The sequence below is a fragment of the Sphingopyxis sp. 550B genome, from assembly GCF_057401805.1.
On sequence record NZ_CM171610.1, the window covers coordinates 2122521 to 2176999 of the forward strand.

Here is a 54479-nt window from a genome sequence, read left to right on the forward strand (position 1 = left end):
GGGTCATCGGCCGCGCCTAACCTTCTTGCCGTTACCCCGGACTTGATCGGCACTTATCCCTTTTCGACAAGTCACTGTTCCCCGGCGAAAGCCGGGGTCCAGATGGCACGGCGCTGCCTCGCATGGACCCCGGCTTTCGCCGGGGAACAGCTCACCACTTGCCTGAGGGGTATATATGCCGACTTGATCCGGGGTCCCGCTATGCGCCGCCCGGCAGCGGGATCCCGGATCAGGTCCGGGGTGGCGAGGGAGTGAGGTCGCTTTCATGCCAGCCGCACCCCCTTCGCGATCGGGCGCCCGCGCAGCAATTCGGCGGCGTCCATCGCCGGCTTGCCCGCGCGCTGCACTCGCGTCGCGCGGATCGCGCCGGGGTTGCAGGCGATCGTCAGCGCATCATCGAGCGTGATGCCCGGCGTCGCGCCCGCGACCGTGTCGGCCGGATGCACGACCCCGGCGGCGAGCAGCTTGTACCGTTCGCCGTCGAGTTCGAAAAAGGCGCCGGGGACGGGGTTGAACGCGCGAATCTGCCGTTCGACCTGCACCGCGCTGGTCAGGAAATCGAGCCGCGCTTCGCTCTTGTCGATCTTCGCGGCGTAGGTCGCGCCCGCGTCAGGTTGCGGTTCGGGCGCAAAAGCATCGAGGTCGCCCAGCACCTTCACCATCAGCCGGGCGCCCATCGCCGCCAGCTCGTCGGTCAGTTCGCCCGCCGTCTTGCCGTCTGCCGGCGTGCGTCCGATCAGCCGCATCGCACCGGTGTCGAGCCCGGCGTCCATCTGCATGATCGTCACCCCGGTCTCGGCATCGCCCGCCGAGGATCGCGCGCTGCACCGGCGCCGCGCCGCGCCAGCGCGGCAGGATCGAGCCATGGACGTTGAGGCACCCGGCGCGCGGCGCATCGAGCACCGCCTGCGGCAGGATCAGGCCATAGGCGGCGACCACCGCGACATCGAGGTCGAGCGCCGCGAACGCCGCCTGTTCCTCGGCGTTCTTCAGGCTTTTCGGCGTGCGGACGGGTAGGCCGTGCGCCGCGGCCCAGTCGTGCACGGCGCTGCGCTGCACCTTCTTCCCGCGCCGCGCGGGGCGGCGGCTGGGTGTAGACCGCTACAACCTCGTGCCCCGCCGCGTGCAGCGCGGCGAGCGTCGGCACCGCGAAGGGCGGCGTTCCCATGAAGGCGATGCGCATGGTTGCGGGCTTTGGCGGAGGCAGGCGATACATTCAACCCTGCTCTGCCTGCATGTGTCCCCGCGAAGGCGGGGATCCAGAGGATCAAGAGGTGACGTTGGTTCCGAACGCTCTGGGTCCCCGCCTTCGCGGGGACACACGTGGTGGATTTATGCATATGGATTGTGCACCGATTGCACACCCACTACCACCACACCCATGGCCTCCACCGAAATCGAAGCCCTCGTCCAGCAACTCGCCCGGCTTCCCGGCCTCGGGCCGCGGTCGGCGCGGCGCGCGGTGCTGCACCTGATGAAGAAACGCGAAAGCGCCTTCGCGCCGCTGCTCGCCGCGCTCCAGACCGTGTCCGAACGGCTCGTCACCTGCACCGTCTGCGGCAATGTCGATACGCACGATCCCTGCGCGATCTGCGCCGATCCACGCCGCGACGCACGCAGCCTGTGCGTGGTCGAGGAGGTGTCGGACCTATGGGCGCTCGACAAGGCGCGGCTCTTCCCCGGCAAATATCATGTCCTCGGCGGCCGTCTGTCGGCGCTCGAAGGCGTGCGGCCGCAGGATCTGAGCATCGACGCGCTCGTCGCCCGCGTCGCGGCGGGCGGCATCGACGAGGTGGTGCTGGCGATGAACGCGACGCTGGAGGGGCAGACGACCGCGCATTATCTCGCCGAACGGCTCGAATCCTTTCCGGTGCGCCTGACCCAGCTCGCGCACGGCCTGCCGGTCGGCGGCGAGCTCGATTATCTCGACGAAGGGACGCTCGCGCAGGCGCTTCGCGCGCGGCGACCGGTGGGTTGACGGCGGGCCCGCGAGTTCATACCTCCCGCCCATGGCCCTGCTACCCATCATAGAGACCCCCGATCCGCGGCTGCGCGTCATTTCGAAGCCCGTCGAGACGTTCGACGCCGAACTGAAGACGCTGATCGCCGACATGTTCGAGACGATGTACGACGCCCCCGGCATCGGGCTGGCCGCGATCCAGGTCGGCGTGCCGAAGCGCATCCTGGTGATCGATCTTCAGGAACCCGATCCCGAGGATGAAGAGGGAAAGCGGGTGATTCGCGACCCCCGCGTCTTCATCAACCCGGTCTTCTCCGACTTTTCGGAGGAGCACAGCGTCTATCAGGAAGGCTGCCTGTCGGTCCCCGAGCAATATGCCGAGGTGACGCGCCCCGCCGAGGTGACGGTCGAATGGCAGGACGCCGACGGCCAGCCGCACAAGGAACGCATGACCGGCCTGATGGCGACGTGCATCCAGCATGAGCACGACCATCTGGAGGGCATCCTCTTCATCGACCATCTGTCGCGTCTGAAGCGCGAGATGGTACTGAAGAAGCTCGCGAAAATGCGCAAGGCGGCATAATCCCCCTCTCCCCTTAGGGAGAGGGGGCGAGGCTTGCGAACTTGTTCGCTGGTCGCAGCGGGTGAGGGCTGTTACGCCAGCGCCTGAACCCTCACCCAGCTTCGCCTAGGCAACGAGTTGCCAAGGCTGCGCATCCCTCTTCCCCAAGGGGAGAGGGTTTTCGTCAATCCGCCTCCTTCGCCACGCCGACCATCGCCGGGCGCAGCAGGCGATCCTTCATCATATAGCCCGCCTGCATTTCCTGCACGATCGTGCCCGGCTCCTTGTCGCTCGGCACTTCGAGCATCGCCTGATGCTGGTTCGGGTCGAGCGGCAGGCCGATTGCGGCGATGCGCGTGATGCCGTGGCGTTCGAAGACACCCATCAACTCGCGCTCGGTTGCTTCCAGCCCGGCGACGAACGCCTTGAACGTCTCGTCCTCACGCTGTTGCGGGCTGACCGCGGCCAGCGCGCGACCCAGATTGTCGGCGACCGACAATATGTCGCGCGCGAACTTGGTCGCGGCATAGGCGTGCGCGTCGGCGACCTCCTTTTCGGCGCGGCGGCGCACATTCTGCGTTTCGGCGCGCGCATAGAGCAGGTCCTGCTGCACCGCGGCAAGCTGTTCGGCGAGCTTTGCCGTCTCGTCCTGCGGCTCTGCGGCCGGGGTTTCGATGGCGGCGGAGTCTTCGGTCTGGCCGTCTTCGACTGGCGTATCGTTTTCGATGTTCGTCATAACCCTATCGTATCAGTCTGGAGAGCGATTGTGCGGTAAAGTCCACCATGGGTACGATGCGCGCATAGTTCAAGCGTGTCGGACCAATTACCCCGACGACGCCGACGACGCGTCCGTCGCTGCCATGATAGGGCGCGGCGATAACCGACGAACCCGACAGCGAAAAGAGCTTGTTCTCCGACCCGATGAAAATACGCGTCGCGCTGCCCTCGCGCGCGCTGTCGAGCAGATGCGCGATGTCCTGCTTCGTCTCCAGTTCGTCGAGCAGCAGGCGCACGCGGTCGAGGTCGCCAACCGCGCATTCGTCAAGCAGATTCGCCTGACCGCGTACGATCAGCACCGGTCGGTCGGCGCCGTCGACCGACCATATGGCCAGCCCGCGCGACACCAGGTCGGCGGCGGCGCGGTCGATCGCGATGCGTTCGGCCTCCAGTTCGCGCCGCACGCGGGTCTGCGCCTCGGCGGGTCAGGCCGGCGAGCATCGCCGACACATAATTGCCCGCCTCGACCAGCGTCGAGGGTTGAAGGCCGGGCGGGATCGCGATGACGCGATTCTCCACCGTCCCGTCGGCTGCAACGAGGACGACGAGCGCCTGCTCGTCGGACATGGGGACGAAGGCGACCTGCTTCAGCACCCGCTCGTGCTTCGGAACCAGCACCAGCCCGGCGCAGGCCGACAGGCCCGACAGCGCGGCGGTCGCGTGCGCGAGCGCGCTCGATCGGCCCGCCCTCGGCGAGGCTCGCCTCGATCTGCGCGCGATCCTCGGCTGACGGTTCGGCGACCTGCATCATCCCGTCGACGAACAGGCGCAGCCCCTGCTCGGTGGGCAGGCGCCCGGCGCTGGTGTGCGGGCTGGCGAGCAGGCCGAGTTCCTCGAGGTCCTGCATCACGTTGCGGATCGAGGCGGGCGACAGGTTGAGCGTCGCGAGTTTCGACAGCGTGCGTGATCCGACCGGCTGGCCGGTCTCCAGATAGGCGTCGACCACCAGCCGGAACACGTCGCGTGCGCGCGTGGTCAGTTCGATGATCGGCGGCGTGGTCATGGAAGCAGATTTAGGGATGGGGCGGGGCGGGGGCAAGCATTGCGGGGTGGCGCCGGATCGTCAACGCCGCTAAGCGCCGGCACAGCTTCACGAGGAGACAGACGACATGCGCCCTTCCGGCCGCGCGCCCGACCAGATGCGCCCCATCGCGATTGAAACCGACTTCACCATCCACGCCGAGGGCAGCGTCCTCGTCGCTTTCGGCAACACCAAGGTGCTGGTGACCGCCAGCGTCGAGGAAAAGGTGCCGCCCTTCCTGCGCGGCAAGGGGCAGGGGTGGGTGACCGCCGAATATGGCATGCTTCCCCGCGCCACCCACACGCGCGGCAGCCGCGAGGCGGCGAAGGGCAAGCAATCGGGCCGCACGCAGGAAATTCAGCGGCTTATCGGGCGCAGCCTGCGCGCCGTCGTCGATATGAAGAAGCTCGGTGAGCGGCAGATCGTCCTCGACTGCGATGTGATCCAGGCCGACGGCGGTACGCGCACCGCGGCGATCAGCGGCGCGTGGGTCGCGCTGCGCCTAGCGGTCGACAAGCTGTTCGCCACCAAGGCGATCGCCGAGGATCCGATCGAGGACAAGGTCGCCGCCGTCTCGTGCGGCATCCACAACGGCACCGCGGTGCTCGACCTCGACTATGACGAGGATTCGACTGCGGGGGCCGACGGCAATTTCGTGCTCACCGGCAAGGGACAGATCGTCGAGGTGCAGGCGAGCGCCGAGGGCGCGACCTATGACGAGGAAGGCCTGCTGCGCCTGCTCCGCCTCGCCCGCATCGGCTGCACCGAGATTTTCGCAGCACAGGCGAAGGCGGTGGGGCGCTGACGTGACCCGAAAGCTCGCTCCCGGCAAACTCGTCATCGCCAGCCATAATGCGGGCAAGGTACGCGAAATCCGGGCGTTGCTCGCACCTTATGGCATCGATCCGGTGTCGGCGGGCGACCTCGGCCTGCCAGAGCCGGCCGAGACGGGCACGACCTTCGCCGAGAATGCGCTGCTCAAGGCCCACGCCAGCGCCTCCGCCGCGGGCCTGCCAGCGCTTGCCGACGACAGCGGGCTCGAGGTCGCGGCGCTCGGCGGGCGGCCGGGCGTCTACACTGCCGACTGGGCCGAACGCCAATGGTTCGAGGGCGAGCCGGGAAAAGATTGGGCCGGCCGCGACTGGTATATGGCAATGGGCAAGGTCGAGGGGCTGCTCGCCGAACAGGGGCCGGGGTCGACCGCAGCGCCTGCTTCGTCTGCACCCTCGCGCTCGCCTGGCCCGACGGTCATGCCGAGGTTTTCGAGGGCGCGCGCAGGGCAGCCTGACCTGGCCGCCGCGCGGCACGCTGGGCTTTGGTTATGACCCGGTCTTCGTTCCGTCCGGCAAGCCACAGACCTATGCGGAAATAGACCCGACTGAGAAGCACGCGATCAGCCACCGCGCCGATGCGTTTGCGAAGCTGGTGGCGGGTGTTTTCGGCTGATCGCTTATTTTACCCGGATATTATTGACTCCAATTTTATCCGGGTGTAATCGGCCGGCATGCAACAAGATATTCAAACCGTAACCGCCTTCCTTGGCGCCACATCACTCGTATCGGGGTCGCGCATGATCGTCCGGCAACGGCTGGAGGAGTGCTATCCGGGCGACCTCGGCGCGATCCTCGTTTTCGACGATGCGACCGGCAAGCCGGTCGACCTCGACTATTGGGACGCCGCGACGACCGCGCCGGCATCGTCGGTGGGTCGCCCGAGACTCGGCGTCAAGGCGCGCGAGGTGACGCTGCTGCCGCGGCATTGGGACTGGCTGGCGGAACAGCCCGGCGGCGCCTCCGCCGCGCTGCGCCGACTGGTCGAGGCTGCGAGCCGGGCGCCCGGTGACGGTCGCAAGCGCAAGGATGCCGCCTATCATTTCATGAGCCATATGTGCGGCAACCTGCCGGGCTATGAAGAGGCGCTGCGCGCGCTGTACCGCGACGATAGCGCGGCGTTCGACAGTCTGATCGCGGAGTGGCCGGACGATGTGCGCGATCATATCCGGCGCCTGATCGCCGGCTGACATTCGCGCGCCGCGCCCTATATCGCTCCCCATGGCCGAACCGCTCGCCCTTTATGTCCACTGGCCGTTCTGCGTGTCGAAATGCCCCTATTGCGACTTCAACAGCCATGTTCGCGAGCGCGTCGATCAAGTGGCATGGCGCGACGCGTTGCTCGCCGACCTGCGGCACGAGACGGCGCTGCTGCCGGGTCGCAAGGTTTCGTCGATCTTCTTCGGCGGCGGCACCCCCAGCCTGATGCCGCCGCAGACGGTCGCGGCGGTGATCGCGGCGGCGGACGCGGCATGGGGGCTGATCGACGATTGCGAGATCACGCTGGAGGCGAACCCCAATTCGGTCGAGGTCGCCAGTTTCGCCGCGCTCGCCGCTGCCGGGGTCAATCGTGTATCGATAGGGGTTCAAAGCTTCGATCCGCAAATCCTTGAATTCCTGGGCCGGGCGCATAGCGGCGACGAGGCGCGGCGGGCGATCGCCGCGGCGCAGGCGTATTTCGCGCGCGTCAGTTTCGACCTCATCTATGCGCGTCCCGGCCAGTCGCTCGCCGCGTGGGAGGTGGAGCTTGCCGAGGCACTGGCGTTCGGCACCGGCCATCTGTCGCTCTATCAGCTGACGATCGAGCCGGGGACGCGCTTCGCCACCCTCGCGGCGAAGGGCGATCTCGTCATCCCCGACGGCGATGCTGCCGCCGATCTGTTCGACGCGACGCAGGCGGCGACGCGCGCGGCCGACCTGCCGCGCTACGAAGTGTCGAACCACGCGCGCCGCGGCGAGGAGAGCCGGCACAACCTGACCTATTGGCGCTATGGCGATTATGCCGGCATCGGCCCCGGCGCGCACGGGCGGCGACTTGCGCAGGCGACCGAGCGGCACCGCAAGCCCGAGAATTTCCTGTCCGCCGTCGCGCGCAACGGCCACGGCCTGAAGGTCGAAACCGACCTGCCGCCGCACGAGCGCGCGACCGAGGCGATGCTGATGGGCCTGCGCCTGACCGAGGGCGTCGACCTGACGCGCGTCGAGACGCGCAGCGGGATGGCACGCGATGCCTTCGTCGATGCCGGGGCGGTCGCGCGGCTGGCGGGACAGGGGCTTTGGTGCAGGAGAGCGATCAACTGGCGGTCACCGACGCCGGGATATTGCTGCTCGACTCGATTCTTTCGGAAGTGGTGCGGACCGGCTAGACTCGCCCTCCGAAGCCCTTTCAGCCCAAACGGAATCCGGATTTGCCGCAGGACGTCATCCGCGACTGGCACGCCCATCTGGCGCACGAAAGGCGCCGGTCGGAGCATACGCGCCGCGCCTATGTCGCGACGGCCGAGCGCTTCTGCGCCTTCCTGATGGAGCATCGCGGCGGTGCGGTCGATGCGGCGATGCTGCGGTCGCTGTCCGCCGGCGACCTGCGCGCCTATCTGGCCGCGCGCCGCGCCGGGGCTGGGCAACGCATCGGCCGCACGCGAACTCTCCGCCATCCGCACCTTCCTGCGCTTCGTCGGCGGCTCGAACGCCAGCGTGCCGCAGATGCGCGGCCCGCGCGTCCGCAAGGGGTTGCCGCGCCCCGTCGCGCCCGACCAGGCGCTCGATCTTGCGCACGAGGTGGAGGATAATGCCCGGCAGGGCTGGACGGGCGCGCGCGATTTCGCGCTACTGCTGCTGCTCTATGGCGCGGGGCTGCGCATCGGCGAAGCGCTGTCGCTGACCGGCGCCGCGCTCCCGCTCGGCGAGACACTGCGCGTCACCGGCAAGCGCGGCAAGACGCGGATCGTGCCGATCCTGCCCGCGGTTGCCGCCGCGGTGGCGCGTTACGTCGAGGCCTGCCCATGGCCGATCGCGAAAGAAATGCCGCTGTTTCTCGGCGCGCGCGGCGGCCCGCTCCAGCCCGGCGTCGTGCGCGCGAGCGTGCGGTCGGCGCGCCGCGCTCTCGGGCTTCCGGAGCGCACGACACCGCACGCGCTGCGCCACAGCTTCGCGACACATCTGCTCGCGGGCGGTGCCGACCTGCGGTCGTTGCAGGAATTGCTCGGCCACGCGAGCCTCGCTTCGACGCAGGTCTATACCGCGGTCGATGCCGCGCATTTGCTCGACATCTACCGCAACGCGCACCCGCGCGCCTGACCGGCGTTCAGTCGCCGGGCCGCTGCGGCTTCCAGGTGACGACGCGCCACAGGTAGAACAGGATCAGCGTCCCGATCGCGATCAGCGCGAGCGGTCCGACCAGCTGCTCGATCGCGGCGAAGCGCTTGCCGAACCATTGCCCGGCACCCGCCAGCGCGGCGATCCAGATCGTCGATCCGGCGGCGGTCCACAGCAGGAATTTCGCCTGGTTCATCCGCACCATGCCCGCGGGCAGCGATACCATCGTCCGCGCGACGGGCATGAAGCGCGCCGCGAAGACGATGCCGGGACCATATTTCAGGAAGCCGGCGTGCAGCCGCTCGACCTCGCGCCAGTCGAGCGTCAGCCAGCGGCCGTGGCGGTCGATGAAGGGCTTCAGCCGCTCATAGCCGATCCAGCGGCCGATCGCGTACCATACCCAGTTGCCCGCGGTCGTCCCCGCGACGGCGACCGCGACGAGCGTCCAGAAATCGAAGCGCCCCTGCGCGGCCGCGACGCCGCCCAGCCCCATGATCACCTCGGACGGGATCGGCGGAAAGACGTTTTCGAGGAACATCAGGACGAAGATGCCGAAATAGCCCCACGCCTGGATCAGATCGAGAATGAAGTCGGTCATGCGGGGCTTAACGCGAGGGAGGGCGGTTCGATCCGCGTCCGTCATCGAACCTGTCACCCGACCCGCCGCTCGATCGCGTCCCAGATCATTCCCACGGTGTCGCTGTTGTTGAACTTGTCGATCGCGACGATGCCGGTGGGCGAGGTGACGTTGATTTCGGTCAGCCATTCGCCGCCGATCACGTCGATGCCGACGAAGATCAGCCCGCGTTCCCGGAGCGCGGGAGCGAGCGCGGCGCAGATTTCCTCTTCGCGCGGGGTCAGCGCCGCCGCCTCGGCATAGCCGCCGACCGCCAGGTTGGCGCGGAACTCGCCTTCGCCCGCCTTGCGGTTGATCGCGCCCGCGACCTCGCCGTCGATCAGGACGATGCGTTTGTCGCCCTCGCTGACGCTCGGCAGGAACTGCTGCACCATGAAGGGTTCGGGCCAGACCTGTCCGAACAGTTCGACCAGCGCGCCCAGATTGGTGCCCGCCTCGTCGATGCGGAACACCGCCTTGCCGCCGTTGCCGTGCAGCGGCTTGATCACCAGCGCGCCGTGCCGCGCGTGGAAATCCTTCACCGCGTTCAGGTCGCGCGTGACCATCGTCGGCGGCATGAACTGCGGAAAGTCGAGCACGAACACCTTTTCGGGCGCGTTGCGAACCGACACCGGATCATTGACCACCAGCGTTTTGTCCCGAATGCGCTCGAGCAGCCAGGTGCCGGTCAGATAGCCAAGGTCGAACGGCGGGTCCTGCCGCATCAGCACGACATCGACATCGCGGCCGAGGTCGAGGGTGACAGGGTCGCCGAACCGGTAATGGTCGCCCTTCACGCGCTTCACCTCCAGCACCGGATGGGCCGGAGTGGTCAGCCGTCCCGCTTCCCATGTCAGGCCGCGCACGTCGTAATGATAGAGGATATGGCCGCGTTCGAGCGCCTTCAGCATCAGCGCGAAGCTGCTGTCCCCGGCAATGTTGATGCCGTCCATCGGGTCCATTTGCACGGCGGCGCGCAGGGTCATCTCATTCTCCTTCCGGGGCGACCGAATTTTCCGGCGAGCCGCGTCAGGGCTGCCAGACGTGGACCAGATGGCGAGGCAAGCGCCCCGGCGCAAGCAGCATCACGTCGATGCGGGTTTCGTCGCCCGGCCGCGCGAAGCGCGGGGCGAGCATTTCCGCCGCCGCCGCGACGCGGCGCAGGCGCCGGCGTCGATCGCGAAGTCGAGGTCGGCGGCGCGGTCGCGCCACTTGACCTCGACGAAGGCGACCGTCCGTCCGCGCCGCGCGACCAGATCGACCTCGCCGACGCGAACGCGCAGCCGTCGGGCCAATATCCGCCAGCCGTGCAGCCGCAGCCACCACGCGGCGCGATTTTCGGCGCGGCGGCCGCGCGCCTCGGCGACGGCGCGGCTCACGCCCCGTCCTTCAGTGCCAGCGCGCGGGCATAGACGGCATGCCGGTCGAGCCCATAGCGTTTGGCGACCGCCTTCGCCGCCTTGGCGACCGGCTGATCGGCAAGCGCGGCGCGCAGCGCATCGTCGACCGCCGCATCGTCGGCCTCTTCGACGACATTGTCGGCGGGCGGCGCGACTATGACGACGATCTCGCCCTTCGGCGGTGCGTCGGCATAGCGCGCGGCCAGTTCGCCGAGCGACCCGGTGACGCATTCCTCGTATAACTTGCTGATCTCACGCGCGACGGCCGCGGCGCGGTTGCCGAGTCCCTCGGCCAGCGCGGCGAGCGTCGCGGCGAGGCGCGGTCCGCTTTCATAGAAGACCAGTGTCGCGCGCAGCCCGGCGAGTTCGGCGATGGCCTCGCTGCGCGCCTTGGCCTTGGACGGCAGGAAGCCGGCGAACAGGAAGCGGTCGCTCGGCAGGCCCGACAGAGTGATCGCCGCGATCGCGGCGCAGGGACCGGGCAGGGTGGTGACGCGCCGCCCCGCCGCGCGCGCATCGCGCACCAGCTTGTACCCCGGATCGGAGATCAGCGGCGTGCCCGCGTCCGACACCAGCGCCACCACATCGGTTTCCATGCGCGCAACCAGCGCGGCGCGCGCGCGTTCGTCGCTATGGTCGTGATAGGGGGTCATCGGAACGCGCAAACCCAGGTGCGACAGCAGCTTCGCCGTCACGCGCGTGTCTTCGGCGGCGATCACGTCGGCGCGGGCAAGCAACGCCGCAGCGCGCGGCGTGATGTCGCCGAGGTTGCCGATGGGGGTCGCCACGATATAGAGACCGGGCAAGGGAGATTGAGAAATGGTCGAATCCGGCATGTCGCCGAAAATGGCAGAAAGCGTCGTCGAGCGCCAAGACAATGCGTTGCGGCGGCGCCGGTTGCTGCGTGGAATGGCGACGCTGGCGCTCGGCGGCTTGCTCGCGGCCTGCCGGTCGTGCCCAAATCGGGCGGTCCCGCGGCGCCGCCGCCGCCCGAAAACCCCGACGAGACCGTGGGCCCCGGCCTGCCGACCGACACCGATCGCCACCGCGTCGCGCTGCTCGTGCCGCAGACGGGGGCGAATGCCGACGTCGGCACCGCGATCGCCAATGCGACGACGTTGGCGCTGCTCGACACGCGCGCCGACAAGGTTCGCATCACCACCTACGACACCGCGCTCGGCGCCGCTGCGGCGGCGCGGCAGGCAGTCGCCGATGGCAATCGCCTGATCCGGGTCCGCTGCTCAGCGAGGATGTCGCGGCGGTCGCGCCGATCGCGCGCGCGGCAAGGTGCCCGTGCTCAGCTTCTCGAACGACAGCGGGGTCGCGGGCAACGGCGTCTTCATCCTGGGCTTCGTGCCGGGCCAGTCGGTCGAGCGCGTCGTCGCCTTCGCGCGCGGCAAGGGCATCAGCGCTTCGGCGCGCTGGTGCCCAAGAATGTCTATGGCGACCGCGCGGCGGCCGCGTTCCGCGACGCGGTGCGCGAAGCCGGGGGACGCTGGTCGCGGTCGAAACCTACGATCGCACCGCGGCGGCGCTGACCGGCGCGGCGCGGCGGCTCGCCAACGGCGGCGCGATGGACGCGGTGCTGATCGCCGATGTCGGCGGCAATGCAATCCGCGCCGTGCCGATCGTCAAGGGCGCGGGCAGCAAGCAGATATTGGGCACCGAATTGTGGAACACCGACGCCTCGCTCGGCAGCAACGCCGCGATGCGCGGCGCGTGGTTCGCCAGCGTTTCCGACGGTCTCTACGGCCAGCTCGCGACCAAATATCGTGCCCGCTACGGCAAGGCGCCCTATCGGCTCGCCAGCCTCGGTTATGATTCGGTGCTGCTGACCGTGCGCATCGCGCGCGACTGGAAACCCGGCACCGCCTTTCCGGTGAACCGGCTGCTTGCGGCCGACGGTTTCGGCGGTATCGACGGCATCTTCCGATTCAACAATCGCGGCATCGCGGTTCGCGCGCTCGAGGTCAGCGAGGTCGGCGCCGGCGGTTTCCGCGTCGTCGATCCCGCCCCGGCCAAATGGTGACGCGCCGGGGCGTGGCATAGGCGCCACAGTCGGGCGGAAAGTGTCGTCCGATCGGCACGCGCGGCCTTTACGGCGCGCGCCCGTTCACTATATGGACAGTGCGCGCATCCGCCCATGTTCCGCATGGGCGCCCGCGTGCCTGTCGAAATGATGTGAGGAGATACAGCTATACGCCCGCCCATGACCCGCCGCCCGCTGGCGCCTATGCCGCCGAAGAACGGCCCGCGATATAATGAGTTCATCGCCTCTCCCAAGGTCCGCGTGATCGACGAGGAAGGCGAAAATCTGGGCGTAATGCTGACTGCCGAAGCCATCGAACAGGCGGCCGAGGTCGGCCTCGACCTGGTCGAGGTTTCCCCAACGCCGACCCGCCGGTGTGCAAGTTCCTCGACGTGGGCAAGTTCAAGTACGAAGCCCAGAAAAGGCCAATGCCGCCCGCAAGACGCAGAAGACGCAGGAGATCAAGGAGATCAAGATGCGTCCGAACATCGACGACCACGACTTCGAAGTGAAGATGAAGAAGGTGTTCGACTTCCGGGCGAGGGCGACAAGGTCAAGATGACGATGCGCTTCCGCGGCCGCGAGATGAGCCACACCCAGCTCGGCCTCGCCGTGCTGCAGAAGGTCGCGGAAATGACCGCCGAGATCGCGAAGGTCGAGGCGCATCCGCGCACCGAGGGCCGCCAGATGCTGATGGTGCTCGCGCCGAAGTAGGCCGACGCCGCGGCTTCAGAAACCGGTACGAAAATCGAGGGCGGTCGTTCCGATGGGGCGGCCGCCCGCTTCGTATCGGCGCTCGACCATATGTGCGCGTCCGTCCGCCGCGATGGCGACGAGGGTCGAACAGCGCGTGCCATAGACCTCGCCGTGCAGGAACAGCGCCGGGGTGTCGTCCGCGGCCAGCATGTCGAGCAAGGCTTCGGGATCGGCCGCCGCCGCGGTCGCTGACGCCAGCGCCGCGCGCAGGCGTGTGGCGCGTGCGCATGGGCTGTAGGTTAGCTCGTTCGCCAGCGCATGGATTCCCGTCGTCAGCCTTTCGACGCGCGGTTCCGGCCGGTTGGTCAGCAGCCGCGCGCCGCCCCGGTCGACCGTCAGCAGGTTGAAGGCGTTGAAGCGGTCGAGGTCGGCGCACTGCGGGTCGGCGAAGCGCCCTTCACCACGCAGCAGGTCGGCGACCAGTTCGCCGCGCGATTCACGGCCGGGATCGGGCGGGGCGCCGCGCACGTTGGTGACGACGACGACGCGCCCGCTTGCGGGATGCACCCCCAGCCAGGTTCCGCCCGCCTGCAGGTCGCGTCCGGCGATGATGCCGCTGCCGTCGCCCCATTCCGCGAGCGGCGCGGCGGCCCGCGCATGAAACTCGTCGCGGTTGCCGACAAGGATCAGCGGCCAGTCGGGATGGACGTGGCGGGCGAGGGCGACGACGCACATGCCGGCCATATCGTGCTTGGGTGATGATTTGCCAAGCGGGACATGATAGATATCGCTCCGTCTTTTCCGGGGAGGGAGGAAGATATGAGCGAAATGGGCAAGGCGCCGTTCCATCTGTGGATCGTCGGCATTCTCACCCTGTTGTGGAACGCCATCGGTGCGTTCGACTATACGATGACCAAGCTGCGCAACGCCGATTATCTGAGCGCTTTCACGCCCGAGCAGCAGGCCTATTTCCACGGCTTTCCGCTATGGGCCAGCGCCGGCTGGGCGCTCGGCGTCTGGGGCGCGGTGCTGGGGTCGATCCTGTTGCTCGCGCGCAGCCGGCATGCGGTGACGGCGTTCGCCGCCTCGCTGGTCGGGCTTGCGGTCAGCAGCTTCTATCAGTTCGGGTTGCATTATGGCGATCTGGAGCGCCTGTTCGGGACGTTCCCCATGGTCTTCTCCGCCATCGTCTGGATCGTCGCGATCGCGCTCTTCATCTACGCGCGGCGACAGGCGGCAGCGGGCGTTCTGCGCTGAACGGAAAAGGGGCGCCGATCAAGCGCCCCTGTCCATTTCCTTACCGCGCGCGGATGAAGGCGCGGATGTCGGACGCCAGCTTGTGGCGGTCCTCGTCGCGGATATACATCATGTGTCCCGCGGCATAATATTGATATTCGACGCGGTCCTGCGGGATGCCGGTGCGCGACAGCGAATATTCGGCGGCGAAGAAGGGCGTCGCGAAGTCGTAATAGCCCTGTCCGACGAACACGCGCAATCCGCTGTTCTCGCGCAGCGCCTGCCCGATATAGGGCGCGACGTTCAGATAGGCGTTGGTGTCGCGCCCGCCGATGCGCCAGTCCCACAGCCGCCCGATGCCGCCGATCGACTGATATTCGCGGTCGGTCTTGAACCCCAGCGTCTCGCGCGACCAGCTGTTGATCGCGGCGGTATAGCTCGCGTCGATGCCATAGAAGCTGGGATCGTTGTCGGGCTCTTCGCCGGCATTGTCGTAGTCACGGCCGGTATAACGGCTGTCGAGCCGTCCGACGGTCAGCCCGCGATCGCGCAGCAATTCCTTGTAGAAACGGCCCGGCGTCACGCGCAGGTCGGCATTTTCCAGAAAGGTTTCGGACAGGCCGGTGAAGCGCGAAAGCTCGCGGCGGATCTGCGCGCGCTCGTCGCCCTGCAGCTTCTGGCCCTTCAGCAGCGCCGCGGCATAGGGACCGATCGCCCATTGCCGCGCTTCCTCGACGAACTGTTCGACCGAGGACGCGCTCGCCTTGCCGTGATAGAGCGCGGTTGCGGCCATCGAGGGCAGATTGGTGATGAAGCCCAGTTCGTTGCCCGGCGCGTCGGACCCGGCCGCAAAGTCGAGCACGGTCGAGATCAGGATGATGCCGTTGAGGCCGACGTCATTGTAGGTGACGTTCATCAACTGGTTGGCGACCGCCGCCGAACGCGTCGTGCCATAGCTTTCGCCGCCCAGGAACTTGGGGCTGTTCCAGCGGCCATTGTCGTTCAGCCAGCGGCGGATCACTTCGGCGACCGCCTTCGCATCCTGCGTCACGCCGTAATAATCCTCGGGCTTGGCATTGCCGATCAGATGCGAAAAGCCGGTGCCCGGGGATCGATGAATACGATGTCGGTGACGTCGAGCAGTGAATCGGGATTATCGACGATCGGATAGGGCGGGGCGCCGTCGTCGCGCGCGTCGCTGGGGATCGCCACGCGCTTCGGACCGAAGGCGCCCATCATCAGCCACACGGTACCCGAACCGGGGCCGCCGTTGAACAGGAAGGTCACCGGGCGGCTGGGATCGCGCGGTTCCCTGACATAGGATGTGGTGACGATCGCGGCCTCGGGCACGCCGTCCTTGTTCTTGAGGATCGTTTCGCCGATCGTCGCGGCATAGGCGACGCGCTGCCCCCGAACGTGCCAGACAGCTTCGTCGTACGGACTTGCGGCTCATAGTCGGTGGATTTTTCCGCCTTTACCTTGTCAGCGGGGGCATCCTCGGCATGCAGCATGGCGGGCGTTGCGAAGGCAAGCGCCAAGGCGATCAGCGACAGACCAGATTTCATCTCATTCTCCCCAGTTGCGCGCGGACCCTAGGCAGCGCACGGGAGGGAGCAAGGGCGCTCGTCGGCGGGGATCGTCCTTTTGTCGAAGCGGTCAGGCGGCCTTTTTGGGTTGCACCGACAATTGCAGGCCGAGCGCGTCCAGCACGGCGGTCAGCGTTTCCAGTGTCGGGTTGCCGTTTTCCGACAACGCATTGTAAAGCGCCTGCCGGCCAAGGCCGTTTTGCGAGCGATTTCGCTCATGCCTTTGGAACGGGCGACATCGCCGATGGCGCAGGCGATATGCTTGGGGTCGTTCCCTTCCATCGCTGCTTCGAGGTAGAAACGGATATCCTCGGCCGTTTCGATATAGTCGGCCGGGTCAAAGCGCGTCGTCGTCAATCCCATTGTCTGCTTCCCTTGCCAGTTCCTTGGCCTTCGCGATATCGCGCGCCTGACTATCCTTGTCGCCACCGATCAGCAGAAGTACCAGCGTGGTATCGCGCCACATATAATAGATTCGATATCCCGGCCCGAATGCGAGCCTCAACTCGTGCACACCCTCGCCGACCGGCTTCTGTCGCCCGCATGGCCGGATGCAAAGCGCCTCAGCCTGTCGGCAATCCGCAACAGGGACCGACGATCCCGTAAAGCGCGGAGCCATTTATCGAACTGACGCGTTCGCCGAACTTCGATCACTTGTCCTTTATACGAGACATTATCGCTCATGTCAACCCAATTCTGATCCGCTGCCGTCCTTGGCCGCCGCTCATTCATAGTTTCGGATCGGATCGCGACGGGTGTCCGCTAGCGGACACTCATGCGCCAGGCGCGGCAATTCAATCGCCTACCGCCCCCACTTCGTCTTGCTCTGCTTCCCGAAGCGTCCCTTGCGCGTTCCCGGCTTGCCTTCGTTCGAGCGTCCCACGCGCGGTGCGACCTGTTCGTCCGGGGCAGGCCCAGTTCGTCGGCCTCCAGCCGGCGATCTCGTCGCGCAGGCGGCCGGCTTCCTCGAACTCCAGGTCGGCGGCGGCGTCGCGCATCTTCTTCGAGCTCGGCGATATAGGCGCGCAGATTGTGACCGACCATATGGTCGGGCTTGTCGTCGCCCAGATCAATGGTGACACGGTCCTTCGACGCGACATGCGCGATGATGTCGCCGATGTTGCGCTTGATCGTCGTCGGCGTGATGCCGTGTTCGGCGTTATACGCCTGCTGTTTTTCGCGGCGGCGGTCGGTCTCGCGCATCGCGCGCTCCATGCTGCCGGTGATGCGGTCGGCATAGAGGATGACGCGCCCGTCGACGTTGCGCGCCGCGCGGCCGATCGTCTGGACGAGGCTGGTCTCGCTGCGCAGGAAGCCCTCCTTGTCGGCATCGAGGATCGCGACCAGCCCGCATTCGGGAATGTCGAGCCCCTCGCGCAGCAGGTTGATGCCGACGAGCACGTCGAACACGCCGAGCCGCAGGTCGCGGATGATCTCGATGCGCTCCAGCGTCTCGACGTCCGAGGACTATTTCCGCGGCCTCCTGCTCGCTCGAAGAAGTCGATCCTTTCCGAAGCCGAATCGACGCTGGCGCATCTGCAGGACGGTCCGCTGCGCGAGCCCGACCTCGCCGACCGCGCGTCGAGCGAGACCGACTGGGCGATCGAGCTGCGGACCCGCGACCGCCAGCGCAAGCTGATCGCCAAGATCGACGCCGCGATCCGCCGCATCGACGAAGGCGAATATGGCTATTGCGCGGTCACCGGCGAACCCATCTCGCTCGCGCGGCTTCAGGCGCGTCCGATCGCGACGATGACGCTGGAGGCGCAGGAGCGCCACGAGCGCAACGAGCGCATTTCGCGCGAGGATTGATCGCGGCCGGCTCGGAAGGCGTCGGCGCCATTTACAATATCGCAAGGGCTGCTGCCTAGATTCGTCCCCTGAATCAAGCGGGGAACGGGTCGCATGGAATCCCACGAACACACATCGGTCGACGAGGAAGTGGCGGCGCTGTCGCGAAGCGCCGACCGCGACAGCCTGTTCATGCAGGCGCGGCTGCAACTGGCGGGGGCGCCCGATACGGTGCTCGTCCGCGTCCGCAACCTGTCGGCGGGCGGCATGCTCGCCGAGGTGCAGGGCCGGATCAGGGGCTCGAACAGGGCGGGGCGGTCGAAGTCGATCTGCGCAACATCGGCCCGGTGCCGGGGCGGATCGTCTGGATCGGCGACGGCAAGTTCGGCGTCGCGTTCGACCGGCCGGTCGATCCGCAGGCGGTGCGCCGTCAGGTGGTTCGCAAAATGGAGGTTCCCCCGCACATTTCAGCGCTCAACGGGCCTTTCTACCGCCCGCGCTGACGCGCTTCGCGATGGAAGGCATCAGCCGGCGGTAGCAGTCGGGGCTCGCTCAATCGAACGCGAGCATCTCTTCCTTGATTTTCAGCTTCTGCTTTTTCATCTGCGCCAGCAGGGCCGCATCGGGCGATGGGCGCCGTTCTTCATTCGCAATTTTCGCGTCGAGGTCCGCGTGACGGGACTTCAGGGCAGAAAGGTGCGATGTGCTCATGAGGCCTTCCTTTCGAATCGGGTGGGCAGGGGCGAGTAGAACATGAATTGCCCCGAAAGTCGTGACGATTCGGCCGGACGGTCCCCGTTGCGGACCAGCGGTGGCCGTGGCAGGAGACGGGCGTGAATCCGGAAGACATCGCCCAGCGCCTCGAACGGCTTCGGACCGAGCATCGCGACCTCGATGCGGCGATCATCGCGCTCGCCACGGCGACGGTTCCCGACCAGCTCCAGCTCGCCCGCATGAAGAAGCACAAGCTGCGGCTGCGGGACGAGATCGCATGGTGCGAGGATCAGCTTCTGCCCGACATCATCGCCTGATCCGTCCGGTCGCGCGCCGGAAAGATGGTTAGCGGCGTTGCGGTGCGCGCCGCGACCGTGGCATGGCCGCGCGATGGACGAGCGGCAGTCGGGCATGCGCGGAATCGGCCGGCCGGTTCATCGCGCGCAGGTCGAAAATCTCTATGTCGAAGCGATGCTGCTCGCCGACGAGGCGCATGCGGCCTTTGCAGCGATGCGCGATCCGGGCGGCGATGGCCTGCTTCAGGTCGGTCTCGCCTGCGAATCGCTCAAGACGACGGCGCGGCTGATGCATATCATCGCATGGCTGCTCCACCGCCGCGCGATGATCGCCGGCGATCCGGGGCCGGACCCGACGACAGCGCCGCGCGCATCGGCGATCCCGTCCCGGCCGATTGGTCTGTCTGCGCCCGCTTCGATGCCCCGGTCGCCCGCGTCGTCATGGCGAGCGAGCGGCTGTTCGAACGCGTTGCCGCGCTCGAGGCGGGCTGGGATGCGCCCGCCGCGCCGACGCCGGTGCACGACATGCTGGCGGAGATCGCCGCGCGCCTCTGACGCGTGCGCATCCTCCCGGTGCGCATAACGCTTGCCTTAAAACCCGCATTTGAAATACTCCTTTGAAAAAAGGAGAAGTTGGAGATGGACCGTGCGCAAAAACTGGAATTGCTCGATCGCAGCCTGACGCGAGCGGCCGACGCGATCGGCGACATCACGCCGGTGGTGATGGCGCGCTATTATGCGCGGCACCCCGACGCCGCGGCCAGTTTCGAGCGACACGGAATGGGGCGGACCTCGGCGCTGGAGCACGAGATGGTCGACAACTGCCTCTATTGCCTGATGTATTGTCTCGAACGCCCGACCGAGATCGAGATCCTGCTCGAAAATTCGGTTCCGCATCATCAGTTCACGCTTCAGGTATCGTTCGACTGGTATCGCGGGCTGGTCGATGCGACGATCGACGTGATCGCCGAAAGCATTCCCGCCGATGCCGCCGACGAGCGGCAGGTATGGGACGAGATCTGCAGCGTGCTGGGCGGCGTCTTCACCGGATGCCGGGGTTTGCTGGCGGGGGCGAATCCGATCGCGGCGGCGAGCGCCTGAAAACCGTTCGCGCGTTCCCGATTATCCGGTCCACTTGACCCACGCACCATGCGGGTGCGAGCGCGCGAGCAGGCGGCCCGCTTCGCCGCCGGGCCAATGGCGCACGACCAGTTCGTGATGATGCACGGTGCGGTTGGCTTCGAGCGCGATCCGTGCGAGCGGGCGGTCGGGCGTCGCTTCGGCGCCGGCTTCCTCCATCGCGGTCGTCACGCGCATCTGCTGGTCCTCGGGCACATATTGCCAGACGATCGAGTGCATCAGCAGGCGCGTGGTGCCGGCCGCCTGCGGCTTTTTCAGTTCAGCCTCGACGAAATCGGCGGCGGAGGCGCGAACGAGATCCGGTTTCGCGCGCCGCAGCAATCGCCGCTTCCATACGCGCGAAGCGCACCGCATGCTCGGGCCAGATATAGGCCTTGAGCCGCAGCGCCTGCGCGGGATCGGTCAGGTCGACCGGTGCGACGTCGCATCCCTTCAGGGCCGCGATCTCGATCGGCAGCTGCGGCGGATGGTTTCCCTGCCATTCGGGGGTGAAGGCCATGACGCCGGGTCGAGGCCCGACCTGCACGCCGCCCAGATCGTAATGATAACGGTCGATCATCAGGTTGATCCCCGCGCTCGATCCGATTTCGAGGCAATCGAAGTGCGGCGGAAGGCCTTGCTCGGCGAGCCACAGCATCGCTGCGATGAAGTTCGACGACCGCCCCGCCTCGTTGGTTTGCGGCGGACCGTCGAGCCACGGCAGCAGCGCCGCCTCTTGCCGCTGGACGACTCCAGCGACGATCGCGGCGTCGTTGATGTCGTCGGCATCGGCATAGATGGGTGCAAGCTCGGGCGCGGCGCCCGACAAGTGCAGCGCATGCAGCCCGCCCGCGGCGCGCAGCGGCAGCGCGTCGGCAAGCGGCGCGCCCTGCCATTCCGCCATGCGCCGGGCGAATCCGGTCGCGGGCGCGTCGATCAGCGTCGCGAGCGCCGCGACGATCCGCGCCGTCACGGGGGCGTCGGCGGCGCGGCAATAGGCGACCTGGTTCCTGAAGGCGGTGCGCACCGCATCGGCGCCGGTCGCGCCGATGTCGATGAACTCGTAGCGCTCGCTCATTGCCCTTTCTCCCGTCGCCGCTTATGGGCGCGGTGCTTATGCCCGAACCGATCATCTTTGCCATCCCCAAGGGACGCATCCTCGACGAGGCGCTGCCGCTGCTCGCGCGCGTCGGCATCGAACCTGCGGCGGATTTCTTCGACAAGAAGAGCCGCGCGCTGGTGTTCGGGACGAACCAGCCGCATGTCTCACTGATCCGCGTGCGCGCGTTCGACGTCGCGACCTTCGTCGCGCACGGCGCGGCACAACTCGGCATCGTCGGGTCCGACGTGATCGACGAGTTCGATTATTCGGAACTTTACGCGCCCGTCGATCTCGGCATCGGCCACTGCCGCCTGTCGCTCGCCGGGCCGGCGGGCAGTTCGCCGCCGGGTGCCGCCGACTTCGGGGGCGCCAGCCATATCCGCGTCGCGACCAAATATCCCGCGACGACGCGCCGCTGGTTCGAGGGGCAAGGCATCCGGCCGAATGCATCAAGCTCAACGGCGCGATGGAGATCGCGCCGAAGCTGGGACTTGCGTCGCATATCGTCGACCTCGTCTCGACGGGGCGGACGCTGGTCGAGAACGCACTCGCCGAACAGACGGTGATCAGCGAGGTGTCGGCGCGGCTGATCGTCAACCGCGCGGCGTTCAAGCTGCGCTCGGCCGAGGTGCCGGCGCTGGTCGAAAGGTTCCGCGAGGCGGTGTCGAGTCCCGTCGGAGGAAATTGAGTGCGACGGCTCGACGCCTCCGCTCCCGGTTTTCGCGCCGCCTTCGACGCGCTGGTCGACGACCGGCGCGAAAGCGATTCGGGTGTATCGGCCGACGTGGCCGCGATCGTCGCGCGGGTGAAGGCGGAAGGCGACGCGGCGCTTGCCGACTATACGCGCCGTTTCGACCGCTTCGACCTCGACGCGAGCGGCTGGAGCATCTCGAAGCCGCAATGCGCCGCCGCCTATGACGCGCTCGCGCCCGGCCTGCGCGCGGCGCTCGACCTCGCGGCGGAGCGCATCCGCGCCTATCACGCAGCGCAGCGTCCGGCGGACCGCGACTATCGCGACGCGGCGGGCGCGCGGCTCGGCGCGCTGGCGCGCGGTCGATGCGGCGGGGGTCTATGTTCCCGGCGGACGCGCCGCCTATCCCTCGTCGGTGCTGATGAACATCCTTCCCGCCAAGGTCGCAGGGGTCGAGCGCATCGTGATGGTCACGCCGACACCCGACGGCACGATCAATCCCGTCGTCATGGCGGCGGCGCATATCGGCGGCGTCGACGAGATATGGCGCGTCGGCGGCGCGCAGGCGGTCGCCGCGCTTGCCTATGGCACCGATCGGATCGCGCCCGTCGATGTCGTCACCGGCCCCGGCAACGCCGGGTCGCCGAGGCGAAGCGCCAGCTTTACGGTGTCGTCGGCATCGACATGGTCGCGGGTCCGAGCGAGATCGTCGTCGTCGCCGACGCCCGGAACGACCCGCATGTCATCGCCGCCGACCTGCTCAGCCGGCCGAGCACGACCCGACGAGCCAGTCGATCCTCTTCACCGATGATAATGCTTTCGCCGATGCGGTAGCGGCGGCGATAGAGCATCAGATTCCTAATCTGACGACCAAAGCGACTATGCGGACGAGCTGGGATGCCAACGGCGCGATCGTCATCGTGCCGACGCTGGCCGCCGCGATCCCCTTGTGCGACCGGCTCGCGCCCGAGCATCTCGAACTCGCGGTCGATGCGGCCGAAGCCGACGCGCTCTTCGCCAAGGTGCGCCACGCCGGCTCGGTCTTCCTCGGCCGCCAGACGCCCGAAGCGATCGGCGATTATGTCGCCGGCCCCAATCATGTCCTCCCCACCGGCCGCCGTGCGCGCTCGAGCGGGCTGTCGGTCGCCGACTTCATGAAGCGCACCAGCTTCCTCGCACTCGACGAGGGCGCGCTGGCGGCGATCGGTCCGGCCGCGGTCGCGCTCGCCGAGGCCGAGGGGCTTCCCGCCCATGCGCTCAGCGTCCAGAACAGACTCGAACAGGCAAAGCCATGAACAAACGCGCCCAGTCCCGCTCCGCCGCACGGCTCGCCGCCGTGCAGGCGCTCTATCAGCACGAGATGGAGAGCACGCCTACGGCGCAGCTCCTCCATGAATTCCACCAGCATCGCATCGGCGCCATCATCGAGGATGCCGAATATGCGGAGGCCGACGTCCCCTTCTTCGACGACATCGTGAAGGGCGCGCTCGCGCGCCAGGCCGAGGTCGACGCCGCGATCGCCGCGCGGCTGGCGAGCGGCTGGACGCTCGACCGCCTCGACCGCACGATGAAGGCGATCCTGCGCGCCGGCGCCTACGAACTGATCGCGCGCGGCGATGTGCCGGTCGGCGCGGTGGTCAGCGAATATGTCGATGTCGCAAAGGCCTTCTTCGACGGGCGCGAGGCGGGGTTCGCCAACGGTCTGCTCGATGCGATCGGCAAGGATGTGCGGGCGAAGGGGTGAACCGCTCAGGGCGAACGGGGTTGTGTTGTGACCGAAGCCGATTTCATCGCCCGCCTGCGCGGCATCGCGACCGACCCCGCTGCGCGTGGGCTCGCTGACGATGCCGCCGTGCTGGGCGATCTCGTCCTTACCCACGACATGATCGTCGAGGGCGTGCATTTCCTTCCCGACGAGCGCCCGCAGGACGCCGCATGGAAGCTCGTTGCGGTGAACCTTTCCGACTGGCTGCGAAGGGCGCGACGCCGGTCGGGGTGCTGCTCGGCTATAGTCTGGCGGGCGATGCGGCTGGGACGCCGCCTTTGCCGACGGACTCGACATCGTGCTGCGCCGCTACGGCCTGCCCTTGCTTGGCGGCGATACCGTCGGCGTTCCGGCGGGGGCGCCGCGCAGCTTCGGTCTGACGGCCATCGGCCGGGCGCCGGCCGAGGGTGCGCCGTCGCGCAGCGGCATGAAGCCCGGCGACCGGCTCTGGGTCAGCGGGACGATCGGCAACGCCGGGGCCGGCCTCGCGATGCGACTTGGGGAGATCGACGCCAACGAGACGTGTCTCGCCGCCTATAGCCGCCCGCAGCCGCAGCTCACGCTGGGGCAGGCGCTCGCGCCGCATGTCCGCGCCATGATGGACGTGTCCGACGGGTTGCTGATCGACGCGCAGCGGATGGCGACGGCGAGCGGTTGCCGGATCACGCTGCGGCTCGATGCGGTGCCGCTGTCGGCGGCGCTGCTCGCCGTGCGTCCCGACGTGCTCGACACGCGGCTGGCGGCGACCACGGCGGGGGACGATTATCAGCTATTGTTCGCCGCCGACCCCGATGCCGGCGCCGTCATCCGTGCAACGGCGGAGGCGCTCAATATCGCCGTGACCCCGATCGGCCACGCCGGGGTCGGCGAAGGGATCGTGGTGATCGACGGAGCGCAGCGCGTCGCACTGCCCGACCGGCTCGGTTTCATGCACTGATCCGCGACGAGGCGGAGGCGCCGAAACCGGGCTTGCCCTTGGCCGCCTTTCTTCCCATAACCCCGCCACCAATTGGGGCGGTCGCATCAGGGGAAAGAGCGAACCGGCATCGACAAGTCGGACGTCTCGACTGCCAGCCTGTGTCCGCCTCCTTCAATGGGGAAGGAACAGACACGCATGAATCCGGTTTTGATCGCGATAGCGTGCGGCCTTTTGGCCGTGCTCTATGGATTCATTACCTCCCGCCAGGTGCTCGGCGCCTCGGCCGGTAATGAAAAGATGCAGCAAATCGCAGGCGCCATCCAGGAAGGGGCGCAGGCCTATCTGAAGCGCCAGTACAGCACCATCGCCATCGTCGGCGTCGTCGTCGCGGCGATCGTCCTCTGGGCGCTCGGCCCTGTTTCAGCTTCGGGCTTCGCCATCGGTGCGATCCTGTCGGGTGTTGCCGGGTTCATCGGCATGAACATCTCGGTCCGCTCGAACGTGCGCACCGCCGCCGCGGCGCAGAAGGGGCTGCAGGCGGGTCTGACGCTGGCGTTCCGCGCCGGTGCGATCACCGGCCTGCTGGTGGCCGGGCTCGCGCTGCTCGCGATCGCGGTCTTCTACTGGGTGCTGACGGTCCAGATGGGCCGGACGGTCGGCGGCGACGACCGCACGGTCGTCGACGGCCTCGTCGCGCTCGCCTTCGGCGCCTCGCTGATCTCGATCTTCGCGCGTCTCGGCGGCGGCATTTTCACCAAGGCCGCCGACGTCGGCGCCGACCTCGTCGGCAAGGTCGAGGCCGGCATTCCGGAGGACGATCCGCGCAACCCCGCGGTGATTGCCGACAATGTCGGCGACAATGTCGGCGACTGCGCGGGCATGGCCGCCGACCTCTTCGAAACCTATGTCGTCACCGTCGGCGCCACCATGGTGCTGACCGCGCTGCTGCTCAAGGGCGCGGGCGATCTGCTGCCGGGCCTGATGGCGCTGCCGCTGCTGATCGGCGGCGTGTGCATCATCACCTCGATCATCGGCACCTATTTCGTCCGCCTCGGCGGCTCGAACAACGTCATGGGCGCGATGTACAAGGGCTTCCTCGTCTCGGCGATCCGGCGGTTCCGGCGATCTGGATTTCGACCGGCTATGTCCTCGGCGACATGAACGCGACGATTGCGGGCACCGAATTCACCGGCCGCGCGCTCTTCTATTGCTCGCTGCTCGGTCTCGTCATCACCGGCCTGATCATCTGGATCACCGAATATTACACCGGCACCAATTTCCGTCCGGTGCGCTCGATCGCCAAGGCTTCGGAAACGGGCCACGGCACCAACGTGATCCAGGGCCTTGCGATCAGCCTCGAAGCCACCGCGTTGCCGACGCTCGTCATCGTCGCGGGCATCATCATCGCCTATCAGCTCGCGGGCCTGATCGGCATCGCCTATGGCGCGACCGCGATGCTCGCGCTCGCCGGCATGGTCGTTGCGCTCGACGCTTATGGTCCGGTGACCGACAACGCCGGCGGGATCGCCGAAATGGCGGGTCTCGACGATTCGGTCCGTGAAAAGACCGACCTGCTCGACGCCGTCGGCAACACGACCAAGGCGGTGACGAAGGGCTATGCGATCGGTTCGGCGGGGCTTGCTGCACTGGTTCTCTTCGCCGCCTATACGACCGACCTTCGGGAATTCTTCCCCGATCTAACGGTCAATTTCAGCCTCGAAAATCCGTACGTCATCGTGGGGCTGCTGCTCGGCGCGCTGCTGCCCTACCTGTTCGGCGCGATGGGCATGACCGCCGTCGGCCGCGCGGCGGGCGATGTGGTCAAGGACGTGCGCGAGCAGTTCGCGGGCGATCCCGGCATCATGGCGGGCACGTCGAAGCCCGACTATGCGCGCACGGTCGACCTCGTCACCAAGGCAGCGATCAAGGAGATGATCATCCCGTCGCTGCTGCCGGTGCTGGCACCGATCGTCGTCTATTACGTCATCTCGGCGGTTGCGGGGCAGGCTAACGGCTTTGCCGCGCTCGGCGCCCTGCTGCTCGGCGTGATCGTCGGCGGGCTGTTCGTCGCCCTGTCGATGACCTCGGGCGGTGGCGCGTGGGACAATGCCAAGAAATATATCGAGGACGGCAACCACGGCGGCAAGGGCAGCGAAGCCCACAAGGCCGCGGTGACCGGCGACACCGTCGGCGATCCCTACAAGGATACCGCGGGTCCGGCCGTCAACCCGATGATCAAGATCACCAACATCGTCGCGCTGCTGCTGCTCGCGGCGTTGGCGGGACACGCGATGTAATCGCTTCCCGTCCCGGGTGAAAGAAAGCCCCGCTGGAGCGATCCGGCGGGGCTTTTCTTTGTTCGTCATTGCGAGGAGCCGAAGGCGACGCGGCAATCCAGAGTGGCGTAAACCGCTCTGGATTGCTTCGCTCCGCTCGCAATGACGATAGGGTCGACTTAGCGCTCGGCCTTCATCTGTTTCGCATAGCCGGCCTGGACCATCGCGCTCATCCGGTCGAACAGCGCGTCGGGGTCGCTGCGGCGCAGCGCGGCGATCTGTGCCTCCGGGCCCTCCGCGACGACGATCTCGCGTTTGCCCTGCGCGACGGCGTCCAGAATCTGCGCGGCGGCGGTTTCGGGCGACAGGCCGTTGTCGATCGCGGCGTCGCTTTCCCCGCGCACGCTGCCGTCGGCGTTGAGCGCGTTGCGGCTGACGTTGGTCGCGACCGATCCCGGCGCGACCACCAGTACCTTCAGCCCCAGATGCTCGTTTTCGGCGCGCACGCTGTCGTGATAGCCGATCAGCCCGTGCTTCGCGGCGCAATAGGCGCTGCGCAGCGGCACGCCCGCGATCCCCGCGACGCTCGAAATCGCGACGATCTGGCCGCCGCCCGCGCCGACCATGCGCGGCAGGAGTTGCTGGGTGAGGGCGATCGGCGCCAGCAGGTCGACCGCGATGATCTTTTCATAGACCGAAAAATCGGTGTCGATCGCCAGGCTGCGCTGCGAGATGCCGGCGTTGTTCACCAGCCCGTCGATACGGCCGCACCAGCCCCACGCCTCTTCGACGAGTCGCGGCAGCGCGTCGAAATCGGTCGCCTCGAACGGCAGGACCATCGTGCCCGCGCCGCAATCCTTCGCCACTTCCTCGAGCGCCGCGACGTTGCGTCCCGACAGGATCAGCCTTGCACCGCGCGCGGACAGGCCGCGCGCCAGCGCCGCACCGATCCCCGACGAGGCGCCCGTAACCCACCATATTTGCTCTTTCATGCCGGCATCCCTATCTGTGATTCAGTCTCAACCTGAAACGCGTCGATCCGGTCGTCAAGGCGCCCAACCGCGGATTTCCGTGCGGGGCTGGCAATTTTGTTGCGACTCTGTTATACTATCTATCATCACGCCGACAGTTTGCCTCTTCCCGCCGCCGGGCCGGGGGCGCTTTCGTCGTTTCCGATGGAGCCTATCCCTTGTCGTCATAGACTGGCGAGCGCCGCCCGAACTGCTTCGTTCCGCCTCGCTGCGAGGGCGGAGGCACCCGGCTTTTGGCGCTTTTCCTGTCTCGGCAAGGCCACAGAAAGGAACTTGCATGTCCGCAAACACGCTCGTCTTTGAAGTCGGTGACTATGTCGTTTATCCGAAACATGGCGTGGGGCGCGTCATCGAACTGCAGAAGTCCGAAATCGCGGGCATGCAGCTCGAACTCTATGTCCTGCGCTTCGAAAAGGAAAAGATGACCCTGCGCGTCCCGACCAACAAGGCGGAAGGCGTCGGCATGCGCAAGCTGTCGTCGGACAAGACGCTGAAGGAAGCGCTGCAGGTGCTCACCACCAAGCCGAAGGTGAAGCGCACCATGTGGTCGCGCCGCGCGCAGGAATATGAAGCGAAGATCAACTCGGGCGACCTCGTGTCGATCGCCGAGGTGACGCGCGACCTGTTCCGCGCCGACGATCAGCCCGAGCAGAGCTATTCGGAGCGCCAGATCTTCGAAGCGGCGTCGAGCCGACTCGCGCGCGAACTCGCCGCGATGGAGGAAAGCGACGAAAGGACCGCGCAGGCGAAGATCCTCCAGATTCTCAACGAGCATGCGCCGAAATATTATGTGGAGAAGGTGGGCTAAACCCGCCGCATTCCGACAAGCGAAAGGGCGGTCCCGCGGGGCCGCCCTTTTTCATGCGTCGCCTTCGCGGAGGCGACCTTTGTTACGGATATTTCGCTTCCACGAAATAAAGCCCATCCGGCGGCGCGTTGAGCCCGAGCGCGCTGCGGTCCGCCGCGTCGAGCGCGGCTTTCAGGTCGCGCGCCGACCATTTTCCCTGCCCAACGAGAACGAGGCATCCGACCATCGAGCGCACTGATGCAGGAAGCTGCGCGCCGCCGCCTCGACGATCACCTCGTCGCCGTGCCGGCTGACGCTCAGTCGGTCGAGCGTCTTCACCGCGCTTTCGGCCGGCAGTGCACCGACCGGAAGGTGGTGAAATCGTGCCGTCCGACCAGCGCCCGCGCCGCGCCGTGCATGGCCTGCGCGTCGAGCGGTTTGGCGAACTGCCACGCCAGCCCCTTGTCCCAGGTCAGCGGCGCGCGGCGATTGACGATGCGATATTCATAGGCGCGCCCCAGGCACGTGCCAATCGTCGGCGACCGCTTCGCACGCCAGCACCGCGACGGGGGCGGGGCGAAGCTGCGCGTTCAGCGCCTCCATCAGGCGAAAGGGAGTGAGCGGCTTGGCGATGTCGACATGCGCGCGCATTGCGATCGCGTGGACCCCGGCGTCGGTGCGGCCCGCGCCATGGACCGTCGCCGCCTCGCCCGTGATGCGCGCGGTCGCCTCCTCCAGCGCCTGCTGGACGCTGGGGCCGTGCGATTGCCGCTGCCAGCCCATGGGGGCGGCCGTCATATTCGATGGTGAGGGCGAAGCGGGTCATCGGCCGCGCCTAACCTTCTTGCCGTTACCCCGGACTTGATCGGCACTTATCCCTTTTCGACAAGTCACTGTTCCCCGGCGAAAGCCGGGTCCAGATGGCACGGCGCTGCCTCGCATGGACCAACGCGCCCGCCGACGCATGCGGCCGGGCATCGACCCGCGGCCAGCGCGCGATCGGCAGCACGCCGGCGACATCGCAGGCGCCGGGGACGGGGTTGCGCGTCGCCGTTCGACCTGCACCGCGCTGGTCAGGAAATCGAGCCGCGCTTCGCTCTTGTCGATCTTCGCGGCGTAGGTCGCGCCCGCGTCAGGTTGCGGTTCGGGCGCAAAAGCATCGAGGTCGCCCAGCACCTTCACCATCAGCCGGGCGCCCATCGCCGCCAGCTCGTCGGTCAGTTCGCCCGCCGTCTTGCCGTCTGCCGGCGTGCGTCCGATCAGCCGCATCGCACCGGTGTCGAGCCCGGCGTCCATCTGCATGATCGTCACCCCGGTCTCGGCATCGCCCGCCGAGATCGCGCGCTGCACCGGCGCCGCGCCGCGCCAGCGCGGCAGGATCGAGCCATGGACGTTGAGGCACCCGGCGCGCGGCGCATCGAGCACCGCCTGCGGCAGGATCAGGCCATAGGCGGCGACCACCGCGACATCGAGGTCGAGCGCCGCGAACGCCGCCTGTTCCTCGGCGTTCTTCAGGCTTTTCGGCGTGCGGACGGGTAGGCCGTGCGCCGCGGCCCAGTCGTGCACGGCGCTGCGCTGCACCTTCTTCCCGCGCCGCGCGGGGCGCGGCGGCTGGGTGTAGACCGCTACAACCTCGTGCCCCGCCGCGTGCAGCGCGGCGAGCGTCGGCACCGCGAAGGGCGGCGTTCCCATGAAGGCGATGCGCATGGTTGCGGGCTTTGGCGGAGGCAGGCGATACATTCAACCCTGCTCTGCCTGCATGTGTCCCCGCGAAGGCGGGGATCCAGAGGATCAAGAGGTGACGTTGGTTCCGAACGCTCTGGGTCCCCGCCTTCGCGGGGACACACGTGGTGGATTTATGCATATGGATTGTGCACCGATTGCACACCCACTACCACCACACCCATGGCCTCCACCGAAATCGAAGCCCTCGTCCAGCAACTCGCCCGGCTTCCCGGCCTCGGGCCGCGGTCGGCGCGGCGCGCGGTGCTGCACCTGATGAAGAAACGCGAAAGCGCCTTCGCGCCGCTGCTCGCCGCGCTCCAGACCGTGTCCGAACGGCTCGTCACCTGCACCGTCTGCGGCAATGTCGATACGCACGATCCCTGCGCGATCTGCGCCGATCCACGCCGCGACGCACGCAGCCTGTGCGTGGTCGAGGAGGTGTCGGACCTATGGGCGCTCGACAAGGCGCGGCTCTTCCCCGGCAAATATCATGTCCTCGGCGGCCGTCTGTCGGCGCTCGAAGGCGTGCGGCCGCAGGATCTGAGCATCGACGCGCTCGTCGCCCGCGTCGCGGCGGGCGGCATCGACGAGGTGGTGCTGGCGATGAACGCGACGCTGGAGGGGCAGACGACCGCGCATTATCTCGCCGAACGGCTCGAATCCTTTCCGGTGCGCCTGACCCAGCTCGCGCACGGCCTGCCGGTCGGCGGCGAGCTCGATTATCTCGACGAAGGGACGCTCGCGCAGGCGCTTCGCGCGCGGCGACCGGTGGGTTGACGGCGGGCCCGCGAGTTCATACCTCCCGCCCATGGCCCTGCTACCCATCATAGAGACCCCCGATCCGCGGCTGCGCGTCATTTCGAAGCCCGTCGAGACGTTCGACGCCGAACTGAAGACGCTGATCGCCGACATGTTCGAGACGATGTACGACGCCCCCGGCATCGGGCTGGCCGCGATCCAGGTCGGCGTGCCGAAGCGCATCCTGATCGATCTTCAGGAACCCGATCCCGAGGATGAAGAGGAAAGCGGGTGATTCGCGACCCCCGCGTCTTCATCAACCCGGTCTTCTCCGACTTTTCGGAGGAGCACAGCGTCTATCAGGAAGGCTGCCTGTCGGTCCCCGAGCAATATGCCGAGGTGACGCGCCCCGCCGAGGTGACGGTCGAATGGCAGGACGCCGACGGCCAGCCGCACAAGGAACGCATGACCGGCCTGATGGCGACGTGCATCCAGCATGAGCACGACCATCTGGAGGGCATCCTCTTCATCGACCATCTGTCGCGTCTGAAGCGCGAGATGGTACTGAAGAAGCTCGCGAAAATGCGCAAGGCGGCATAATCCCCCCTCTCCCCTTAGGGAGAGGGGGCGAGGCTTGCGAACTTGTTCGCTGGTCGCAGCGGGTGAGGGCTGTTACGCCAGCGCCTGAACCCTCACCCAGCTTCGCCTAGGCAACGAGTTGCCAAGGCTGCGCATCCCTCTTCCCCAAGGGGAGAGGGTTTTCGTCAATCCGCCTCCTTCGCCACGCCGACCATCGCCGGGCGCAGCAGGCGATCCTTCATCATATAGCCCGCCTGCATTTCCTGCACGATCGTGCCCGGCTCCTTGTCGCTCGGCACTTCGAGCATCGCCTGATGCTGGTTCGGGTCGAGCGGCAGGCCGATTGCGGCGATGCGCGTGATGCCGTGGCGTTCGAAGACACCCATCAACTCGCGCTCGGTTGCTTCCAGCCCGGCGACGAACGCCTTGAACGTCTCGTCCTCACGCTGTTGCGGGCTGACCGCGGCCAGCGCGCGACCCAGATTGTCGGCGACCGACAATATGTCGCGCGCGAACTTGGTCGCGGCATAGGCGTGCGCGTCGGCGACCTCCTTTTCGGCGCGGCGGCGCACATTCTGCGTTTCGGCGCGCGCATAGAGCAGGTCCTGCTGCACCGCGGCAAGCTGTTCGGCGAGCTTTGCCGTCTCGTCCTGCGGCTCTGCGGCCGGGGTTTCGATGGCGGCGGAGTCTTCGGTCTGGCCGTCTTCGACTGGCGTATCGTTTTCGATGTTCGTCATAACCCTATCGTATCAGTCTGGAGAGCGATTGTGCGGTAAAGTCCACCATGGGTACGATGCGCGCATAGTTCAAGCGTGTCGGACCAATTACCCCGACGACGCCGACGACGCGTCCGTCGCTGCCATGATAGGGCGCGGCGATAACCGACGAACCCGACAGCGAAAAGAGCTTGTTCTCCGACCCGATGAAAATACGCGTCGCGCTGCCCTCGCGCGCGCTGTCGAGCAGATGCGCGATGTCCTGCTTCGTCTCCAGTTCGTCGAGCAGCAGGCGCACGCGGTCGAGGTCGCCAACCGCGCATTCGTCAAGCAGATTCGCCTGACCGCGTACGATCAGCACCGGTCGGTCGGCGCCGTCGACCGACCATATGGCCAGCCCGCGCGACACCAGGTCGGCGGCGGCGCGGTCGATCGCGATGCGTTCGGCCTCCAGTTCGCGCCGCACGCGGGTCTGCGCCTCGGCGAGGTCAGGCCGGCGAGCATCGCCGACACATAATTGCCCGCCTCGACCAGCGTCGAGGGTTGAAGGCCGGGCGGGATCGCGATGACGCGATTCTCCACCGTCCCGTCGGCTGCAACCAGGACGACGAGCGCCTGCTCGTCGGACATGGGGACGAAGGCGACCTGCTTCAGCACCCGCTCGTGCTTCGGAACCAGCACCAGCCCGGCGCAGGCCGACAGGCCCGACAGCGCGGCGGTCGCGTGCGCGAGCGCGCTTTCGATCGGCCCGCCCTCGGCGAGGCTCGCCTCGATCTGCGCGCGATCCTCGGCTGACGGTTCGGCGACCTGCATCATCCCGTCGACGAACAGGCGCAGCCCCTGCTCGGTGGGCAGGCGCCCGGCGCTGGTGTGCGGGCTGGCGAGCAGGCCGAGTTCCTCGAGGTCCTGCATCACGTTGCGGATCGAGGCGGGCGACAGGTTGAGCGTCGCGAGTTTCGACAGCGTGCGTGATCCGACCGGCTGGCCGGTCTCCAGATAGGCGTCGACCACCAGCCGGAACACGTCGCGTGCGCGCGTGGTCAGTTCGATGATCGGCGGCGTGGTCATGGAAGCAGATTTAGGGATGGGGCGGGGCGGGGGCAAGCATTGCGGGGTGGCGCCGGATCGTCAACGCCGCTAAGCGCCGGCACAGCTTCACGAGGAGACAGACGACATGCGCCCTTCCGGCCGCGCGCCCGACCAGATGCGCCCCATCGCGATTGAAACCGACTTCACCATCCACGCCGAGGGCAGCGTCCTCGTCGCTTTCGGCAACACCAAGGTGCTGGTGACCGCCAGCGTCGAGGAAAAGGTGCCGCCCTTCCTGCGCGGCAAGGGGCAGGGGTGGGTGACCGCCGAATATGGCATGCTTCCCCGCGCCACCCACACGCGCGGCAGCCGCGAGGCGGCGAAGGGCAAGCAATCGGGCCGCACGCAGGAAATTCAGCGGCTTATCGGGCGCAGCCTGCGCGCCGTCGTCGATATGAAGAAGCTCGGTGAGCGGCAGATCGTCCTCGACTGCGATGTGATCCAGGCCGACGGCGGTACGCGCACCGCGGCGATCAGCGGCGCGTGGGTCGCGCTGCGCCTAGCGGTCGACAAGCTGTTCGCCACCAAGGCGATCGCCGAGGATCCGATCGAGGACAAGGTCGCCGCCGTCTCGTGCGGCATCCACAACGGCACCGCGGTGCTCGACCTCGACTATGACGAGGATTCGACTGCGGGGGCCGACGGCAATTTCGTGCTCACCGGCAAGGGACAGATCGTCGAGGTGCAGGCGAGCGCCGAGGGCGCGACCTATGACGAGGAAGGCCTGCTGCGCCTGCTCCGCCTCGCCCGCATCGGCTGCACCGAGATTTTCGCAGCACAGGCGAAGGCGGTGGGGCGCTGACGTGACCCGAAAGCTCGCTCCCGGCAAACTCGTCATCGCCAGCCATAATGCGGGCAAGGTACGCGAAATCCGGGCGTTGCTCGCACCTTATGGCATCGATCCGGTGTCGGCGGGCGACCTCGGCCTGCCAGAGCCGGCCGAGACGGGCACGACCTTCGCCGAGAATGCGCTGCTCAAGGCCCACGCCAGCGCCTCCGCCGCGGGCCTGCCAGCGCTTGCCGACGACAGCGGGCTCGAGGTCGCGGCGCTCGGCGGGCGGCCGGGCGTCTACACTGCCGACTGGGCCGAACGCCAATGGTTCGAGGGCGAGCCGGGAAAGATTGGGCCGGCCGCGACTGGTATATGGCAATGGGCAAGGTCGAGGGGCTGCTCGCCGAACAGGGGCCGGGGGTCGACCGCAGCGCCTGCTTCGTCTGCACCCTCGCGCTCGCCTGGCCCGACGGTCATGCCGAGGTTTTCGAGGGGCGCGCGCAGGGCAGCCTGACCGGCCGCCGCGCGGCACGCTGGGCTTTGGTTATGACCCGGTCTTCGTTCCGTCCGGCAAGCCACAGACCTATGCGGAAATAGACCCGACTGAGAAGCACGCGATCAGCCACCGCGCCGATGCGTTTGCGAAGCTGGTGGCGGGTGTTTTCGGCTGATCGCTTATTTTACCCGGATATTATTGACTCCAATTTTATCCGGGTGTAATCGGCCGGCATGCAACAAGATATTCAAACCGTAACCGCCTTCCTTGGCGCCACATCACTCGTATCGGGGTCGCGCATGATCGTCCGGCAACGGCTGGAGGAGTGCTATCCGGGCGACCTCGGCGCGATCCTCGTTTTCGACGATGCGACCGGCAAGCCGGTCGACCTCGACTATTGGGACGCCGCGACGACCGCGCCGGCATCGTCGGTGGGTCGCCCGAGACTCGGCGTCAAGGCGCGCGAGGTGACGCTGCTGCCGCGGCATTGGGACTGGCTGGCGGAACAGCCCGGCGGCGCCTCCGCCGCGCTGCGCCGACTGGTCGAGGCTGCGAGCCGGGCGCCCGGTGACGGTCGCAAGCGCAAGGATGCCGCCTATCATTTCATGAGCCATATGTGCGGCAACCTGCCGGGCTATGAAGAGGCGCTGCGCGCGCTGTACCGCGACGATAGCGCGGCGTTCGACAGTCTGATCGCGGAGTGGCCGGACGATGTGCGCGATCATATCCGGCGCCTGATCGCCGGCTGACATTCGCGCGCCGCGCCCTATATCGCTCCCCATGGCCGAACCGCTCGCCCTTTATGTCCACTGGCCGTTCTGCGTGTCGAAATGCCCCTATTGCGACTTCAACAGCCATGTTCGCGAGCGCGTCGATCAAGTGGCATGGCGCGACGCGTTGCTCGCCGACCTGCGGCACGAGACGGCGCTGCTGCCGGGTCGCAAGGTTTCGTCGATCTTCTTCGGCGGCGGCACCCCCAGCCTGATGCCGCCGCAGACGGTCGCGGCGGTGATCGCGGCGGCGGACGCGGCATGGGGGCTGATCGACGATTGCGAGATCACGCTGGAGGCGAACCCCAATTCGGTCGAGGTCGCCAGTTTCGCCGCGCTCGCCGCTGCCGGGGTCAATCGTGTATCGATAGGGGTTCAAAGCTTCGATCCGCAAATCCTTGAATTCCTGGGCCGGGCGCATAGCGGCGACGAGGCGCGGCGGGCGATCGCCGCGGCGCAGGCGTATTTCGCGCGCGTCAGTTTCGACCTCATCTATGCGCGTCCCGGCCAGTCGCTCGCCGCGTGGGAGGTGGAGCTTGCCGAGGCACTGGCGTTCGGCACCGGCCATCTGTCGCTCTATCAGCTGACGATCGAGCCGGGGACGCGCTTCGCCACCCTCGCGGCGAAGGGCGATCTCGTCATCCCCGACGGCGATGCTGCCGCCGATCTGTTCGACGCGACGCAGGCGGCGACGCGCGCGGCCGACCTGCCGCGCTACGAAGTGTCGAACCACGCGCGCCGCGGCGAGGAGAGCCGGCACAACCTGACCTATTGGCGCTATGGCGATTATGCCGGCATCGGCCCCGGCGCGCACGGGCGGCGACTTGCGCAGGCGACCGAGCGGCACCGCAAGCCCGAGAATTTCCTGTCCGCCGTCGCGCGCAACGGCCACGGCCTGAAGGTCGAAACCGACCTGCCGCCGCACGAGCGCGCGACCGAGGCGATGCTGATGGGCCTGCGCCTGACCGAGGGCGTCGACCTGACGCGCGTCGAGACGCGCAGCGGGATGGCACGCGATGCCTTCGTCGATGCCGGGGCGGTCGCGCGGCTGGCGGGACAGGGGCTTTGGTGCAGGAGAGCGATCAACTGGCGGTCACCGACGCCGGGATATTGCTGCTCGACTCGATTCTTTCGGAAGTGGTGCGGACCGGCTAGACTCGCCCTCCGAAGCCCTTTCAGCCCAAACGGAATCCGGATTTGCCGCAGGACGTCATCCGCGACTGGCACGCCCATCTGGCGCACGAAAGGCGCCGGTCGGAGCATACGCGCCGCGCCTATGTCGCGACGGCCGAGCGCTTCTGCGCCTTCCTGATGGAGCATCGCGGCGGTGCGGTCGATGCGGCGATGCTGCGGTCGCTGTCCGCCGGCGACCTGCGCGCCTATCTGGCCGCGCGCCGCGCCGGGGCTGGGCAACGCATCGGCCGCACGCGAACTCTCCGCCATCCGCACCTTCCTGCGCTTCGTCGGCGGCTCGAACGCCAGCGTGCCGCAGATGCGCGGCCCGCGCGTCCGCAAGGGGTTGCCGCGCCCCGTCGCGCCCGACCAGGCGCTCGATCTTGCGCACGAGGTGGAGGATAATGCCCGGCAGGGCTGGACGGGCGCGCGCGATTTCGCGCTACTGCTGCTGCTCTATGGCGCGGGGCTGCGCATCGGCGAAGCGCTGTCGCTGACCGGCGCCGCGCTCCCGCTCGGCGAGACACTGCGCGTCACCGGCAAGCGCGGCAAGACGCGGATCGTGCCGATCCTGCCCGCGGTTGCCGCCGCGGTGGCGCGTTACGTCGAGGCCTGCCCATGGCCGATCGCGAAAGAAATGCCGCTGTTTCTCGGCGCGCGCGGCGGCCCGCTCCAGCCCGGCGTCGTGCGCGCGAGCGTGCGGTCGGCGCGCCGCGCTCTCGGGCTTCCGGAGCGCACGACACCGCACGCGCTGCGCCACAGCTTCGCGACACATCTGCTCGCGGGCGGTGCCGACCTGCGGTCGTTGCAGGAATTGCTCGGCCACGCGAGCCTCGCTTCGACGCAGGTCTATACCGCGGTCGATGCCGCGCATTTGCTCGACATCTACCGCAACGCGCACCCGCGCGCCTGACCGGCGTTCAGTCGCCGGGCCGCTGCGGCTTCCAGGTGACGACGCGCCACAGGTAGAACAGGATCAGCGTCCCGATCGCGATCAGCGCGAGCGGTCCGACCAGCTGCTCGATCGCGGCGAAGCGCTTGCCGAACCATTGCCCGGCACCCGCCAGCGCGGCGATCCAGATCGTCGATCCGGCGGCGGTCCACAGCAGGAATTTCGCCTGGTTCATCCGCACCATGCCCGCGGGCAGCGATACCATCGTCCGCGCGACGGGCATGAAGCGCGCCGCGAAGACGATGCCGGGACCATATTTCAGGAAGCCGGCGTGCAGCCGCTCGACCTCGCGCCAGTCGAGCGTCAGCCAGCGGCCGTGGCGGTCGATGAAGGGCTTCAGCCGCTCATAGCCGATCCAGCGGCCGATCGCGTACCATACCCAGTTGCCCGCGGTCGTCCCCGCGACGGCGACCGCGACGAGCGTCCAGAAATCGAAGCGCCCCTGCGCGGCCGCGACGCCGCCCAGCCCCATGATCACCTCGGACGGGATCGGCGGAAAGACGTTTTCGAGGAACATCAGGACGAAGATGCCGAAATAGCCCCACGCCTGGATCAGATCGAGAATGAAGTCGGTCATGCGGGGCTTAACGCGAGGGGAGGGCGGTTCGATCCGCGTCCGTCATCGAACCTGTCACCCGACCCGCCGCTCGATCGCGTCCCAGATCATTCCCACGGTGTCGCTGTTGTTGAACTTGTCGATCGCGACGATGCCGGTGGGCGAGGTGACGTTGATTTCGGTCAGCCATTCGCCGCCGATCACGTCGATGCCGACGAAGATCAGCCCGCGTTCCCGGAGCGCGGGAGCGAGCGCGGCGCAGATTTCCTCTTCGCGCGGGGTCAGCGCCGCCGCCTCGGCATAGCCGCCGACCGCCAGGTTGGCGCGGAACTCGCCTTCGCCCGCCTTGCGGTTGATCGCGCCCGCGACCTCGCCGTCGATCAGGACGATGCGTTTGTCGCCCTCGCTGACGCTCGGCAGGAACTGCTGCACCATGAAGGGTTCGGGCCAGACCTGTCCGAACAGTTCGACCAGCGCGCCCAGATTGGTGCCCGCCTCGTCGATGCGGAACACCGCCTTGCCGCCGTTGCCGTGCAGCGGCTTGATCACCAGCGCGCCGTGCCGCGCGTGGAAATCCTTCACCGCGTTCAGGTCGCGCGTGACCATCGTCGGCGGCATGAACTGCGGAAAGTCGAGCACGAACACCTTTTCGGGCGCGTTGCGAACCGACACCGGATCATTGACCACCAGCGTTTTGTCCCGAATGCGCTCGAGCAGCCAGGTGCCGGTCAGATAGCCAAGGTCGAACGGCGGGTCCTGCCGCATCAGCACGACATCGACATCGCGGCCGAGGTCGAGGGTGACAGGGTCGCCGAACCGGTAATGGTCGCCCTTCACGCGCTTCACCTCCAGCACCGGATGGGCCGGAGTGGTCAGCCGTCCCGCTTCCCATGTCAGGCCGCGCACGTCGTAATGATAGAGGATATGGCCGCGTTCGAGCGCCTTCAGCATCAGCGCGAAGCTGCTGTCCCCGGCAATGTTGATGCCGTCCATCGGGTCCATTTGCACGGCGGCGCGCAGGGTCATCTCATTCTCCTTCCGGGGCGACCGAATTTTCCGGCGAGCCGCGTCAGGGCTGCCAGACGTGGACCAGATGGCGAGGCAAGCGCCCCGGCGCAAGCAGCATCACGTCGATGCGGGTTTCGTCGCCCGGCCGCGCGAAGCGCGGGGCGAGCATTTCCGCCGCCGCCGCGACGCGGCGCAGGCGCCGGCGTCGATCGCGAAGTCGAGGTCGGCGGCGCGGTCGCGCCACTTGACCTCGACGAAGGCGACCGTCCGTCCGCGCCGCGCGACCAGATCGACCTCGCCGACGCGAACGCGCAGCCGTCGGGCCAATATCCGCCAGCCGTGCAGCCGCAGCCACCACGCGGCGCGATTTCGGCGCGGCGGCCGCGCGCCTCGGCGACGGCGCGGCTCACGCCCCGTCCTTCAGTGCCAGCGCGCGGGCATAGACGGCATGCCGGTCGAGCCCATAGCGTTTGGCGACCGCCTTCGCCGCCTTGGCGACCGGCTGATCGGCAAGCGCGGCGCGCAGCGCATCGTCGACCGCCGCATCGTCGGCCTCTTCGACGACATTGTCGGCGGGCGGCGCGACTATGACGACGATCTCGCCCTTCGGCGGTGCGTCGGCATAGCGCGCGGCCAGTTCGCCGAGCGACCCGGTGACGCATTCCTCGTATAACTTGCTGATCTCACGCGCGACGGCCGCGGCGCGGTTGCCGAGTCCCTCGGCCAGCGCGGCGAGCGTCGCGGCGAGGCGCGGTCCGCTTTCATAGAAGACCAGTGTCGCGCGCAGCCCGGCGAGTTCGGCGATGGCCTCGCTGCGCGCCTTGGCCTTGGACGGCAGGAAGCCGGCGAACAGGAAGCGGTCGCTCGGCAGGCCCGACAGAGTGATCGCCGCGATCGCGGCGCAGGGACCGGGCAGGGTGGTGACGCGCCGCCCCGCCGCGCGCGCATCGCGCACCAGCTTGTACCCCGGATCGGAGATCAGCGGCGTGCCCGCGTCCGACACCAGCGCCACCACATCGGTTTCCATGCGCGCAACCAGCGCGGCGCGCGCGCGTTCGTCGCTATGGTCGTGATAGGGGTCATCGGAACGCGCAAACCAGGTGCGACAGCAGCTTCGCCGTCACGCGCGTGTCTTCGGCGGCGATCACGTCGGCGCGGGCAAGCAACGCCGCAGCGCGCGGCGTGATGTCGCCGAGGTTGCCGATGGGGGTCGCCACGATATAGAGACCGGGCAAGGGAGATTGAGAAATGGTCGAATCCGGCATGTCGCCGAAAATGGCAGAAAGCGTCGTCGAGCGCCAAGACAATGCGTTGCGGCGGCGCCGGTTGCTGCGTGGAATGGCGACGCTGGCGCTCGGCGGCTTGCTCGCGGCCTGCCGGTCGTGCCCAAATCGGGCGGTCCCGCGGCGCCGCCGCCGCCCGAAAACCCCGACGAGACCGTGGGCCCCGGCCTGCCGACCGACACCGATCGCCACCGCGTCGCGCTGCTCGTGCCGCAGACGGGGGCGAATGCCGACGTCGGCACCGCGATCGCCAATGCGACGACGTTGGCGCTGCTCGACACGCGCGCCGACAAGGTTCGCATCACCACCTACGACACCGCGCTCGGCGCCGCTGCGGCGGCGCGGCAGGCAGTCGCCGATGGCAATCGCCTGATCCTGGGTCCGCTGCTCAGCGAGGATGTCGCGGCGGTCGCGCCGATCGCGCGCGCGGCAAAGGTGCCCGTGCTCAGCTTCTCGAACGACAGCGGGGTCGCGGGCAACGGCGTCTTCATCCTGGGCTTCGTGCCGGGCCAGTCGGTCGAGCGCGTCGTCGCCTTCGCGCGCGGCAAGGGCATCAGCGCTTCGGCGCGCTGGTGCCCAAGAATGTCTATGGCGACCGCGCGGCGGCCGCGTTCCGCGACGCGGTGCGCGAAGCCGGGGGACGCTGGTCGCGGTCGAAACCTACGATCGCACCGCGGCGGCGCTGACCGGCGCGGCGCGGCGGCTCGCCAACGGCGGCGCGATGGACGCGGTGCTGATCGCCGATGTCGGCGGCAATGCAATCCGCGCCGTGCCGATCGTCAAGGGCGCGGGCAGCAAGCAGATATTGGGCACCGAATTGTGGAACACCGACGCCTCGCTCGGCAGCAACGCCGCGATGCGCGGCGCGTGGTTCGCCAGCGTTTCCGACGGTCTCTACGGCCAGCTCGCGACCAAATATCGTGCCCGCTACGGCAAGGCGCCCTATCGGCTCGCCAGCCTCGGTTATGATTCGGTGCTGCTGACCGTGCGCATCGCGCGCGACTGGAAACCCGGCACCGCCTTTCCGGTGAACCGGCTGCTTGCGGCCGACGGTTTCGGCGGTATCGACGGCATCTTCCGATTCAACAATCGCGGCATCGCGGTTCGCGCGCTCGAGGTCAGCGAGGTCGGCGCCGGCGGTTTCCGCGTCGTCGATCCCGCCCCGGCCAAATGGTGACGCGCCGGGGCGTGGCATAGGCGCCACAGTCGGGCGGAAAGTGTCGTCCGATCGGCACGCGCGGCCTTTACGGCGCGCGCCCGTTCACTATATGGACAGTGCGCGCATCCGCCCATGTTCCGCATGGGCGCCCGCGTGCCTGTCGAAATGATGTGAGGAGATACAGCTATACGCCCGCCCATGACCCGCCGCCCGCTGGCGCCTATGCCGCCGAAGAACGGCCCGCGATATAATGAGTTCATCGCCTCTCCCAAGGTCCGCGTGATCGACGAGGAAGGCGAAAATCTGGGCGTAATGCTGACTGCCGAAGCCATCGAACAGGCGGCCGAGGTCGGCCTCGACCTGGTCGAGGTTTCCCCCAACGCCGACCCGCCGGTGTGCAAGTTCCTCGACGTGGGCAAGTTCAAGTACGAAGCCCAGAAAAAGGCCAATGCCGCCCGCAAGACGCAGAAGACGCAGGAGATCAAGGAGATCAAGATGCGTCCGAACATCGACGACCACGACTTCGAAGTGAAGATGAAGAAGGTGTTCGACTTCCTGGGCGAGGGCGACAAGGTCAAGATGACGATGCGCTTCCGCGGCCGCGAGATGAGCCACACCCAGCTCGGCCTCGCCGTGCTGCAGAAGGTCGCGGAAATGACCGCCGAGATCGCGAAGGTCGAGGCGCATCCGCGCACCGAGGGCCGCCAGATGCTGATGGTGCTCGCGCCGAAGTAGGCCGACGCCGCGGCTTCAGAAACCGGTACGAAAATCGAGGGCGGTCGTTCCGATGGGGCGGCCGCCCGCTTCGTATCGGCGCTCGACCATATGTGCGCGTCCGTCCGCCGCGATGGCGACGAGGGTCGAACAGCGCGTGCCATAGACCTCGCCGTGCAGGAACAGCGCCGGGGTGTCGTCCGCGGCCAGCATGTCGAGCAAGGCTTCGGGATCGGCCGCCGCCGCGGTCGCTGACGCCAGCGCCGCGCGCAGGCGTGTGGCGCGTGCGCATGGGCTGTAGGTTAGCTCGTTCGCCAGCGCATGGATTCCCGTCGTCAGCCTTTCGACGCGCGGTTCCGGCCGGTTGGTCAGCAGCCGCGCGCCGCCCCGGTCGACCGTCAGCAGGTTGAAGGCGTTGAAGCGGTCGAGGTCGGCGCACTGCGGGTCGGCGAAGCGCCCTTCACCACGCAGCAGGTCGGCGACCAGTTCGCCGCGCGATTCACGGCCGGGATCGGGCGGGGCGCCGCGCACGTTGGTGACGACGACGACGCGCCCGCTTGCGGGATGCACCCCCAGCCGGTGCAGGTCGCGCCGGCGATGATGCCGCTGCCGTCGCCCCATTCCGCGAGCGGCGCGGCGGCCCGCGCATGAAACTCGTCGCGGTTGCCGACAAGGATCAGCGGCCAGTCGGGATGGACGTGGCGGGCGAGGGCGACGACGCACATGCCGGCCATATCGTGCTTGGGTGATGATTTGCCAAGCGGGACATGATAGATATCGCTCCGTCTTTTCCGGGGAGGGAGGAAGATATGAGCGAAATGGGCAAGGCGCCGTTCCATCTGTGGATCGTCGGCATTCTCACCCTGTTGTGGAACGCCATCGGTGCGTTCGACTATACGATGACCAAGCTGCGCAACGCCGATTATCTGAGCGCTTTCACGCCCGAGCAGCAGGCCTATTTCCACGGCTTTCCGCTATGGGCCAGCGCCGGCTGGGCGCTCGGCGTCTGGGGCGCGGTGCTGGGGTCGATCCTGTTGCTCGCGCGCAGCCGGCATGCGGTGACGGCGTTCGCCGCCTCGCTGGTCGGGCTTGCGGTCAGCAGCTTCTATCAGTTCGGGTTGCATTATGGCGATCTGGAGCGCCTGTTCGGGACGTTCCCCATGGTCTTCTCCGCCATCGTCTGGATCGTCGCGATCGCGCTCTTCATCTACGCGCGGCGACAGGCGGCAGCGGGCGTTCTGCGCTGAACGGAAAAGGGGCGCCGATCAAGCGCCCCTGTCCATTTCCTTACCGCGCGCGGATGAAGGCGCGGATGTCGGACGCCAGCTTGTGGCGGTCCTCGTCGCGGATATACATCATGTGTCCCGCGGCATAATATTGATATTCGACGCGGTCCTGCGGGATGCCGGTGCGCGACAGCGAATATTCGGCGGCGAAGAAGGGCGTCGCGAAGTCGTAATAGCCCTGTCCGACGAACACGCGCAATCCGCTGTTCTCGCGCAGCGCCTGCCCGATATAGGGCGCGACGTTCAGATAGGCGTTGGTGTCGCGCCCGCCGATGCGCCAGTCCCACAGCCGCCCGATGCCGCCGATCGACTGATATTCGCGGTCGGTCTTGAACCCCAGCGTCTCGCGCGACCAGCTGTTGATCGCGGCGGTATAGCTCGCGTCGATGCCATAGAAGCTGGGATCGTTGTCGGGCTCTTCGCCGGCATTGTCGTAGTCACGGCCGGTATAACGGCTGTCGAGCCGTCCGACGGTCAGCCCGCGATCGCGCAGCAATTCCTTGTAGAAACGGCCCGGCGTCACGCGCAGGTCGGCATTTTCCAGAAAGGTTTCGGACAGGCCGGTGAAGCGCGAAAGCTCGCGGCGGATCTGCGCGCGCTCGTCGCCCTGCAGCTTCTGGCCCTTCAGCAGCGCCGCGGCATAGGGACCGATCGCCCATTGCCGCGCTTCCTCGACGAACTGTTCGACCGAGGACGCGCTCGCCTTGCCGTGATAGAGCGCGGTTGCGGCCATCGAGGGCAGATTGGTGATGAAGCCCAGTTCGTTGCCCGGCGCGTCGGACCCGGCCGCAAAGTCGAGCACGGTCGAGATCAGGATGATGCCGTTGAGGCCGACGTCATTGTAGGTGACGTTCATCAACTGGTTGGCGACCGCCGCCGAACGCGTCGTGCCATAGCTTTCGCCGCCCAGGAACTTGGGGCTGTTCCAGCGGCCATTGTCGTTCAGCCAGCGGCGGATCACTTCGGCGACCGCCTTCGCATCCTGCGTCACGCCGTAATAATCCTCGGGCTTGGCATTGCCGATCAGATGCGAAAAGCCGGTGCCCGGGGGATCGATGAATACGATGTCGGTGACGTCGAGCAGTGAATCGGGATTATCGACGATCGGATAGGGCGGGGCGCCGTCGTCGCGCGCGTCGCTGGGGATCGCCACGCGCTTCGGACCGAAGGCGCCCATCATCAGCCACACGGTACCCGAACCGGGGCCGCCGTTGAACAGGAAGGTCACCGGGCGGCTGGGATCGCGCGGTTCCCTGACATAGGATGTGGTGACGATCGCGGCCTCGGGCACGCCGTCCTTGTTCTTGAGGATCGTTTCGCCGATCGTCGCGGCATAGGCGACGCGCTGCCCCCGAACGTGCCAGACAGCTTCGTCGTACGGACTTGCGGCTCATAGTCGGTGGATTTTTCCGCCTTTACCTTGTCAGCGGGGGCATCCTCGGCATGCAGCATGGCGGGCGTTGCGAAGGCAAGCGCCAAGGCGATCAGCGACAGACCAGATTTCATCTCATTCTCCCCAGTTGCGCGCGGACCCTAGGCAGCGCACGGGAGGAGCAAGGGCGCTCGTCGGCGGGGATCGTCCTTTTGTCGAAGCGGTCAGGCGGCCTTTTTGGGTTGCACCGACAATTGCAGGCCGAGCGCGTCCAGCACGGCGGTCAGCGTTTCCAGTGTCGGGTTGCCGTTTTCCGACAACGCATTGTAAAGCGCCTGCCGGCCAAGGCCCGTTTTGCGAGCGATTTCGCTCATGCCTTTGGAACGGGCGACATCGCCGATGGCGCAGGCGATATGCTTGGGGTCGTTCCCTTCCATCGCTGCTTCGAGGTAGAAACGGATATCCTCGGCCGTTTCGATATAGTCGGCCGGGTCAAAGCGCGTCGTCGTCAATCCCATTGTCTGCTTCCCTTGCCAGTTCCTTGGCCTTCGCGATATCGCGCGCCTGACTATCCTTGTCGCCACCGATCAGCAGAAGTACCAGCGTGGTATCGCGCCACATATAATAGATTCGATATCCCGGCCCGAATGCGAGCCTCAACTCGTGCACACCCTCGCCGACCGGCTTCTGTCGCCCGCATGGCCGGATGCAAAGCGCCTCAGCCTGTCGGCAATCCGCAACAGGGACCGACGATCCCGTAAAGCGCGGAGCCATTTATCGAACTGACGCGTTCGCCGAACTTCGATCACTTGTCCTTTATACGAGACATTATCGCTCATGTCAACCCAATTCTGATCCGCTGCCGTCCTTGGCCGCCGCTCATTCATAGTTTCGGATCGGATCGCGACGGGTGTCCGCTAGCGGACACTCATGCGCCAGGCGCGGCAATTCAATCGCCTACCGCCCCCACTTCGTCTTGCTCTGCTTCCCGAAGCGTCCCTTGCGCGTTCCCGGCTTGCCTTCGTTCGAGCGTCCCACGCGCGGTGCGACCTGTTCGTCCGGGGGCAGGCCCAGTTCGTCGGCCTCCAGCCGGCGAATCTCGTCGCGCAGGCGGCCGGCTTCCTCGAACTCCAGGTCGGCGGCGGCGTCGCGCATCTTCTTTTCGAGCTCGGCGATATAGGCGCGCAGATTGTGACCGACCATATGGTCGGGCTTGTCGTCGCCCAGATCAATGGTGACCTGGTCCTTCGACGCGACATGCGCGATGATGTCGCCGATGTTGCGCTTGATCGTCGTCGGCGTGATGCCGTGTTCGGCGTTATACGCCTGCTGTTTTTCGCGGCGGCGGTCGGTCTCGCGCATCGCGCGCTCCATGCTGCCGGTGATGCGGTCGGCATAGAGGATGACGCGCCCGTCGACGTTGCGCGCCGCGCGGCCGATCGTCTGGACGAGGCTGGTCTCGCTGCGCAGGAAGCCCTCCTTGTCGGCATCGAGGATCGCGACCAGCCCGCATTCGGGAATGTCGAGCCCCTCGCGCAGCAGGTTGATGCCGACGAGCACGTCGAACACGCCGAGCCGCAGGTCGCGGATGATCTCGATGCGCTCCAGCGTCTCGACGTCCGAATGCATGTAACGGACCTTCAGCCCCGCCTCGTGCAGATATTCGGTCAGGTCTTCGGCCATGCGCTTGGTCAGCGTGGTGACGAGCGTGCGATACCCCTGCGCCGCGGTCGCCTTGGCCTCGGCGATCAGGTCGTCGACCTGCTCCTCGACCGGGCGGATGATCACCGGCGGATCGATCAGGCCGGTGGGACGGATCACCTGTTCGGCGAAGACGCCCTGCGTACGGTCCATTTCCCACGTGCCGGGAGTGGCCGAGACGCTGACCGTCTGCGGCCGCATCGCATCCCATTCGGCGAAGCGCAGCGGCCGGTTGTCGATGCAGGAGGGGAGGCGGAAGCCATATTCGGCCAGCGTGATCTTGCGGCGGTGGTCGCCCTTCGACATCGCGCCGATCTGCGGGATCGTCTGATGGCTCTCGTCGACGAACAGCAGCGCGTTGTCGGGCAGATATTCGAACAGGGTCGGCGGCGGCTCGCCCGGCAGGCGGCCGGTCAGGAAGCGGCTGTAATTCTCGATTCCCGCGCAGCTTCCGGTCGCCGCGATCATCTCGAGGTCGAAATTGGTGCGCTGTTCCAGCCGTTGCGCCTCGAGCAGCCGTCCTTCGGTTTCCAGTTCCTTCAGCCGTTCGGCCAGTTCGTGCCGGATCGCCTCGCTCGCCTGTTTCAGGGTCGGACCGGGGGTCACATAGTGCGAATTGGCGAAGACGCGGACATAATTCAGGTTGGCGATCTTCTTTCCGGTCAGCGGGTCGAACTCGGTGATCTCCTCGATCTCGTCGCCGAAGAAGCTGACGCGCCACGCCATATCCTCATAGTGCGAGGGAAAGATTTCCAGGCTGTCGCCGCGGACGCGGAAATTACCGCGCGAAAAGGCCTGGTCGTTGCGCTTGTATTGCAGCGCCACCAGCTTGCGGATGATCTCGCCGCTGTCGACGACCTGTCCTTTCTTGAGGTCGAAGATCATCGCCGAATAGGTTTCGACCGACCCGATGCCGTAAAGGCACGACACCGAGGCGACGATGATGACGTCGTCGCGTTCGAGCAGCGCGCGCGTCGCCGAGTGGCGCATGCGGTCGATCGCCTCGTTCACGCTCGACTCCTTCTCGATATAGGTGTCGGAGCGGGGAACATAGGCTTCGGGCTGGTAATAGTCGTAATAGCTGACGAAATATTCGACCGCATTGTTCGGGAAGAAGCTCTTGAACTCGCCATAGAGTTGCGCCGCGAGGATCTTGTTCGGCGCGAGGATCAGCGCGGGGCGCTGCAATTCCTCGATCACCTTGGCCATGGTGAAGGTCTTGCCCGATCCGGTCACGCCCAGCAGCACCTGGTCGCGCTCGCCCGCGCGCGCGGTGTCGACCAGTTCGCGGATCGCGGTCGGCTGGTCGCCGGCGGGCTGATAGTCGCTGACCAGTTCGAAGCGCTTGCCGCCCTCGACCTTGTCGGGACGTGCGGGGCGGTGCGGGACATAATCGCCGCTGGTGTCGATTTCGTCGAGCGAGGTGCGAATCTGGATTGCCATCACGAGGAATATGGTATCGTTTGCCTGCCACGACAACGTGGCGTGACGGCAACCAAATGGATCGCATCGGGGTTATCGCCCAATCCAGCAGAAGGATGGAATATATGAGGAAATTTGTGACGATCGCGGCCCTTGGCGTTGCCATGGCGGTGACGGGATGCAGCAAGTCGGCAAACAGCGACGGCCCGGTGAAGCGCGAGGCGGGCAACTGGAAGACCGAGGTCAAGTTGGTCAAGTTCGAGGTCCCCGGCATGCCCGAGGAAATGAAGGCCGGCATGAAGCAGATGGTCGAGGGCGCGAGCGGCATGGATCAGTGCTTCACGCAGGAACAGGTCGACAAGGAGGATATCGCGGCCGAACTCGCCAAGGAAGGCTCGGGCAACGGCGGCGAATGCAAATGGTCGAAAAAGGATGTCGCCGGCGGCAAGATCGACGTCGCGGGCACCTGCACCGCCAACGGCCAGACGATGGACATGGCGATGGCCGGAACGATGGAAGCGAAGAAGAGCGACGTGACCATCACGACCAAGGGCAAGATTCCGACCGGCGGCGACATGGAAATGGTGATGCAGGTGGTCAGCACGCACACCGGCCCGTGTCAGGCCGGCGCCGCGACGAAAAGCTAAAGCTGAGCCGAAGCGTTTCGGCAGCACCATGGGCGTCGGCACGAGCCGGCGCCCTTTCATCGCACGACGGATTGGCGCCGACGCCCGATATTGCGGGATACGGCGCGGACCGGACAAGTCCGGACACGCTTCTGATCGTGGTGATGAGGGGAGGAGAGCGGACCTGCCGGAGGGGGCACAGGTGGGGCTATGTCCCCTCCGGCAAAGTCTCAGTGTATGAAGCCGACAGGTGTTGCGAAGAATGCCAGGGACCAGCTCGCATTCTTCAACCCACCGGCTTCAATTCGTCGAACTGAGAACATGTCTCAGACCAGACCACGGTGTTGTGGGGGGCACCGCGACGATTGAAAGGTGGCAGCGGTGACGGGGAAATGATAGTTACATGGGGTCACGTAGCGGGTTGTCGCTACTTGATAACCAAATGCTAAGATTGTTTCACCGGATTTTGGCCGGATTGGTGGGAACCAATTTTCAGCATGGCGCGTTCCGGCCTATCTGTTACCGTTACATGGCCGTAACGGTGTCTGGTCGTGCTCCGGGATTGGCGTATCTACCGCAGCAGCTCGTCGGGGAGCATCGAGGGTAGAATGAATCATACAGGAACGAACGAGTCGGAGAGCAGCGACGCCGGCGACCGGATCGTCGAACAGGAACTGCGCCGCCTGCTCGAATCACCGCTGTTCGTTCGCTCGCCGGTGTTGTCGCGATTGCTGCAATATCTGGCCGATCACCGGCTGCGCGGCGCGCGGAGCGCGCCCAAGGCCTATGAGATCGCGACCGAGGCGCTGGGGCGCAGCCACGATTTCGATCCCTCGCTCGACAGCTATCCCCGCGTCATGGTCGGGCGCCTGCGCAACCTGCTCGACCGCTATTATGCCGATACGCCTTGGGTGCACCGCCTGCGCGTTCCGCAGGGCAGTTATGAAATCGTCGTCCAGCATCGTGCCGCGCCGCCGCCGGCCCGCTCCGCCGAAAATGCTGCGGAAGCGTCCGCCGCGGCATCGGTCGACCCGGTCGCGACGCCTTCGCACGAAGCCGCCGCGTTGCCCCCGGCGCGTTTGCGGCGCGGACGCCGCACTGTCCTGCTCGCCGTGCTCGTTCTGGCGGGGCTCGCGGCGCTCGCGGGATGGTGGGCCTGGCGCGGGCAGCAGGCGGTATTCCAGGGCAATATCGACCCGATGCCGCTGGTCGAGATCAGCGCCCCCGAAGCGGGGGAGAGCGCGGTTTCGCGGGCGCTGGCGCGCGCGCTCGACGGCAAGCTGCGCGACGGTATCCGCCGCTTCGAGTTCGTCGACCTGCTGAGCGCGCGGAGCCGCGAGGACGACCGGCGCGACCGCGCGGATTACCGACTCGACAGTTCGGTGGTGCGGACGGTCGAGGGGCCGGTCGATGTAACGCTGGTGCTCAATCGCGTCGCCGACCAGCGGGCCATCTGGTCGACGCAGGTGCGGGTGAATGACGGCGACGTGCCCGAATTCGGTCAGCTCGAGCCCGCGATCGCCCAGATCGCCGGCGATTACGGGGTGATCGTTCGCGACCAGCTCCGCCGTCAGCCCGACGATTACGCTCCCGGCTACCCCTGTCTGGCCCAGTTCAGCCGGATGCGGCAGAATCGCACCGCGGAAGGGGCGCGTAGGGTCGGCGACTGCCTGCGCGCGTCGGTCGAGCGCGCGCCGCGCGACCCGGTGCTGCTCAATGCGCTGTCCTGGCTTCGGTTCGGTGACTGGGGGCCGCAGCGGGGGACGCCGCAGGGCAAGGCGATCTTCGCCGAGGCGCGCGGGCTGGCCGAGCGCGCCTATGAAAACGGTCCGAACACGCCGGCCGGCCTGTTCGCGATCACGCGCGCCCATTTCTATGCCGGCGATTGCGCCGCGGGGGAGGCGATGGGCAATGCCGCGGTCCGGCTCAATCCCTATGATCCCGACATGGCCGGCTTCATCGGGCTGTTCAAGCTGACGTGCAGCGTCGGCGACAATGGAGAGGCGCTGCTGCGCCGGTCGCTCGCGCTCGACGCCAGCTATGCGGGGGTTCCGGCGGTCACGCTTGCGTTCGTGCTGTCGCAGCGCGGCGAAGTCGATGAGGCGCGCGCCATCCTCGACGGCATGCCGTCGCCCAGCAACATGGAGCCGCAATATCTGGTCGTGCGGTCGATCGTCCTGGCGCGGCAGGGCCGGCTGGCCGAAGCGCGCCAGCTCTGGCAGCGCCTGCTGACCTATACGCGGCAGCTGGAAGACACAGCGCCCGAAAAGGTGCTCGGCCAGTTCATGATTACGCCCGCCGTGGTCGGGCACGCCGCGGCGGCGCTGCGCGATTCGGGCGTGGTGCCGGCCACCCCGCGCGGTTGACCGGAATACGGCCCGCGCCGCTTTCCGGGGGCATGATCATCGCGATCGGCCGTGGGTTCGTCCTTGAAGCCGGCGGCTCTACCCCCTATTTCCGGGGACAGGTGGCCGAACAGCAGAAAGGGGGCGACGGTCGGCCTGCGCCTTGTCCGGGGGCGGTGTGTCGATGCGGCGCCTGGCCGCGGTCGCGACGCCAGCCTCTTGCCAGCCCCGCTGACGGACACTAGGGCAAATTCCAACATTCACGAGACAGTCAGAAAAAAGGAACTGTGCATGAGCGATTCGGCCGAAAAGGTTAAGAAGATCGTCGTCGAGCATCTGGGCGTCGAAGCCGACAAAGTCACCGAGGAAGCGAGCTTCATCGACGATCTGGGCGCCGACAGCCTCGATATCGTCGAACTGGTGATGGCGTTCGAAGAAGAATTCGGCGTCGAGATTCCCGACGATGCGGCGGAAAAGATCGCCACCGTCAAGGATGCGATCGACTATATCGAAGCGAACAAGGGCTAGGCCCGTTCGGTCCGGCGCGGCCGGACGCGGCGGCGACGCCGCCCACGCGTTTCCGGCTTCCCGGCTCCCAGCGCTTGCGCGCCATGGCCGGGAAGCCTTTTTTTTGGGCATGCCCCGACAAAGATGATGCCGCGCCCCGAAGAGGCGAGGCCCGACGAAAGGAATGACTATGCGCCGGGTTGTGGTGACGGGTTTGGGTTTGGTGACGCCGCTGGGCGGCGACGTCGAAACGAGCTGGGCCAATCTGATCGCCGGAAAGTCGGGCGCGGGGACGATCACCCGCTTCGACGCGTCGGACCAGAAATGCACGATCGCGTGCGAGGTGAAGCCGGCGGATCACGAATATGGCTTCGACCCGATGAAGCGCGTCGATCACAAGGTGCAGCGCCAGGTCGACCCTTTCATCATTTATGGCATCGACGCCGCCGGGCAGGCGATCGAGGACGCCGGCCTGACCGAGATGACCGACGAGCAGAAGCTGCGCGCGGGCTGTTCGATCGGGTCGGGGATCGGCGGCCTGCCGGGCATCGAGAGCGAGAGCCTGCTGCTCGCCGAAAAGGGCCCTGGCCGCGTCAGCCCGCACTTCGTCCACGGCCGCCTGATCAATCTGATCTCGGGTCAGGTCAGCATCAAATACGGGCTGATGGGGCCCAACCATGCCGTCGTCACCGCCTGCTCGACCGGCGCGCATTCGATCGGCGACGCGGCGCGGATGATCAAGGACGGCGACGCCGACATCATGCTAGCGGGCGGCGCCGAGTCGACGATCTGCCCGATCGGCATCGCCGGCTTCGCGCAGGCGCGCGCGCTCAACATGAGCTATAACGACCGCCCCGAACAGGCGAGCCGCCCCTATGACAAGGATCGCGACGGCTTCGTGATGGGCGAGGGCGCGGGCGTCGTCGTGCTCGAGGAATATGAGCATGCGAAGGCGCGCGGCGCGAAAATCTATGCCGAGGTGGTCGGCTACGGCCTGTCGGGCGACGCCTATCACGTCACCGCGCCGCATCCCGACGGCTTCGGCGCCTATCGCTCGATGGAGATGGCGCTGAAGAAGGCGGGTATGACCCCGGACGACATCGACTATATCAACGCGCACGGCACCTCGACGATGGCCGACACGATCGAACTCGGCGCGGTCAAGCGCCTGTTCGGCGACGCGATCGGCGACGTGTCGATGAGCTCGACCAAGTCGGCGATCGGCCACCTGCTCGGCGGCGCCGGCGCGGTCGAGACGATCTTCTGCATCCTCGCGATCCGCGACCAGATCGTCCCACCGACGCTCAACCTCGACAACCCCGACGAGGGGACCGAGGGCGTCGATCTCGTCCCGCACAAGGCCAGGAAGCGCCCGGTGCGCGCCGCGCTCAACAACAGCTTCGGCTTCGGCGGCACCAACGCCAGCCTGATCGTCAAGGCGGTCGAGGAGTAGCTCGAGCCGGACTGAAACCTCTTTCCTACATTGCGCCGCCATGCTCTAGCAGGCGCGTGCGCTCGACCGGGCCCGGTTTAAAGCCGCAGAGGACACAAAAGCATACCGCACATGCGGGGCTTTTGTGGCTTTAGGCCGCCGGGTAAGGACTGACGGGAGACTTTGGTGCGTCCGTTTCGCTGGCTGACGATTGCGATCTTCGCGCTGCTGCTCGCCGCCTGCTCGGGCGGCGCGCCGCGCGATACGGTGGTCGTCATCCCGCCGGGCGCGAGCATCGCGAAGGCGGGAGAGATCCTCGAGAAGGCGGGGGTCGTGTCGGCGTCCGCCTTCCGTAACCGGGCGCGCTTCCTCGGCTCGGACAAGCCGATCAAACCCGGCGAATATGAAGTGAAGAAGGGCATGGGCGCGGGCGATATCCTCGCGCTGCTGCAGTCGGGCAAGACCGTGCAGCGCTTCGTGATGATTCCCGAAGGCATGCCCTCGATCATGGTGTGGGAGCGATTGATGGCCGAACCGCGCCTGACGGGCGAGGTAGCGGTGCCCGCGGAGGGCAGCGTGCTGCCCGATACCTATGCCTTCACCACCGGCGAAAGCCGTGCCGCGGTGCTGAAGCGGATGCAGGCGGCGATGGACAAGGCCTTTGCCGAGCTCTGGGCGAAACGCACCCCGCGCACCGCGGCGAAGGACCGGGGCGAGGCGATCACGCTCGCCTCGATCGTCGAGAAGGAAACCGGCGTCCCCGCTGAGCGTCGCACCGTCGCGGGCGTCTATACCAACCGGCTCGCGGTCGGCATGAAGCTGCAGGCCGATCCGACGATCATCTATCCGATCACCAGGGGCAAGCCGCTTGGCCGTCGTATCCTGCGGTCCGAAATCCAGGCGGTGAACGGCTACAACACCTATGCGATGGTCGGTCTGCCGAAGGGGCCAATCGCCAATCCGGGCAAGGCGTCGATCGCGGCGGTTCTCGACCCCGAACCCAACGACTATCTCTTCTTCGTCGCCAAGGGCGACGGCGGCCATATCTTTGCGCGCACGCTGTCCGAGCATAATGCCAATGTGCAGAAATGGTATGAGATCCGGCGCGAGCGCGGGGAGATGTAGGACAAGCGCCGTCGCGGTGAAAGCTGGGGCGGCTGGCAGCCTTGCGCCATACGGATAGGGCCGCGCGTTCGGAAGGGCGAAGGAAAGGCGAAGCGACGATGGCGACCGCGAAACTCTTCCTCCACGGCGTTCCCGACAGCCCTGCGGTCTGGCGCCCGCTGCTCGACGCGCTCGACCTCGGCGATGCGCCGGTTGCGGCCCCCGCGCTGCCCGGCTTCACGGCCCTGCTGCCCGCGCATTTCCCCGCGACGAAAGAGGCCTATGCCGACTGGGCGGTGGGGGAGGCGGCGGCGCTGGCGCGCGTGCATGGCCCGATCGACATCGTCGGCCACGACTGGGGCGCCCTGATCGCGCAGCGCGTCGCGATGCTGCGCCCCGACCTCATCCGAAGCTGGGCGGTGTCGAACGCCGTGA

Annotated in this window: 44 protein-coding genes and 29 pseudogenes (2 of these 73 cut by a window edge); 42 read left to right on the top strand and 31 right to left on the bottom strand. The window is 67.1% G+C overall.

Annotated elements, in window-relative coordinates; translation table 11 throughout:
* Positions 1-7, bottom strand: the start of a protein-coding gene (gene truA, locus AC2S9W_RS09845) for a tRNA pseudouridine(38-40) synthase TruA (RefSeq protein ID WP_486572045.1). 734 nt of this gene lie to the left of the window's left edge; 7 of the gene's 741 nt are visible here — the first part of the coding sequence; it begins with the start codon at positions 5-7; its stop codon lies beyond the left edge, outside the window.
* A gap of 256 nt (positions 8-263) precedes the next feature.
* Positions 264-1183 (bottom strand): annotated as a pseudogene (gene fmt, locus AC2S9W_RS09850) (methionyl-tRNA formyltransferase).
* A gap of 198 nt (positions 1184-1381) precedes the next feature.
* On the opposite strand from fmt (AC2S9W_RS09850), the gene recR (AC2S9W_RS09855) reads away from it, so the two are divergent.
* Positions 1382-1978: a recombination mediator RecR gene (gene recR, locus AC2S9W_RS09855; RefSeq protein WP_067108324.1), complete on the top strand. Its 597-nt coding sequence runs from the start codon at positions 1382-1384 to the stop codon at positions 1976-1978.
* A 31-nt stretch (positions 1979-2009) separates the two neighbouring features.
* Positions 2010-2543 (top strand): peptide deformylase, encoded by a 534-nt coding sequence (gene def / locus AC2S9W_RS09860; RefSeq protein ID WP_067108327.1) that lies wholly within the window; start codon positions 2010-2012, stop codon positions 2541-2543.
* 163 nt (positions 2544-2706) lie between these two features.
* Here def (AC2S9W_RS09860) and grpE (AC2S9W_RS09865) read toward each other — a convergent pair whose 3' ends face one another.
* Together grpE (AC2S9W_RS09865) and hrcA (AC2S9W_RS09870) are read right to left on the bottom strand one after the other, a co-directional pair.
* A complete protein-coding gene (gene grpE / locus AC2S9W_RS09865; RefSeq protein ID WP_486570701.1) occupies positions 2707-3258 on the bottom strand; it encodes a nucleotide exchange factor GrpE in 552 nt (183 codons plus the stop codon).
* Positions 3259-3262: 4 nt separating this feature from the next.
* Positions 3263-4302 (bottom strand): annotated as a pseudogene (hrcA, locus tag AC2S9W_RS09870) (heat-inducible transcriptional repressor HrcA).
* A 106-nt stretch (positions 4303-4408) separates the two neighbouring features.
* Between hrcA (AC2S9W_RS09870) and rph (AC2S9W_RS09875) the strand changes: the two are divergent.
* The 5 genes and pseudogenes from rph (AC2S9W_RS09875) to AC2S9W_RS09895 all read left to right on the top strand — a co-directional run bounded on the left by rph (AC2S9W_RS09875) (position 4409) and on the right by AC2S9W_RS09895 (position 8447).
* On the top strand, positions 4409-5125 hold the full coding sequence (gene rph, locus AC2S9W_RS09875) for a ribonuclease PH (RefSeq protein ID WP_486570702.1): 717 nt from the start codon (positions 4409-4411) through the stop codon (positions 5123-5125).
* Position 5126: 1 nt separating this feature from the next.
* Positions 5127-5766, top strand: a pseudogene (gene rdgB, locus AC2S9W_RS09880) (RdgB/HAM1 family non-canonical purine NTP pyrophosphatase).
* Positions 5767-5824: 58 nt separating this feature from the next.
* Positions 5825-6340, top strand: coding sequence for a DUF2239 family protein (locus tag AC2S9W_RS09885; protein ID WP_486570703.1), 516 nt, complete (start codon positions 5825-5827; stop codon positions 6338-6340).
* A 31-nt stretch (positions 6341-6371) separates the two neighbouring features.
* Positions 6372-7516, top strand: a pseudogene (gene hemW, locus AC2S9W_RS09890) (radical SAM family heme chaperone HemW).
* Between the two features lie 42 nt (positions 7517-7558).
* A pseudogene (locus tag AC2S9W_RS09895) lies at positions 7559-8447 on the top strand (tyrosine-type recombinase/integrase).
* A 7-nt stretch (positions 8448-8454) separates the two neighbouring features.
* On the opposite strand, the gene AC2S9W_RS09900 reads toward AC2S9W_RS09895, so the two are convergent.
* The 4 genes and pseudogenes from AC2S9W_RS09900 to rsmI (AC2S9W_RS09915) form a co-directional block, all read right to left on the bottom strand.
* The gene (locus AC2S9W_RS09900) at positions 8455-9063 is read right to left on the bottom strand and encodes a DedA family protein (RefSeq protein WP_067182568.1); all 609 of its coding nucleotides are present in this window, start codon (positions 9061-9063) and stop codon (positions 8455-8457) included.
* A gap of 53 nt (positions 9064-9116) precedes the next feature.
* A complete protein-coding gene (gshB, locus tag AC2S9W_RS09905; protein WP_067182570.1) occupies positions 9117-10067 on the bottom strand; it encodes a glutathione synthase in 951 nt (316 codons plus the stop codon).
* 43 nt (positions 10068-10110) lie between these two features.
* A pseudogene (locus AC2S9W_RS09910) lies at positions 10111-10460 on the bottom strand (YraN family protein).
* Complete coding sequence (gene rsmI, locus AC2S9W_RS09915) at positions 10457-11317, bottom strand: 16S rRNA (cytidine(1402)-2'-O)-methyltransferase (RefSeq protein WP_067182573.1); 861 nt, start codon at positions 11315-11317, stop codon at positions 10457-10459. The pseudogene AC2S9W_RS09910 and the gene rsmI (AC2S9W_RS09915) overlap by 4 nt, the downstream one beginning before the upstream one ends.
* Positions 11318-11434: 117 nt before the next feature.
* Between rsmI (AC2S9W_RS09915) and AC2S9W_RS09920 the strand changes: the two genes are divergently transcribed.
* The 3 genes and pseudogenes from AC2S9W_RS09920 to infC (AC2S9W_RS09930) all read left to right on the top strand — a co-directional run bounded on the left by AC2S9W_RS09920 (position 11435) and on the right by infC (AC2S9W_RS09930) (position 13224).
* Positions 11435-12019 (top strand): hypothetical protein, encoded by a 585-nt coding sequence (locus AC2S9W_RS09920; protein ID WP_486572046.1) that lies wholly within the window; start codon positions 11435-11437, stop codon positions 12017-12019.
* A 35-nt stretch (positions 12020-12054) separates the two neighbouring features.
* A complete protein-coding gene (locus AC2S9W_RS09925) occupies positions 12055-12510 on the top strand; it encodes a type 1 periplasmic-binding domain-containing protein (RefSeq protein ID WP_486572047.1) in 456 nt (151 codons plus the stop codon).
* Between the two features lie 180 nt (positions 12511-12690).
* Positions 12691-13224, top strand: a pseudogene (infC, locus tag AC2S9W_RS09930) (translation initiation factor IF-3).
* Between the two features lie 15 nt (positions 13225-13239).
* Here infC (AC2S9W_RS09930) and AC2S9W_RS09935 read toward each other — a convergent pair.
* Positions 13240-13941, bottom strand: coding sequence for an NRDE family protein (locus AC2S9W_RS09935; RefSeq protein WP_486572048.1), 702 nt, complete (start codon positions 13939-13941; stop codon positions 13240-13242).
* Positions 13942-14025: 84 nt separating this feature from the next.
* Between AC2S9W_RS09935 and AC2S9W_RS09940 the strand changes: the two genes are divergently transcribed.
* Positions 14026-14463, top strand: coding sequence for a hypothetical protein (locus tag AC2S9W_RS09940; protein WP_486570704.1), 438 nt, complete (start codon positions 14026-14028; stop codon positions 14461-14463).
* A gap of 40 nt (positions 14464-14503) precedes the next feature.
* On the opposite strand, the pseudogene AC2S9W_RS09945 reads toward AC2S9W_RS09940, so the two are convergent.
* From AC2S9W_RS09945 to AC2S9W_RS09960, 4 genes and pseudogenes are all read right to left on the bottom strand, one after another.
* Positions 14504-16007, bottom strand: a pseudogene (locus AC2S9W_RS09945) (S10 family peptidase).
* A gap of 91 nt (positions 16008-16098) precedes the next feature.
* Positions 16099-16391, bottom strand: a pseudogene (locus AC2S9W_RS09950) (addiction module antidote protein).
* Positions 16366-16647 (bottom strand): type II toxin-antitoxin system RelE/ParE family toxin, encoded by a 282-nt coding sequence (locus AC2S9W_RS09955; RefSeq protein ID WP_486570706.1) that lies wholly within the window; start codon positions 16645-16647, stop codon positions 16366-16368. Before AC2S9W_RS09955 ends, AC2S9W_RS09950 begins: the two are co-directional and overlap by 26 nt.
* Before the next feature lie 183 nt (positions 16648-16830).
* Positions 16831-17492: pseudogene (locus tag AC2S9W_RS09960) on the bottom strand (helicase-related protein); the annotation flags it as partial.
* Positions 17493-17531: 39 nt separating this feature from the next.
* Between AC2S9W_RS09960 and dksA the strand changes: the two are divergent.
* Both dksA and AC2S9W_RS09970 read left to right on the top strand, forming a co-directional pair.
* Entirely contained in the window at positions 17532-17840 is a 309-nt protein-coding gene (gene dksA / locus AC2S9W_RS09965; protein ID WP_486572073.1) for an RNA polymerase-binding protein DksA, read from the top strand.
* Positions 17841-18166: 326 nt separating this feature from the next.
* Positions 18167-18322, top strand: coding sequence for a hypothetical protein (locus AC2S9W_RS09970; protein ID WP_486570694.1), 156 nt, complete (start codon positions 18167-18169; stop codon positions 18320-18322).
* A gap of 49 nt (positions 18323-18371) precedes the next feature.
* Here the strand turns inward: AC2S9W_RS09970 and AC2S9W_RS09975 are convergent, their stop codons facing one another.
* Complete coding sequence (locus AC2S9W_RS09975; protein ID WP_076074740.1) at positions 18372-18530, bottom strand: YdcH family protein; 159 nt, start codon at positions 18528-18530, stop codon at positions 18372-18374.
* A gap of 122 nt (positions 18531-18652) precedes the next feature.
* Between AC2S9W_RS09975 and AC2S9W_RS09980 the strand changes: the two genes are divergently transcribed.
* Positions 18653-18850, top strand: coding sequence for a YdcH family protein (locus AC2S9W_RS09980; protein ID WP_067106279.1), 198 nt, complete (start codon positions 18653-18655; stop codon positions 18848-18850).
* A gap of 28 nt (positions 18851-18878) precedes the next feature.
* Here the strand turns inward: AC2S9W_RS09980 and AC2S9W_RS09985 are convergent, their stop codons facing one another.
* Positions 18879-19028 (bottom strand): hypothetical protein, encoded by a 150-nt coding sequence (locus tag AC2S9W_RS09985; protein WP_486570695.1) that lies wholly within the window; start codon positions 19026-19028, stop codon positions 18879-18881.
* Here AC2S9W_RS09985 and AC2S9W_RS09990 point away from each other — a divergent pair.
* The 3 genes and pseudogenes from AC2S9W_RS09990 to AC2S9W_RS10000 all read left to right on the top strand — a co-directional run.
* Positions 19005-19109, top strand: a pseudogene (locus tag AC2S9W_RS09990) (DUF1465 family protein); the annotation flags it as partial. The gene AC2S9W_RS09985 and the pseudogene AC2S9W_RS09990 sit on opposite strands and share 24 nt — an antisense overlap.
* A gap of 23 nt (positions 19110-19132) precedes the next feature.
* Positions 19133-19384 carry a hypothetical protein gene (locus AC2S9W_RS09995; RefSeq protein ID WP_486572106.1) on the top strand — a complete coding sequence of 84 codons (252 nt, stop codon included), beginning with the start codon at positions 19133-19135 and terminating at the stop codon, positions 19382-19384.
* Positions 19385-19468: 84 nt separating this feature from the next.
* Positions 19469-19930: a hypothetical protein gene (locus AC2S9W_RS10000; RefSeq protein ID WP_486570696.1), complete on the top strand. Its 462-nt coding sequence runs from the start codon at positions 19469-19471 to the stop codon at positions 19928-19930.
* A gap of 21 nt (positions 19931-19951) precedes the next feature.
* Here AC2S9W_RS10000 and AC2S9W_RS10005 read toward each other — a convergent pair.
* A pseudogene (locus tag AC2S9W_RS10005) lies at positions 19952-21026 on the bottom strand (DUF2332 domain-containing protein).
* Positions 21027-21064: 38 nt separating this feature from the next.
* Here AC2S9W_RS10005 and hisG point away from each other — a divergent pair.
* The 6 genes and pseudogenes from hisG (at position 21065) to AC2S9W_RS10035 (ending at position 26722) form a co-directional block, all read left to right on the top strand.
* Positions 21065-21738 (top strand): annotated as a pseudogene (hisG, locus tag AC2S9W_RS10010) (ATP phosphoribosyltransferase).
* Positions 21739-21855: 117 nt separating this feature from the next.
* Positions 21856-22318, top strand: a pseudogene (locus tag AC2S9W_RS10015) (histidinol dehydrogenase); the annotation flags it as partial.
* A gap of 107 nt (positions 22319-22425) precedes the next feature.
* Positions 22426-23036 (top strand): annotated as a pseudogene (locus AC2S9W_RS10020) (histidinol dehydrogenase).
* Positions 23033-23485 (top strand): transcription antitermination factor NusB, encoded by a 453-nt coding sequence (gene nusB / locus AC2S9W_RS10025; RefSeq protein ID WP_486570697.1) that lies wholly within the window; start codon positions 23033-23035, stop codon positions 23483-23485. The pseudogene AC2S9W_RS10020 and the gene nusB overlap by 4 nt, the downstream one beginning before the upstream one ends.
* Before the next feature lie 27 nt (positions 23486-23512).
* Positions 23513-24443: pseudogene (gene thiL, locus AC2S9W_RS10030) on the top strand (thiamine-phosphate kinase).
* 177 nt (positions 24444-24620) lie between these two features.
* Positions 24621-26722: pseudogene (locus tag AC2S9W_RS10035) on the top strand (sodium-translocating pyrophosphatase).
* Between the two features lie 158 nt (positions 26723-26880).
* Here AC2S9W_RS10035 and AC2S9W_RS10040 read toward each other — a convergent pair.
* Positions 26881-27693, bottom strand: a complete 813-nt coding sequence (locus tag AC2S9W_RS10040) for an SDR family NAD(P)-dependent oxidoreductase (RefSeq protein WP_486570698.1) — start codon at positions 27691-27693, stop codon at positions 26881-26883.
* A gap of 316 nt (positions 27694-28009) precedes the next feature.
* Between AC2S9W_RS10040 and AC2S9W_RS10045 the strand changes: the two genes are divergently transcribed.
* A complete protein-coding gene (locus AC2S9W_RS10045) occupies positions 28010-28540 on the top strand; it encodes a CarD family transcriptional regulator (protein ID WP_486570699.1) in 531 nt (176 codons plus the stop codon).
* A gap of 82 nt (positions 28541-28622) precedes the next feature.
* Here AC2S9W_RS10045 and truA (AC2S9W_RS10050) read toward each other — a convergent pair.
* Together truA (AC2S9W_RS10050) and fmt (AC2S9W_RS10055) are read right to left on the bottom strand one after the other, a co-directional pair.
* A pseudogene (gene truA / locus AC2S9W_RS10050) lies at positions 28623-29345 on the bottom strand (tRNA pseudouridine(38-40) synthase TruA).
* On the bottom strand, positions 29342-30226 hold the full coding sequence (gene fmt / locus AC2S9W_RS10055; protein ID WP_486570700.1) for a methionyl-tRNA formyltransferase: 885 nt from the start codon (positions 30224-30226) through the stop codon (positions 29342-29344). Before fmt (AC2S9W_RS10055) ends, truA (AC2S9W_RS10050) begins: the two are co-directional and overlap by 4 nt.
* 198 nt (positions 30227-30424) lie before the next feature.
* On the opposite strand from fmt (AC2S9W_RS10055), the gene recR (AC2S9W_RS10060) reads away from it, so the two are divergent.
* Positions 30425-31021, top strand: a complete 597-nt coding sequence (recR, locus tag AC2S9W_RS10060) for a recombination mediator RecR (RefSeq protein WP_067108324.1) — start codon at positions 30425-30427, stop codon at positions 31019-31021.
* A 31-nt stretch (positions 31022-31052) separates the two neighbouring features.
* Positions 31053-31582, top strand: a pseudogene (def, locus tag AC2S9W_RS10065) (peptide deformylase).
* Positions 31583-31746: 164 nt separating this feature from the next.
* Here def (AC2S9W_RS10065) and grpE (AC2S9W_RS10070) read toward each other — a convergent pair.
* Entirely contained in the window at positions 31747-32298 is a 552-nt protein-coding gene (grpE, locus tag AC2S9W_RS10070; protein WP_486570701.1) for a nucleotide exchange factor GrpE, read from the bottom strand.
* A 4-nt stretch (positions 32299-32302) separates the two neighbouring features.
* Positions 32303-33345, bottom strand: a pseudogene (hrcA, locus tag AC2S9W_RS10075) (heat-inducible transcriptional repressor HrcA).
* 106 nt (positions 33346-33451) lie between these two features.
* On the opposite strand from hrcA (AC2S9W_RS10075), the gene rph (AC2S9W_RS10080) reads away from it, so the two are divergent.
* The 6 genes and pseudogenes from rph (AC2S9W_RS10080) (at position 33452) to AC2S9W_RS10105 (ending at position 37490) form a co-directional block, all read left to right on the top strand.
* Positions 33452-34168, top strand: a complete 717-nt coding sequence (gene rph, locus AC2S9W_RS10080) for a ribonuclease PH (protein WP_486570702.1) — start codon at positions 33452-33454, stop codon at positions 34166-34168.
* Positions 34077-34400 (top strand): annotated as a pseudogene (locus AC2S9W_RS10085) (non-canonical purine NTP pyrophosphatase); the annotation flags it as partial. The gene rph (AC2S9W_RS10080) and the pseudogene AC2S9W_RS10085, both read left to right, overlap by 92 nt.
* A 116-nt stretch (positions 34401-34516) precedes the next feature.
* A pseudogene (locus AC2S9W_RS10090) lies at positions 34517-34809 on the top strand (non-canonical purine NTP pyrophosphatase).
* A gap of 58 nt (positions 34810-34867) precedes the next feature.
* Positions 34868-35383 (top strand): DUF2239 family protein, encoded by a 516-nt coding sequence (locus tag AC2S9W_RS10095; RefSeq protein ID WP_486570703.1) that lies wholly within the window; start codon positions 34868-34870, stop codon positions 35381-35383.
* A gap of 31 nt (positions 35384-35414) precedes the next feature.
* Positions 35415-36559 (top strand): annotated as a pseudogene (gene hemW / locus AC2S9W_RS10100) (radical SAM family heme chaperone HemW).
* Between the two features lie 42 nt (positions 36560-36601).
* Positions 36602-37490, top strand: a pseudogene (locus tag AC2S9W_RS10105) (tyrosine-type recombinase/integrase).
* A 7-nt stretch (positions 37491-37497) separates the two neighbouring features.
* Here the strand turns inward: AC2S9W_RS10105 and AC2S9W_RS10110 are convergent.
* The 4 genes and pseudogenes from AC2S9W_RS10110 to rsmI (AC2S9W_RS10125) form a co-directional block, all read right to left on the bottom strand.
* Positions 37498-38106, bottom strand: coding sequence for a DedA family protein (locus AC2S9W_RS10110; RefSeq protein WP_067182568.1), 609 nt, complete (start codon positions 38104-38106; stop codon positions 37498-37500).
* 54 nt (positions 38107-38160) lie between these two features.
* Positions 38161-39111 (bottom strand): glutathione synthase, encoded by a 951-nt coding sequence (gene gshB / locus AC2S9W_RS10115; protein WP_067182570.1) that lies wholly within the window; start codon positions 39109-39111, stop codon positions 38161-38163.
* A gap of 43 nt (positions 39112-39154) precedes the next feature.
* Positions 39155-39503: pseudogene (locus AC2S9W_RS10120) on the bottom strand (YraN family protein).
* Positions 39500-40358: pseudogene (gene rsmI, locus AC2S9W_RS10125) on the bottom strand (16S rRNA (cytidine(1402)-2'-O)-methyltransferase). Before rsmI (AC2S9W_RS10125) ends, AC2S9W_RS10120 begins: the two co-directional pseudogenes overlap by 4 nt.
* A gap of 225 nt (positions 40359-40583) precedes the next feature.
* Here rsmI (AC2S9W_RS10125) and AC2S9W_RS10130 point away from each other — a divergent pair.
* The 3 genes and pseudogenes from AC2S9W_RS10130 to infC (AC2S9W_RS10140) all read left to right on the top strand — a co-directional run.
* Positions 40584-40889: pseudogene (locus AC2S9W_RS10130) on the top strand (ABC transporter substrate-binding protein); the annotation flags it as partial.
* Between the two features lie 208 nt (positions 40890-41097).
* The gene (locus tag AC2S9W_RS10135) at positions 41098-41553 is read left to right on the top strand and encodes a type 1 periplasmic-binding domain-containing protein (protein WP_486572047.1); all 456 of its coding nucleotides are present in this window, start codon (positions 41098-41100) and stop codon (positions 41551-41553) included.
* Between the two features lie 180 nt (positions 41554-41733).
* Positions 41734-42270, top strand: a complete 537-nt coding sequence (gene infC, locus AC2S9W_RS10140) for a translation initiation factor IF-3 (protein WP_067108361.1) — start codon at positions 41734-41736, stop codon at positions 42268-42270.
* A gap of 15 nt (positions 42271-42285) precedes the next feature.
* Here infC (AC2S9W_RS10140) and AC2S9W_RS10145 read toward each other — a convergent pair.
* Together AC2S9W_RS10145 and AC2S9W_RS10150 are read right to left on the bottom strand one after the other, a co-directional pair.
* Positions 42286-42762 (bottom strand): annotated as a pseudogene (locus tag AC2S9W_RS10145) (NRDE family protein); the annotation flags it as partial.
* Positions 42648-42929: an NRDE family protein gene (locus AC2S9W_RS10150; RefSeq protein WP_486572074.1), complete on the bottom strand. Its 282-nt coding sequence runs from the start codon at positions 42927-42929 to the stop codon at positions 42648-42650. The gene AC2S9W_RS10150 and the pseudogene AC2S9W_RS10145, both read right to left, overlap by 115 nt.
* A gap of 129 nt (positions 42930-43058) precedes the next feature.
* On the opposite strand from AC2S9W_RS10150, the gene AC2S9W_RS10155 reads away from it, so the two are divergent.
* Positions 43059-43496 (top strand): hypothetical protein, encoded by a 438-nt coding sequence (locus AC2S9W_RS10155; RefSeq protein ID WP_486570704.1) that lies wholly within the window; start codon positions 43059-43061, stop codon positions 43494-43496.
* 40 nt (positions 43497-43536) lie between these two features.
* On the opposite strand, the pseudogene AC2S9W_RS10160 reads toward AC2S9W_RS10155, so the two are convergent.
* From AC2S9W_RS10160 to uvrB, 4 genes and pseudogenes are all read right to left on the bottom strand, one after another.
* Positions 43537-45041, bottom strand: a pseudogene (locus AC2S9W_RS10160) (S10 family peptidase).
* Positions 45042-45131: 90 nt separating this feature from the next.
* Positions 45132-45425: an addiction module antidote protein gene (locus AC2S9W_RS10165; protein ID WP_486570705.1), complete on the bottom strand. Its 294-nt coding sequence runs from the start codon at positions 45423-45425 to the stop codon at positions 45132-45134.
* Positions 45400-45681: a type II toxin-antitoxin system RelE/ParE family toxin gene (locus AC2S9W_RS10170; RefSeq protein ID WP_486570706.1), complete on the bottom strand. Its 282-nt coding sequence runs from the start codon at positions 45679-45681 to the stop codon at positions 45400-45402. The genes AC2S9W_RS10165 and AC2S9W_RS10170 overlap by 26 nt, the downstream gene beginning before the upstream one ends.
* Positions 45682-45864: 183 nt before the next feature.
* Complete coding sequence (uvrB, locus tag AC2S9W_RS10175) at positions 45865-48051, bottom strand: excinuclease ABC subunit UvrB (RefSeq protein ID WP_486570707.1); 2187 nt, start codon at positions 48049-48051, stop codon at positions 45865-45867.
* Between the two features lie 104 nt (positions 48052-48155).
* Here uvrB and AC2S9W_RS10180 point away from each other — a divergent pair, with 104 nt between their 5' ends.
* The 6 genes from AC2S9W_RS10180 to AC2S9W_RS10205 form a co-directional block, all read left to right on the top strand.
* A complete protein-coding gene (locus AC2S9W_RS10180) occupies positions 48156-48677 on the top strand; it encodes a DUF3617 domain-containing protein (protein WP_486570708.1) in 522 nt (173 codons plus the stop codon).
* Between the two features lie 587 nt (positions 48678-49264).
* The gene (locus AC2S9W_RS10185; protein ID WP_486570709.1) at positions 49265-51022 is read left to right on the top strand and encodes a tetratricopeptide repeat protein; all 1758 of its coding nucleotides are present in this window, start codon (positions 49265-49267) and stop codon (positions 51020-51022) included.
* A 270-nt stretch (positions 51023-51292) separates the two neighbouring features.
* Positions 51293-51529 carry an acyl carrier protein gene (locus tag AC2S9W_RS10190; protein ID WP_003039428.1) on the top strand — a complete coding sequence of 79 codons (237 nt, stop codon included), beginning with the start codon at positions 51293-51295 and terminating at the stop codon, positions 51527-51529.
* Positions 51530-51698: 169 nt separating this feature from the next.
* Positions 51699-52961: a beta-ketoacyl-ACP synthase II gene (fabF, locus tag AC2S9W_RS10195; protein ID WP_067108384.1), complete on the top strand. Its 1263-nt coding sequence runs from the start codon at positions 51699-51701 to the stop codon at positions 52959-52961.
* A gap of 165 nt (positions 52962-53126) precedes the next feature.
* The gene (mltG, locus tag AC2S9W_RS10200) at positions 53127-54065 is read left to right on the top strand and encodes an endolytic transglycosylase MltG (RefSeq protein ID WP_067108421.1); all 939 of its coding nucleotides are present in this window, start codon (positions 53127-53129) and stop codon (positions 54063-54065) included.
* Between the two features lie 98 nt (positions 54066-54163).
* A protein-coding gene (locus tag AC2S9W_RS10205) for an alpha/beta fold hydrolase (protein WP_486570710.1) crosses the window boundary here: on the top strand, positions 54164-54479 show its 5' end (the start). The gene runs 437 nt beyond the window's last position; 316 of the gene's 753 nt are visible here — the first part of the coding sequence; its start codon is at positions 54164-54166; the stop codon falls past the right edge of the window.

Coding starts and splice junctions, on each gene's coding strand:
- recR (WP_067108324.1), top strand. CDS start 1,382: ATGGCCTCCACCGAAATCGAAGCCCTCGTCCAGCAACTCGCCCGGCTT.
- def (WP_067108327.1), top strand. CDS start 2,010: ATGGCCCTGCTACCCATCATAGAGACCCCCGATCCGCGGCTGCGCGTC.
- grpE (WP_486570701.1), bottom strand. CDS start 3,258: ATGACGAACATCGAAAACGATACGCCAGTCGAAGACGGCCAGACCGAA.
- rph (WP_486570702.1), top strand. CDS start 4,409: ATGCGCCCTTCCGGCCGCGCGCCCGACCAGATGCGCCCCATCGCGATT.
- AC2S9W_RS09885 (WP_486570703.1), top strand. CDS start 5,825: ATGCAACAAGATATTCAAACCGTAACCGCCTTCCTTGGCGCCACATCA.
- AC2S9W_RS09900 (WP_067182568.1), bottom strand. CDS start 9,063: ATGACCGACTTCATTCTCGATCTGATCCAGGCGTGGGGCTATTTCGGC.
- gshB (WP_067182570.1), bottom strand. CDS start 10,067: ATGACCCTGCGCGCCGCCGTGCAAATGGACCCGATGGACGGCATCAAC.
- rsmI (WP_067182573.1), bottom strand. CDS start 11,317: ATGCCGGATTCGACCATTTCTCAATCTCCCTTGCCCGGTCTCTATATC.
- AC2S9W_RS09925 (WP_486572047.1), top strand. CDS start 12,055: ATGGACGCGGTGCTGATCGCCGATGTCGGCGGCAATGCAATCCGCGCC.
- AC2S9W_RS09935 (WP_486572048.1), bottom strand. CDS start 13,941: ATGTGCGTCGTCGCCCTCGCCCGCCACGTCCATCCCGACTGGCCGCTG.
- AC2S9W_RS09940 (WP_486570704.1), top strand. CDS start 14,026: ATGAGCGAAATGGGCAAGGCGCCGTTCCATCTGTGGATCGTCGGCATT.
- AC2S9W_RS09955 (WP_486570706.1), bottom strand. CDS start 16,647: ATGGCTCCGCGCTTTACGGGATCGTCGGTCCCTGTTGCGGATTGCCGA.
- AC2S9W_RS09975 (WP_076074740.1), bottom strand. CDS start 18,530: ATGAGCACATCGCACCTTTCTGCCCTGAAGTCCCGTCACGCGGACCTC.
- AC2S9W_RS09985 (WP_486570695.1), bottom strand. CDS start 19,028: ATGCGCCTCGTCGGCGAGCAGCATCGCTTCGACATAGAGATTTTCGAC.
- AC2S9W_RS09995 (WP_486572106.1), top strand. CDS start 19,133: ATGGCTGCTCCACCGCCGCGCGATGATCGCCGGCGATCCGGGGCCGGA.
- AC2S9W_RS10000 (WP_486570696.1), top strand. CDS start 19,469: ATGGACCGTGCGCAAAAACTGGAATTGCTCGATCGCAGCCTGACGCGA.
- nusB (WP_486570697.1), top strand. CDS start 23,033: ATGAACAAACGCGCCCAGTCCCGCTCCGCCGCACGGCTCGCCGCCGTG.
- AC2S9W_RS10040 (WP_486570698.1), bottom strand. CDS start 27,693: ATGAAAGAGCAAATATGGTGGGTTACGGGCGCCTCGTCGGGGATCGGT.
- AC2S9W_RS10045 (WP_486570699.1), top strand. CDS start 28,010: ATGTCCGCAAACACGCTCGTCTTTGAAGTCGGTGACTATGTCGTTTAT.
- fmt (WP_486570700.1), bottom strand. CDS start 30,226: ATGCGCATCGCCTTCATGGGAACGCCGCCCTTCGCGGTGCCGACGCTC.
- recR (WP_067108324.1), top strand. CDS start 30,425: ATGGCCTCCACCGAAATCGAAGCCCTCGTCCAGCAACTCGCCCGGCTT.
- grpE (WP_486570701.1), bottom strand. CDS start 32,298: ATGACGAACATCGAAAACGATACGCCAGTCGAAGACGGCCAGACCGAA.
- rph (WP_486570702.1), top strand. CDS start 33,452: ATGCGCCCTTCCGGCCGCGCGCCCGACCAGATGCGCCCCATCGCGATT.
- AC2S9W_RS10095 (WP_486570703.1), top strand. CDS start 34,868: ATGCAACAAGATATTCAAACCGTAACCGCCTTCCTTGGCGCCACATCA.
- AC2S9W_RS10110 (WP_067182568.1), bottom strand. CDS start 38,106: ATGACCGACTTCATTCTCGATCTGATCCAGGCGTGGGGCTATTTCGGC.
- gshB (WP_067182570.1), bottom strand. CDS start 39,111: ATGACCCTGCGCGCCGCCGTGCAAATGGACCCGATGGACGGCATCAAC.
- AC2S9W_RS10135 (WP_486572047.1), top strand. CDS start 41,098: ATGGACGCGGTGCTGATCGCCGATGTCGGCGGCAATGCAATCCGCGCC.
- infC (WP_067108361.1), top strand. CDS start 41,734: ATGACCCGCCGCCCGCTGGCGCCTATGCCGCCGAAGAACGGCCCGCGA.
- AC2S9W_RS10155 (WP_486570704.1), top strand. CDS start 43,059: ATGAGCGAAATGGGCAAGGCGCCGTTCCATCTGTGGATCGTCGGCATT.
- AC2S9W_RS10165 (WP_486570705.1), bottom strand. CDS start 45,425: ATGGGATTGACGACGACGCGCTTTGACCCGGCCGACTATATCGAAACG.
- AC2S9W_RS10170 (WP_486570706.1), bottom strand. CDS start 45,681: ATGGCTCCGCGCTTTACGGGATCGTCGGTCCCTGTTGCGGATTGCCGA.
- uvrB (WP_486570707.1), bottom strand. CDS start 48,051: ATGGCAATCCAGATTCGCACCTCGCTCGACGAAATCGACACCAGCGGC.
- AC2S9W_RS10180 (WP_486570708.1), top strand. CDS start 48,156: ATGAGGAAATTTGTGACGATCGCGGCCCTTGGCGTTGCCATGGCGGTG.
- AC2S9W_RS10185 (WP_486570709.1), top strand. CDS start 49,265: ATGAATCATACAGGAACGAACGAGTCGGAGAGCAGCGACGCCGGCGAC.
- AC2S9W_RS10190 (WP_003039428.1), top strand. CDS start 51,293: ATGAGCGATTCGGCCGAAAAGGTTAAGAAGATCGTCGTCGAGCATCTG.
- fabF (WP_067108384.1), top strand. CDS start 51,699: ATGCGCCGGGTTGTGGTGACGGGTTTGGGTTTGGTGACGCCGCTGGGC.